A 49,596-nucleotide genomic window follows, 5' to 3' on the forward strand; every position below is an offset into this window, starting at 1 on the left:
TGCTTGGGCAATGACGGGCCGGTGATGCAGCGCCGTTTGCAGCAGTTTCTCAGCGGCAGCCTCGATACCTGATTTCAGGCATGCACGTGCGGGTGAGCCAAGCGGTGCTGGTGCAGGATGAAGTGGCGCAGGCGTTCGGTTTCGTCCACGTTGCTCTGGCTAATGCGATAGGCGAACAGGCCCCGCGCGGTTTCCCGTTGCAGCGTGCCGCGCAGGGCGATGCGCTCGTAGCCGGAAGGGCTGAACCACAACGCGAAGGTTTTCGGCGGCTTGAAGCGCCCGCGGATTTCCACCAGCACGCCTTTGAATGACACCTCATGCACCCACAGGGCGCCAGGGATGCCCCGGACATTCTCCAATGCCACCGGCGTTTCCAGCGCCAGCCGCCACGGGCGAATCATGGGCCCGTCTTCGAAAATACTCGGCACGCCTAGCCGCAGATGCACCGCATTGAACTCGTCCTCTACCAACTGCAAAGGGAAGGTCAGTTGCTGGTTGTCGAACTGCGCCTGGATGGTCACATGGTCATGAGCCGCGAGGCGGGTGAGTAGATCGCGAATCTGCGCGCCGCCGTTGACGGTCAGGCTCGACGAAGAATCCCGCAGGTTGAGTTGCGGGTTGTGCTGCATGTTCTGAATGAAGTCCAGTTCATCCTGGGTCAGAAGTGCGTTGCGTGGCATCGCCGTTGCTCGGTAGGAGGTGCTAAAGCGCCATTATCCCCTTTAGTGACCCTGTTTTCTAAATTTTGTTTGTTCCGCTGGTCGCGCGAAGGGCAGCAAGCTCGGCCTTGACCTGGGCCAGTTCGGCTTCCAACTGGGCCACGCGCTGTTGGGCCTTGACCTGCTGGGTAACATCCTTTTGCACACCGACAAAATACGTCTGCTTGTCGGCCTCGTTATAAACCGTCGACAGCGACAGCTCATTCCAGAAATGACTGCCGTCCTTGCGGTAATTACGCAGGATTTCTCGGCAGGCGCCGCCGCTTTCCAGTATGTCGCGAATGGCCATCAGCGCGGGTTGGTCGCGATCGCCCGATTGCAGGAAGCGGCAGTCCTGATAGAGGATTTCATCCAAGGTGTAACCGGTCAGCCGTTCGAATGCCGGGTTGACGTAAATCAGCGGTTTGTCTTTGCCTTCGCGTTCGGCGACGACGATACCGTCGTTCGACGCATTGATGACCAGTTGCATCAGCTTGGCATTAATCATTGAGCGGTCCATGGCATGTCGGTGGAATGTGCAGTTTATGGCAAGTGCTGAATCTTGCACTGGGCACCGCGAAATTTTTGCGCCAGCTGTTAATATCCCAGGCTTTCGCTCAACTACAGGATCAGATTGATGAAAGTCGCCATCCTTTCCGGCTCGGTGTACGGCACCGCAGAAGAAGTGGCCCGCCACGCTGTCGGCATCCTCAAAGCCGCGGGCTTCGAGGCCTGGCACGATCCTCGCGCCACCCTGGCGGACGTGCAGGCGTATGCCCCCCAGGCGCTCGTGGCCGTGACGTCCACCACCGGCATGGGTGAATTGCCCGACAACCTCCAGCCTCTGTACTCGACACTTCGCGATCAACTACCCGCTGCCTTGCGCGGTTTGCCTGGCGCGGTAATCGCTTTGGGCGACGCCAGCTACGGCGATACCTTCTGTGCCGGTGGCGAGCAGATGCGCGAGCTGTTCGGCGAGCTGGGCGTGCGCGAAGTGCTGCCGATGCTGCGCCTGGATGCCAGCGAAAGCGTGACCCCGGAAACCGACGCCGAACCGTGGCTGGGCGAGTTGATCACGGCACTGCGCGGTTGAGTGGGTACTCACGCAACAGCGCCAGCCAGGCTTGGGCGGCTTTCGACAAATAAGCGCCTTCGCGCCAGATAAAAGCAATGTCCCAGCGCAGATAATCCGGCGCTTGCAGGGGCACGCGCACCACCCCCGGACGCACCAGCCCACGGGCGACCACGCTGGGTAGCAGCACCACGCCCTGGCCGGCCGCCACCAGGGCCGCAAGGAAATCCGCCTGGCCGCTGCGCCCGGCTTCCTTGGGGGTAAAGCCCAAGCTTTGGCAGGCTTGCAGCAGCCGATCATTCAACACGAAGCTGCGCTGATACATCAGGAACGGTGTGTCGGCCAGCGCCTCCAGGCGTACTTGTGGTTGTTGCGCCAAGGGGTGATCCACGGGCAGCAACGCGTCCAGCGGTTCATCGCAGAACGCCTGCCAGGCAAACGCCGGATCGCTGGGCATCAGGCTGCCGCCCACTTCCAATTCGCCGTTGAGAATCGCCTGTTCGATGCTGCGCGTGCCGCCTTCCAGCAATTGGATGGTCACGTTGGGGTAGCGTCGGCGGTATTCGGCAAATAGCTCGGCGAACAAGGTATCGCCGCCTAGCTGCGGCAGGCCCAGGCGTAACTCGCCACGGGTGAGCTGTTGCATGTCGTCCAGTTCGCTCTGCAGTTCGCTTTGCAAGCGCAGCATGGCTTCGGCGCGTTGCAACACGACGCGGCCGGCGGCGGTCAACCGAATGTGCGAACCGGTGCGCTCCAGCAGCGGCGTGCCGAGGCTGTATTCCAATTGTGCGACCTGCTTACTGACCGCCGATTGGCTGATGTGCAGGGTTTTACCGGCCTGCGTAAACCCACCGCGATGAACCACTTCGACAAAACTGCGCAGCTGTTTGAATTCCATGGGTCCGATTCCAGTCTGGAATGGATGGCAGTCTAACAATTCGCTTCGGGGATAGGCATGGCCTCTTTAAAATAGGAGCCCTGCGAGGACCCCAACCATGAATCGTCTTACCTTTAAACCCCTTGGCCGCCTGTTGACCGAACTGGTGGTGCTGCTGGCTATCTACCTGCTGGGATGCCAATTGGCCGCCTGGCTGGCCTGGCCGATTCCCGGCGGCGTGGTGGGCCTGGGCTTGTTGCTGGTGGCCTTCGCCAGTGGCTTGGTGCAACCGGCCACGCTGCAATTGGGCGCCGGTGTGTTAATGGCGGAAATGCTGCTGTTCTTTATTCCTGCATTGATGAGCCTGTTGGACTACGGCGGCCTGGTACGCAACGAAGGCTGGCGCATCCTGCTGGTGATCGGTTGCAGCACCTTGGCGGTGATGCTGGTCACGGCGTTTACCGTGGAGCTGGTGTGCCGCTGGAGGTTGCGCCATGAAGCTTGAACTGATGCCGGTGTTCTGGCTTGCGCTGACCCTCGGCGCCTATGTCTTCAGCCGTTGGTTGTATCGACGCACCGGGCGTTATCTGTTGTCGCCGTTGGTCCTGGTGCCGGTGTTGCTGCTGGCGGTGGCGGCGCCGATGCATACCGCCTATGCCGAATACGCCACCGACACCCACTGGTTGATTGGGGTGCTAGGCCCAGTCACCGTGGCGTTCGCGGTGCCTATATGGCAGCAGCGCCGTTTGTTGGCGCGCCACTGGTCGGCGTTGTTGCTGGGGATGGTGGCGGGCAGCGCAGCCTCCATCGCCACCTCGTTTGGCCTGGCCAAAGCGCTTGCGTTAGACAGCTCGGTGGCGTTGTCGCTGGTGCCGCGCTCGATCACTACGCCGTTCGCGATGCCGGTGTCATCCGACCTGGGCGGGGTGCCGGAACTCACGGCTGTATTCGTGATGTTCACCGGGGTGATCGGCGCCATGCTCGGCGGCGTGTTGCTCAAATGGCTGCCGTTGCGCACGCCGTTGGCGCGTGGCGCGCTGTTCGGGGTAGGCGCCCATGGTGCGGGTGTGAGCCGCGCCCATGAGGTGGGTGGCGAAGAAGGCTCGGTGGCTGGCCTGGTGATGGTGCTGACCGGCCTGCTCAACCTGTTTGCCGCGCCTTTATTGGCGGCGCTTCTCTGACGGCGCCTGTACGAATTTCAACTATTCTCAAAGCTGACTCGCACAGTCATCAAGCTGGCTGCCAAGGCGACTCCGCCAGCCAAGCCGCCTGACTAGACTGGCCCATCCCTTAAAAAAAACAATAAGAACGTGCGCCAAGGAGGTCATCACCGTGAGCCTAGCCCCGGTTGTATCGCCACACAATGTCCAGGCCCAAGTCAGCGCTGCCGAGTGGCAAACGCGTGTCGACCTTGCCGCGTGCTATCGCCTGGTGGCGATGCATGGTTGGGACGATCTGATCTTCACCCATATCTCGGCCAAAGTGCCGGGCACCGACGATTTCCTGATCAACCCCTACGGCCTGATGTTCCACGAGATCACCGCGTCGAGCCTGGTCAAGGTCGACCAGGCCGGCAACAAGCGCATGGACAGCCCCTATGACATCAACCCGGCCGGCTATACCATCCACAGCGCCATCCATGAAGTGCGCCACGATGTGACCTGCGTGCTGCACACCCACACCGCCGCCGGTGTCGCCGTGGCTGCGCAGAAACAGGGCGTATTGCCCATCAGTCAGCAATCGATCTTCGTGCTCTCCAGCCTGGCCTATCACGCTTACGAAGGGGTGGCGCTGAACCACGAGGAAAAGGCCCGCCTGCAAGCCGATCTGGGCGACAGTCAATTTCTGATGTTGCACAACCATGGCCTGCTGACCTGTGGCGCCAGCATCGCCGACACGTTCCTAATGATGTTTATCTTCCAGCGCGCCTGTGAAATCCAAGTACTGGCGCAAACCGGCGGCGCCGAGCTGATTGGCATCGAGCCGCAGATTCTCGCGGGAGCGAAGGCCATGAGCGCGGCCGTCACCAAGAGCGCTCAAGGCATGGGCGGCGCGCTGGCCTGGCCGGCGTTGTTGCGTAAGCTGGACCATCAAAACCCTGGGTATAAAACCTGATGCCAATCGCCGAGATCCCGCTTCGAGCCTGGCGCAAGCGTGGCCAGGATTTCGACTTTCATGGCCGTACCATCCGCTACTGGGTAGCGGGGCAGGGCGAGCCGCTGTTGCTGATCCACGGTTTTCCCACGGCCAGTTGGGACTGGCATTACCTGTGGCAAGCCCTGGCCCAGCGCTACCTGGTGATCGCCTGCGACATGCTCGGTTTCGGCGATTCGGACAAGCCCATGGACCATGGCTACTGCCTGCTGGAACAGGCGGATTTGCAGCAGGCCCTGCTCGACCACCTGCGTGTGGGTCAACCGGTGCATGTGTTGGCCCACGACTATGGCGACAGCGTCGCCCAGGAACTGCTGGCGCGGCACTATGAAGGCCGCTTCCGGATGGCCAGCGGGGTGTTTCTCAACGGTGGGCTGTTTCCGGAAACCCATCGCCCGGCGCTGGTGCAGAAACTCCTTCTCAGCCCATTGGGCTGGATGATCGGGCGGGCCTTCGGGCGCAATGCCCTGTCGAAAAGCTTCAGCCAGATTTTCGGCCCCTCCACCCGCCCCAGCGAAAGTGCCCTGGATGATTACTGGAGCCTGATCAGTTGCAACGATGGCCCGCGCATCTTGCACAAATTGATCGCTTACATCCCCCAACGTCGGCGCCTGCGCGATCGTTGGGTGCAAGCCATGCAAAGGGGAGGCGTGCCGTTGCGGGTGATCGACGGCGAGATCGACCCGATTTCCGGTGCCCACATGGTGGAGCGTTACCAGCAGTTGATACCGAATGCCGATACGGTGCTGCTGGCCAATATCGGCCATTACCCACAGGTCGAGGCGCCGGTGCAGGTGCTCAAGCACTACCTGGCATTTCGTGATCGGGTCGGGCGGCCCGCGTCGCAGGTGGCCTATTCCTGAGGCACGCAATATCCCTCAGCCTTATCGCGCACCATTCAGCCGCGACCGTATTTATTGTGACCAAAGGCCCTGTGCCTGACACTCCAGCCATTCCCATTGTCGCCATTGGAGTTCGGTATGAGTGAGTCAGTGCAGTTTCAGGATAAGGTCGTGATCGTCACCGGTGCCGGCGGCGGCTTGGGCCGGGCCCATGCGCTGTTGTTCGCCCGGCATGGCGCCAAGGTGCTGGTCAACGATCTCGGCGGTTCGACCCAGGGCGAGGGCGCCAGTGCGTCGGCGGCTGACCGTGTGGTGGCGGAGATTCGTGCGGCGGGCGGTATCGCCGAGGCCAACCATGACTCTGTCACCGACGGTGACAAGATCGTGCAGAACGCTCTCGATGCGTTTGGCCGTATCGACGTGGTGGTCAACAACGCCGGCATTCTGCGGGACAAGACCTTTCATAAAATGGACGACAGCGACTGGGACCTGGTTTACCGGGTGCATGTCGAAGGCGCCTACAAAGTCACCCGCGCCGCCTGGCCCCATCTGCGCGAGCAAGGTTATGGCCGGGTGATCTTCACCGCGTCCACCTCGGGCATCTACGGCAACTTCGGCCAGTCCAACTACGGCATGGCCAAGCTCGGCCTGTACGGCCTGACCCGCACCCTGGCGCTGGAAGGCCGCAAGAACAACATCCTGGTCAACGCCATCGCCCCGACCGGCGCCACGCGCATGACCGAAGGCCTGATTCCGCCGCAGGTGTTCGAACGCCTCAAGCCGGAGCTGGTCAGCCCGCTGGTGGTGTACTTGGGCAGTGAGGCCTGCCAGGAAACCTCGGGGCTGTTCGAAGTGGGCGGCGGCTGGATCGGCAAGACCCGCTGGGAGCGCAGCCTGGGCGTGGGCTTCGACCCCGAAGCCGGGTTCTCCCCGGACGACGTGGCCGCCCATTGGGCGCAGATCTGCGACTTCGAAGGCGCCGCGCACCCCAAGGACAATATCGAAGCGTTGAAGGAGATGATGGCCAACTTGCAGAAATACAGCCTGTGATCATTGCCTGAACATGCTTGAATCCCACGGGGCGCTGATGGCGCCCCGTTTGTTTCGCGCATAAAAAAGGCCGCTGCACAGGCAGCGGCCGAAGTAAGACGTTTGATCAAGGAGCAACAAATCAACGTCAGTGAACACCGGTAACAGATTGAAAGAAGGCATCAATCTATTGAACTTGAGCTTGTCTTCCAAACCTGGAAGCGGGCGGTTTGCCCTGAGAGCCCGGTCAGAATAGCGGTTTGTAACAAGATGAGTAATAGCGGTTCAGGACAAGGACTGTTACGTATCCGGCAACAGTCTTAAGTTCGCCATCCATGCTTCTGATAGTGCGCCATCCACCCGGCGCATACCCGCGCCCGCACCCAGCCAGAGCGGCCTGTAATCCTTTCGAGCGACAACACGAATCCCTCCTTGGTGCGCTTATCGCTCCTGATGCGCGGCAGTAGGGTGGGGCCTTCTGTCACTCACCGGGGAAGACGCATGACAAAAACAACAATGCGCGCCATCTTCACGCCACAGGCGCTGGCTGCTGCGGTTGCGTTGGGTTGCTGTGCTCAGGCGCAGGCTGTTTCGTTCAACATTGGCGAGATCGAAGGGCAATTCGATTCGTCGCTGTCGGTCGGTTCGAGTTGGGGCATGCGCGATGCCGACAAGAAGCTCGTGGGCACCGTCAACGGCGGCACGGGCCAGGCTTCCACGGGGGATGACGGACGCCTCAACTTCAAGAAGGGCGAGACCTTCTCCAAAATCTTTAAAGGCTTGCACGACCTGGAGCTGAAGTACGGCGATACCGGCGTGTTCGTGCGCGGCAAATACTGGTACGACTTCGAACTCAAGGACGAAGACCGCGAGTTCAAGCCCATCAGCGACCACAACCGCAAGGAAGGCGCCAAATCCAGCGGCGCAGAGATCCTCGATGCGTTCGTCTACCACAACTATTCCCTGGGCGACCTGCCGGGCACCGTACGCGCCGGTAAGCAGGTGGTCAGTTGGGGCGAAAGCACCTTCATCGGTAACTCCATCAACAGCATCAACCCGATCGACGTGTCAGCGTTTCGTCGGCCGGGCGCCGAGATCAAGGAAGGCCTGATCCCGGTCAACATGCTGTTCGCGTCCCAGAGCCTGACCAACCAGCTGACCGTGGAAGGTTTCTATCAGCTGGAATGGGACCAGACCGTGTTGGACAACTGCGGCACGTTCTTCGGTGGCGATGTGGCGGCGGACGGTTGCACCAATAACTACACAGTCGGCAACCCGGCCATCCGCCCGTTGCAACCGGTAGCGGCGGCGTTCGGCCAGGGTTTTAGTGTGGCCAATGAAGGGGTGATCGTGCGGCGTGCCGGCGACCGCGATGCGCGGGATTCCGGCCAGTTCGGCGCCGCGTTGCGCTGGTTGGGCGACGACACCGAGTACGGCCTGTACTTCATGAACTACCACAGCCGTACCCCGACCGTGGGCACCATCACCAACAACACCAGCCTGGCCACCCTCGGCGCCATCGCCGGCGCGGCCAATGGCCTGGCACCTGGGTCCGGTGCGGGCCTGGTGCAAAGCCTGATGCTCGGGCGTGGCCAGTACTACCTCGATTATCCGGAAGATATCCGACTGTTCGGCGCCAGTTTCTCCACCACGTTGCCCACCGGCACGGCCTGGACCGGGGAGATCAGCTACCGGCCAAATGCGCCGGTGCAACTGAACACCACCGACCTGACCCTGGCCTTGATCAACCCGGTCGCCGGCCAGGCGGCCTCGCCGATTCGCAGCAACTTCGGGGATGACAACACCGGCTACCGCCGCAAGGAAATCACCCAGATCCAGAGCTCCATGACCCAGTTCTTCGACCAGGTGTTGGGCGCTGAGCGTCTGACGGTGGTGGGCGAAGCGGCCGTGGTGCATGTGGCGGGCCTGGAAGACAAATCCAAACTGCGTTACGGCCGCGACTCGGTGTATGGCGCTTACGGATTCCAGGGCGACACCGACGGTTTCGTCACCTCGACGTCCTGGGGTTACCGCGCGCGGGCGATCCTGGACTACAACAACGCGATTGCCGGGGTGAACCTCAAACCCAACCTGTCCTGGTCCCATGACGTTGCCGGCTACGGCCCCAACGGCCTCTTCAACAAAGGCGCCAAGGCCATCAGCGTGGGCGTCGATGCCGACTACCGCAGCACCTACACCGCCAGCCTCAGCTACACCGACTTCTTCGGCGGCGACTACAACACCCTGACCGACCGTGACTTCCTCGCCCTCAGCTTCGGCGTGAACTTCTGATTTGGCTTAGAGAAGGACAAGAACGTATGCGTAAGACAATTGCAGTGTTGGCCCTCAGCTTGTTGGCCGCCAACGTATGGGCCGCGGTTTCCCCGGAGGAAGCCGCCAAGCTTGGCACCACCCTCACTCCGGTGGGCGCGGAGAAGGCTGGTAATGCCGACGGTTCGATCCCGGCCTGGACCGGTGGCATCCCCAAAAATGCCGGCGCGGTGGACAGCAAAGGCTTTCTGGCTGACCCGTTCGCCAATGAAAAACCGCTGTTTGTGATCACCGCCGCTACGGTGGACAAGTACAAGGACAAACTGTCCGACGGCCAAGTGGCGATGTTCAAGCGCTACCCCGAGACCTACAAGATTCCGGTCTACCCCAGCCACCGCACGGTGAACCTGCCGCCTGATATCTATGAATCAATCAAACGCAGCGCGCTGAACGTAAAGGCGATCAACGACGGTAACGGCCTGGAGAACTTCACCGGCAATCGTTACTACGCGTTCCCGATTCCCAAGAATGGCGTGGAAGTGCTGTGGAACCACATCACCCGTTATCACGGCGGCAACCTGCGTCGCATCATCACCCAGGCCACTCCACAGACCAATGGCAGCTACACGCCGATCCGCTTCGAGGAAGAAGTGGCGGTGCCACAGGCCATCCCGGATATCGACCCGGCCAAGGCGGCCAACGTGTTGAGTTACTTCAAGCAATCGGTGACCGCGCCGGCGCGCCTGGCGGGTAACGTGCTGCTGGTGCACGAAACCCTCGACCAGGTGAAAGAGCCGCGCCTGGCGTGGATCTACAACGCCGGTCAACGCCGCGTGCGGCGGGCGCCGCAAGTGTCCTATGACGGGCCGGGCACCGCGTCCGACGGCCTGCGCACCACCGACAACTTCGACATGTTCTCCGGCGCGCCCGACCGCTATGACTGGAAGCTGGTGGGCAAAAAAGAGATGTACATCCCCTACAACAGCTACAAGCTCGACTCGCCGTCGCTCAAGTACGACGACATCATCAAGGCCGGCCACATCAACCAGGACCTGACCCGCTACGAGCTGCACCGCGTGTGGGAAGTGGTCGGCACGGTCAAGCCGAGCGAGCGCCACATCTATGCCAAGCGTCACATGTACATCGATGAAGACAGCTGGCAAGTCGCGCTGGTGGATCACTATGACGGCCGTGGCCAACTGTGGCGGGTTGCCGAAGGTCATTCGCAGTTCTACTACGACCATCAGGTGCCGGCGTATACCGTCGAGACCCTGTATGACTTGATCGCCGGGCGTTATATCGCGCTGGGGATGAAGAACGAGGAGAAGAGCAGCTTCGTGTTCGGGTTCGCGGCCAAGGCGGCGGACTACACCCCGGCGGCGTTGCGAGCTGAAGGCGTGCGCTGATCCCGGAGCCAAGGTGGGACGAGGCTGGCCCCCTCCCACCTTGGGTTTTATGCATGGCCTTCAATCACCCCGCTGAATACTTCTTCAACAATCGCCCGCCACGGGTCTAGGGTACGCGTCAGGTTGCATAACAATAAAAACGCAGGATGCAGCAATGACCGCCATGACTCGCTGCCTGGACCGTCCTGGATTCATGCCTCGGCTGTCCGCCCATCATCTGCTGCGCCCGCGACTGGCTGAGCCGTTGCTGGCGTCTGCCGCGCGGGTAAAGTTGGTGTGCGCCCCCGGCGGCAGTGGCAAGAGCGCGCTGCTTGCCGAGTGCGCATTGCAGGCGCCCGAAGGCTGTCAGGTGTACTGGCTGCCGCTCAACGGCGTGGCGCTCGACCCCCTCGATCTCTGCCAGCGCTTGGCGCATAACCTGGGGTTGCCCTTTACCGATGAAGCCACGTTGCTACAGGACCTGGGTCGCTGGCAGGCGCCGGCGTGGTTGTTCCTCGATGACTTTTGCCGCTTGCCCGCTCCCGCAACCGATGCCTTGCTCGACCGCCTGTTTACCGCCAGCAGCCCGGCGCTGACCTGGTGGCTAGGCGCGCGGCGGCGGCCGGCGTGCAATTGGCCGCGGCTGCTGCTGGACGACGAACTGCTGGAATGCGGCGCGGAGCTGGCCTTCAGCGCCGCAGAGATCCAGGCGCTGCTCAGCCATGCGCCGGGGCAGTCCGTCGAGGGCGTACTGCAATTCAGCGCCGGCTGGTGCGCCGGTGTGCGCATCGCGTTGCTGGGCGACGGGCATCCCGACAAGACCCTACTCGATTACCTGCAACACGAACTGTTCAGCACGTTGCCCCCCGAACTGGCCGACGCGTGGCGCGTGCTGGCCCACCTGCCGCGTTTCAACACCGGACTGTGCGAGCACCTGTTCGGCGCGGGCGACGGTGATCAGTACCTGCGTGACCTACAGGCCCTCGGCGCGTTTATCCAAGCGTGGGAAAGCAGCGATTGGTTGCAGGTGTTCCCACCCCTGGCACGCTTGATACGCGACGAGCCCTGGCCGACCAAGCGCTCCTGGCACCGTCGCGCCTGCCAATGGTTCACCGCCGAGCAGGACTGGCAGGCCGCCTTCGAACAGGCGCTGCTGGCCGAAGAATACGAAGTGGCGGTAAGCCTGTTGCAGCATTTCAGTTTCGAAGACCTGTTCCGTCAGCAGAACGCGGTGTTGCTGTTGCGCCTGCACGAGGAGCATGGCGACGAACTGATGCTCGGTTCAGCGCAGTTGGTGGGGCTGGTCACGGCGGCGCTGCTGTTTGCCGGGCGCTTCGAGCAGGCGGCGGTGTGCATCGACCAACTTGCGCGTTTCGCCCCGCAACCGACGGCGGCGCAACAGCGCCACTTGCTGGCGCGCTGGCAGGCACAGTGGGGGTGGTTGCTGCATTTGGACGGCGACGCCGAGGGTTCGCGCGCGCACTTTATCGAGGCCTTGCAAGCCTTGCCCGACAGCGCCTGGACCTCGCGGTTGATGTGCCTGTCGGGGCTCACTCAGCAAGCCTTGCTGCGCGGTGAATTGGACGTGGCACAAACCCTCAACCGCGAAGCCCTGTGCCTGGCGCGCGCCCATGGCTCATTGCTGTTGGAAGCGTTGTTGGAGCTGGATCACGCGCAGTTACTGGAACAGCGCGGCGCGCCGCATCGGGCACAGAGCCTGCTGGAGCATATGCAGACGATGTTGCTCAAGCAGCGGCTCAAGGCCGGACCGTTGCTCGGGCGTATCGCCTTGCGCCGCGGGCACCTGGCGTTGCGCCAGGGGCAGGATGCCTTGGCCGAGGAGTGTTTTGAGAGTGGCTTGCCCCTGTGCCTGCACAGCCAGGACAAACGCGTGCTCTACGGGTTTCTTGGCCTGGCGCTGCTGGCGGCCAACCGAGGCGATTACGCCCAGGCATTCATTCAACTGCGCGAGGCCGAACGGCTGATGCAGCAACGCCAGGTGCCGGACACCGTGTACCGCGCAGTGTTGCTGCTGGTCAGCGGGCATTTCTGGTTGCAGCAGGGCCGCGCCGAGTTGACCGTGGAAGCGCTGCGCCGCGTGCTGCGCCACTTCCGTGGGCCGCTGGCCAAACAAGCGCCGCCGGCCACCCTGGAGTTGATCCCGCGCCTCGAATACTTATTGGTGCTGGCCGAGGTAAAACTGGGTTGCGCCGAACAGCCGCTGGCACGCCTGCAAGCGCTGCTGGACGCCACCCACCAGCGCGGCATGCTCTGTCTGGAAACCGAATTGCATCTGGTGCTGGGCGAAGTGGCTTGGCAACTGGGCGATGCCGGCCTGGCGCGTCGTTCATTGCACGCCGGGCTTGAATTGGCGGCGCGCTGCCAGGTGCAGCAAGCGATTCGCGAATTGCGTCTGCGCTCGCCGGGGCTGTTGAGCGAACTGGGGATGGAGCCCCAGGCCTCAAGCCCGGGCACGGTGGAAAACCCACTCAGTCAGCGCGAGTTGGAAGTGCTGCAATTGATTGCCCTGGGCAACTCCAACCTGGAAATCGCCGACCGATTGTTTATCTCCCTGCATACCGTCAAGACCCATGCACGGCGCATCCACAGCAAGCTCGGCGTGGAGCGGCGCACCCAAGCGGTGGCCAAGGCCAAGACGTTGGGCTTGATGACCTAGGCGCAGAACGCCTGGCGATATTCCCCAGGCGTGGCGCCCATGGCCTGGCGGAAGCGGTGAGTGAAATGGCTGGCGCTGGAGAAGCCGCATATCAGCGCAATCTCGCCAAGGGGCAGGGTGCCGCCCCGCAACAGACTCTGCGCACGAGCCAGGCGGCGCGCCAGCAGGTATTGATGGGGCGGCAGGCCGAAGCTTTGACGGAACATCCGCGCAAAGTGGTATTCCGACAACGCGCACAACCCGGCCAATTGGCCGAGGCTGAGCGGAGCCTCCAAGTGGTAATCGATGTAGTCCACCAACAACCGCCGTTGGTGCGGCGCCAGCCCGCCCTTCAAACGCAGCCCGTCGCGCAGGCCGACCTGGCTGAGCAAAGTGTGGTTGAGCAGTTCGTGGGCCAGGCTGCTGGTCAGCAAACGCTCGGCGGGTTCCTGCCAGTTCAGGGCGATCAACTGGTGAAAGCGTTGGGCTTGCCTGGGGTCTTCCAGAAACGTGCTCTCGTGCAACTGCACAGTGCGTGGTTCGCGGTCGAGCAGGGTCACGCAACCGAGGGCGAATTGTTCCTGGCTGAAGTACACATGGGCCAGGCGGATCTCGCCGTTGATCACCCACCCGGACTGATGCTCGGCGGGCAGGATGCACAGCTTGTCGGGGCCGCCCTTGGTGTCGGGCCGGTCGCGCCGAAACGTACCGGTGCCGCCGCCCACATAGCACGACAGGGTGTGATGCCCCGGCGCTTGGTAGTCCTGGGAGTCATGATGATTGCTCCACAGCGCCGCGGCGAGGCCGTCACCCAGCTCGGCGCAGGCTTCCAGGCGGGCGTGGGGCGAGCGGTTGAGGGCTTGGAAGACTTGCAGGGATTCCAGATCTGACATGGCGTGTACTCTCCGACGCCTTGCATCCTACTCCGCACTGCCGGCGCTGTGCGCTGCGCACCCGACAAAAGCGCAAGAATGTGCAAGAGCCGGGCGCGGCTTGGGGGCGACACTGAGGCTCAATCGATGGAGCCTGTCATGAACCTTTTCCTGTACTTACTCACCGTGCTGATCTGGGGCACCACCTGGATCGCCCTCAAGTGGCAACTGGGCGTGGTAGCGATTCCCGTGTCCATCGTCTATCGCTTCGCCCTGGCGGCGTTGGTGTTGTTTGCGTTGCTATTGCTCAGCCGCAAGTTGCAGGTGATGAACCGGCGCGGGCACCTGATCTGCCTGGCCCAGGGGTTGTGCCTGTTTTGCGTCAACTTCATGTGCTTTCTCACGGCCAGCCAATGGATCCCCAGCGGGTTGGTGGCGGTGGTGTTTTCCACCGCGACGCTGTGGAACGCGTTGAACGCGCGGGTCTTTTTCGGCCAGCGCGTGGCCCGCAACGTGTTGATGGGCGGTGGCCTTGGGTTGGCAGGGTTGGGGTTGTTGTTCTGGCCAGAGCTGGTGGGGCACACCGCCAGCCCGCAGACCTTGCTGGGCCTGGGGTTGGCGCTGTTGGGGACGATGTGTTTCTCAGCCGGCAATATGTTGTCGAGCTTGCAGCAGAAGGCCGGGCTCAGGCCACTGACCACCAATGCCTGGGGCATGGCGTATGGCGCGGCCATGCTGGCGACCTGGTGTGTGCTGCGTGGCATTCCGTTCGAGATGGACTGGAGCGCGCGGTATATCGGCGCGTTGTGGTACCTGGTGATTCCGGGGTCGGTGATTGGGTTTACCGCGTATTTGACGCTGGTCGGGCGTATGGGGCCGGAGCGTGCGGCGTATTGCACGGTGTTGTTTCCAGTGGTGGCGTTGAATGTGTCGGCGTTCGCCGAGGGCTATCAGTGGACCGCCCCGGCGCTGGTGGGGTTGGGGTTGGTGATGGCGGGGAATGTGTTGGTATTTCGCAAGCCCAAGATTGTGAGTCCGGTCTTGAAGGCGAGAACAGTCTGAACAGGGGCAAGTCACTGATGCCCATCAGTAAAGGACTCCGTGAATGAATTTCTGCCCTGGACGGGACCAAATGTGGGAGGGGGCTTGCCCCCGATTACGGTGTGACAGTCAGCCCAGCTATCACTGACGTACCGCTATCGGGGGCAAGCCCCCTCCCCCTTTTGATAGTCATTGCCTGAGGTGGATCGGACTGGCATCAGGACTTGCCCCCTCATTTTTGACCGAGTTCAGCGAGCTATTTTATCCCCAGGCGCTTGGCCAGGCGGGCGAGGTTGGCGCGGTTGAGGCCGAGTTCGCGGGCGGTGCTGGCCCAGTTGTGCTGGTGGCGTTCCAGGCAGGTGTTGATGATTTGCCGTTGGTAATCTTCGGTGGCCTGGCGCAAATCGCCGGTGATGGGCGTCGATGGTAGCGGGGCTTCGATTAGCGGCGCGCTGACGTCGGGCAGGTCGAGGTCGGCGGCGCTCAGGCTGAGAATCCTCGGACGTTCGCGACAGTTTCCCAGGGCCTTGAGCGCGCTGCGCCCGATCAAATGTTCCAGCTCCCGCACGTTGCCTGGCCAGTTGTAGGCCAGCAGGGCTGCCTGGGCATCGCCGGTCAGGCGCAGACTGCCCAGGCCCATGCGTGAACGGTTCTGTTCGAGGAAGAAACCCGCCAGCAACAGCACGTCGCGACCGCGTTCGCGCAGGGCCGGTACTTGCAGCGGGTAAACACTCAGGCGGTGGTAGAAGTCGGCGCGATAGCGGCCATTGCGCACCTCATCGGCCAGGTCGCGGTTGGTGGCGGCGATCAGGCGCACATCCACGTGGTGTTCCTTGTCCGAGCCCAGGCGCTGCAGCTGACCGCTTTGCAGCACCCGCAGCAGTTTGGCCTGCACCGTCAGGGACAGCTCGCCCACTTCGTCGAGAAACAAGGTGCCGCCGTTGGCCAGCTCGAACTTGCCCCGACGCTCGTTCAGCGCGCCGGTGAAGGCGCCACGCACATGACCGAACAGCTCGCTCTCCACCAGGGTTTCCGGCAGGGCCGCGCAGTTGAGGCTGATCAGCGGTTTGTCGGCACGCGCCGAAGCGGCGTGAATCGCCTGGGCCACCAACTCCTTGCCCACCCCGGTTTCCCCGGTGATCAGCACGGTGAGGTCGCTGCCGCCCACCAGTTTGATTTCTTCCACCAGGCGCTTGTGGCTTTTGCTCTGGCCGATCATTTCCTTGTGTTGTTGGCCGCTGGCCTGACGGTAGATTTCGGCGCGTTGGTGTTCGTCTTCGGCGCGCAGGGCCAGGCGTTCGATGCGTTCGGCCACATTGACGGTGGCGGCGGCCAGGCTGGCGAAGGCTTGCAGGGCGTCCAGCTCGACCCGTTCGAAGCGCTCGGTGTCGAGCGCATCGAGGGTCAGCAGGCCCCAGGGCCGGTCGTCGACAAACAACGGGCAGCCCATGCAGTCGTGCACTGGCAGGTGCCCGTGCAGGCCGTCCACCAGGCCGTCATACGGGTCGGGCAACTCGCTGTCGCTGTCGAAGCGCGTGGGGCCGGGGCTGGCGAGCAACACCGCAAACCGTGGGTGTTCGCTGACCTTGAAGCGTCGGCCCAGGGTATCGGCGCTCAGGCCGTCCACCGCCAGCGGCACCAGCGCTTCACCGTCCAGGCGCAACAGCGCGGCGGCATCGCAGGGCAGCAGAGTGCGCATGGCTTGCAGCAAGCGGCGGTAACGCTCGCCCTCCGGCAGGTCGCGGGACAAGTCGGCCACTAAAGGCAGGAGGGTGGTGAGCAGTGAGTGCGCAGTCATAATGACTCCTTGTAGTCCTTATGACTCTAGCGTGTAGGAAGTCATACTGACTACATCTATTTCAACTGACTGATAACTAACGAATTTTTAGTTGGCACGAATGCTGAGTACTCAAGAGTAATCTTTAAAGAAGCCCTGGAGGCTCTCATGCTTAGTGCCCAAGACCGTGCCATCGTCAAATCCACCGTGCCTCTGCTGGAAAGTGGCGGTGAAGCGCTGATCACCCATTTCTACCGCATGATGCTGTCCGAGTACCCCGAAGTTCGCCCGCTGTTCAACCAGGCCCACCAGGCCAGCGGCGATCAGCCCCGCGCCCTGGCCAATGGGGTACTGATGTACGCGCGACATATTGACCAGTTGGATCAACTGGGCGATCTGGTGGCCAAGATCATCAATAAACATGTGGCCTTGCAGATCCTGCCGGAGCATTACCCGATTGTGGGCGCCTGCCTGCTGCGGGCGATTTCTGAAGTGCTGGGCAGCGAGATCGCCACGCCGGAGGTGATGAATGCCTGGGGCGCGGCCTACGGGCAATTGGCGGATATCCTGATCGGCGCCGAAGCGGCCATTTACGACGAGAAAGCCCAAGCCCCTGGCGGCTGGCGCGGTGCGCGGTCGTTCACGCTGGTCAAGCGGGTAGAGGAGAGCGCCGAGATCACCTCCTTCTATTTCGCCCCGGTGGATAACGGCCCGATCCTGGCGGCAGCGCCAGGCCAGTACATCGGTATGACGCTGGTGTTGGACGGCGAAGAGGTGCGTCGCAACTATTCCCTCTCGGCGTTGAGCGATGCCGGCCAGTACCGTATCAGCGTCAAGCGCGAAGCCGGCGGGCGAGTGTCCAATTACCTGCATGATGAGTTGCAGGTGGGCGCGACCCTCGACCTGTTCCCGCCGGCGGGAGAGTTCACCCTGGCCGCCAGCGATAAGCCGTTGGTGCTGATCAGCGGCGGCGTAGGCATCACCCCGACCCTGCCGATGCTCGAAGCGGCGCTGGCCACCGAGCGCCCGGTGCATTTTATCCACTGCGCGCGTAACGGCGGCGTGCATGCGTTTCGCGACTGGGTCGACGCCCTGGCGGTCAAGCACCCGCAGCTCAAGCGTTTCTATTGCTATGCCGAAGACGACGGCGTGAGCCCTGCAGCGGACAAGGTCGGCCTGCTCAGCCAGGAACAACTGGCCGCATGGTTGCCTGAACAGCGCGACCTGGATGCTTACTTCCTGGGACCTAAAGGCTTCATGGCCGCGATCAAACGCCACCTCAAGGCCTTGGGCGTACCCGAGAAACAAAGCCGCTACGAATTCTTCGGCCCGGCGGCGGCCTTGGAATAGGACCTATAAGTCAACAATGTGGGAGGGGGCCTGCCATGGTGAGCGGGCTTGCTCCGCGCTGGGCTGCGAAGCGGCCCCAAACCCAGGGACCTCGATGTGTCAGGTGAAATTACATCGCCTGGAGTGGGGGCCGCTTCGCGTCCCAGCGCGGGGCAAGCCCGCTCACTACAAGAACGTCACTTTCTGTTTACAGCGAAGATGTGAAGATATCTCTGCCCGATACCTCTGCGCCCGATAGGGGTGCATCAGCCAGTCCCCCTTCCACATTTGGTTTTCCATTTCTCGCGATTAATCCGCCGTTAACCCGTCTCTGTTTAAACCACTGCCTGTGTGTAAACTCGCGCCTACAGGCACAACCAAACAAAGGGAAACGGAGATGAGTGACGAATTGCGTTTAGGCAGGGAGCGGCGCTTTCTGGTGTTGCTGGGCATCATCTGCCTGGCGTTGATCGGCGGGGCCTTGTACATTCAGGTGGTGTTGGGCGAAGCGCCTTGCCCACTGTGCATCTTGCAGCGTTATGCCTTGTTGTTGATTGCCATCTTCGCCTTTATCGGCGCCGCCATGCCCCGCAAAGGCGCCCTCACGTTTTTCGAAGGTTTGGTGATCCTCAGCGCCCTCGGCGGGGTCGCAGCGGCGGGCCATCATGTGTATACCCAGTTCTTTCCCCAGGTCAGTTGTGGCGTCGATGTGCTGCAGCCCATCGTCGATGACCTGCCGCTGGCCAAGGTCTTCCCGCTGGGCTTTCAGGTCGATGGTTTCTGCAGCACGCCTTACCCACCGATCCTTGGGCTGTCCCTGGCGCAATGGGCGCTGGTGGCTTTTGTGCTGACCGTGATCCTGGTGCCGCTGGGCATTTACCGCAATCGCCGTCACACGGCCTGAGCCCCTACACGAAAACGCCCCGGTTCCTCCGCTGGAGGACCGGGGCGTTTTCGCAGGTAGGCTTTTATGAACAGAGCATGACGTCGGACAATTTCCGCTGCGCGCGGTGTGCGACATGTTGTCACACGGAAGCTGTCGCAGGACGTTTCTGACCCCCCGCAACCCCGCTTAAATTTGCACCGAACGGTCAAATTGTGCTGTCACTTCATCGTCTGGCCAATGTCAGGAACCGCGCGCCGTCCGCGCCATTCGATGATGTACGAATGCCTTGTTTTATGGGGACTTGGATGGCTTTGGCAAGCCCTTACAGAGGGTAAGGGATGTGGCGGATTGCCCTATAACACGGCAATTTTTGTGGTTTTTGTTGAGAATCGAACACGATAAGATCCCCGACCTTTGCAATTTTGGTGAAGGATTATTGCTGCTTTCGATAAAAATTATTTCTTTATAAGACATGGTTTATACATCGCTAGCTAACTACAATCGCCCGCACTGAATGTCCGGTGCTGTTCAATATTTGAGCATTGGAGCGGTCGAGGGGCAGATGGATGGCTCTGTGCGACCCCAGGTTCCGGCAGCCTTTCAACTATCCGCACCAAATGGAATTGGTCTGTAACAAGGCCTTTAACCACGAAATCGAATAAGAACTCACCGCAGGCTCGTAAATCGTCCATTCATGGCGTTCGAGCAGGCTCTTATTCAATCGAAGAGAAATGCCAACCCTTGGCAGGGTGAAGTGTTGGCGATCAAAACCCAACTGCATTGCGCAAGCTGCTTTAGAGGTCGTGAGATGAGTAAAAACAGGTACCCCCGATTACTAGGCTTTTTGCCGCTGCTTGGCATGATGTTAATGCTGGGAGGCTGCAAGTGGACCTTGCTCGACCCAAAAGGACAGGTCGGTCTGGATGAACGAAACCTGATCATCACCGCCACCCTGCTGATGCTGCTGGTCGTGGTCCCTGTGATCATCATGACCTTCGCCTTCGCCTGGAAATACCGCGCGTCGAACACCAGCGCCACCTACGCGCCGAAGTGGTCGCACTCCACCAAGATCGAAATCGCGGTGTGGCTGGTTCCGATCCTCATCATCATTGCCCTGGGTTATGTGACCTACAAGTCCACCCACGCGCTGGACCCGTACCGTCCGCTGGAATCGGACGCCAAGCCGATCAATATCGAAGTGGTCGCGCTGGACTGGAAGTGGCTGTTCATCTACCCGGACCTGGGTATCGCCACGGTTAACCAGATCCGCTTCCCGGAGCACACTCCGCTGAACTTCAAGATCACCTCCGACGCCGTGATGAACTCGTTCTTCATCCCAGCCCTGGGCGGCCAGATCTACGCGATGGCAGGCATGCAGACCAAGCTGCACCTGATCGCCAACCAGAAAGCTGAAATGGAAGGCATCTCCGCCAACTACAGCGGCGCTGGCTTCACCGGCATGAAATTCAAAGCGATCTCGACGAGCCAGGAAGACTTCAACGCCTGGGTAGCCGAAGTCAAGGCCGCACCTAAACAGCTTGATCAAGCTGAATACGACGCCCTGGCCAAACCAAGCCAGAACAACCCTGTCGCGCTGTACTCCTCGTACGAGCCGAACCTGTTTCAGAAAATCGTCGACAAGTACGAAGGTATGAAGCCAGGCAAGCCGGTCAAGCACGAGAAGAAAGAAGTGGCCGCGGTTGAAGGTTCTGAGACGGGCGCGCATTCAACTGCTGGGGCAGAGGAGTAAACGATGTTTGGTAAATTAAGTTGGGATGCGGTCCCGTTCCACGAGCCGATCGTGATGGTGACCATCGCCATGATCGCGCTGGGTGGTCTGGCACTGTTCGCGGGTATCACTTACTTCAAGAAGTGGACCTACCTGTGGACCGAGTGGCTGACTTCGGTCGACCACAAGAAAATCGGCGTGATGTACATCATCGTCGCCATGGTCATGCTGCTGCGCGGTTTTGCCGACGCCATCATGATGCGTACCCAGTTGGCCATGGCCACCGAGGGTTCGCCTGGCTACCTGCCACCTGAACACTATGACCAGATCTTCACCGCTCACGGTGTGATCATGATCATCTTCATGGCGATGCCATTCTTCACCGGCCTGATGAACCTGGCAGTGCCGCTGCAGATCGGCGCGCGTGACGTGGCCTATCCGTTCCTGAACTCCCTGAGCTTCTGGCTGCTGGTTTCCGGCGTGGTGCTGATCAACGTATCCCTGGGCGTCGGCGAATTCGCCAAGACCGGTTGGGTTGCGTATCCGCCGCTGTCGGGCATTCAGTACAGCCCTGGCGTGGGGGTGGACTACTACATCTGGGCGCTACAGCTATCAGGGCTAGGGACGACGCTGACGGGGGTCAACTTCCTGGCCACCGTCCTGAAAATGCGCGCCCCTGGCATGAAACTGATGGACATGCCGATCTTCACCTGGACCTGCACCTGGGCAAACGTCCTGATCGTGGCTTCGTTCCCGATCCTGGCCGCAACCATGGCGCTGCTGTCGCTTGACCGTTACCTGGATTTCCACATTTTCACCAACGAACTTGGTGGCAATCCAATGATGTACGTGAACCTGTTCTGGGCATGGGGTCACCCTGAGGTGTACATCCTGATCCTGCCAGCGTTCGGTATCTTCTCCGAAGTGATCTCGACCTTTACCGGCAAGCGCCTGTTCGGTCACCACTCGATGGTTTACGCATCGGGCGCAATTTCCGTACTGGGCTTCATGGTGTGGCTGCACCACTTCTTCACCATGGGTTCGGGGGCCAGCGTCAACGCCTTCTTCGGTTTGGCGACCATGCTGATTTCCATCCCGACGGGGGTGAAGCTATTCAACTGGCTGTTCACCATCTACCACGGCCGTCTGCGCATCACCAGCCAGGTGCTGTGGACCCTGGGCTTTATGGTGACCTTCGCCATCGGCGGCATGACCGGCGTACTGCTGGCCATCCCGGGTGCTGACTTCGTGCTGCACAACAGCCTGTTCGTGATCGCGCACTTCCACAACGTGATCATCGGTGGTGCGGTATTCGGTTACATCGCCGGTTTCAGCTTCTACTTCCCGAAAGCGTTCGGCTTCAAGCTGCACGAAGGTTGGGGCAAGGCTGCGTTCTGGTTCTGGATCTCGGGCTTCTTCGTCGCGTTCATGCCGCTCTATGCACTGGGCTTCATGGGCATGACCCGTCGTCTGAACGCCACCACCAACCCTGAGTGGGTGCCGTACCTGTACGTCGCCATGTTCGGTGCGGTGATGATTGCGGTGGGTATCGCCTGCCAGCTGATCCAGCTGTATGTCAGCGTGCGTGATCGCGAGCAGAACATGTGCGAATCCGGCGACCCATGGAACGGCCACACCCTGGAATGGTCGACTTCGTCGCCACCACCGTTCTACAACTTCGCCGTGATCCCGACTGCGAACACGATCGATGCGTTCACCGAAGCCAAGGAAGACGGTACTGCGTACCAGAAGCCTAAACACTACGAACCGATCCACATGCCAAGCAACACCGCCACTGGCGTGGTGATGGGTGCGCTGTTGACCGTGTTCGGTTTCGCGATGATCTGGCACATCTGGTGGCTGGCGATCGTGAGCCTGGTGGGTACCATCGGTTACTTCATCGTCCACGCCGCACGTGATGATCAAGGCTACATGGTGCCGGTCGAAACGATCGAACGCATCGAAGCCGAGCAGCACGCTCGCCTGGTCGCCGAGAAGAAAATCCCGGCCAACCGTGTAGAAACCTCGTTGGAACAGGCTTAAACCATGTCGAACTTAGTGACCAATGCTGGACACGCCCATGTCGATGACCATGGGCACGATGACCATCACCACGACTCGGGGCCAATGACCGTCTTCGGTTTCTGGCTCTACCTGATGACCGACTGCATCTTGTTTGCGTCGATCTTCGCGGTGTACGCGGTACTGGTAAACAACGTAGCGGGTGGCCCGTCGGGCCACGACATCTTCGAACTGCCTTACGTGCTCGGCGAAACCGCCTTGCTGTTGTTCAGTTCGATCACCTACGGCTTCGCCATGTTGGCCTTCTACAAGGGCAACAAGAAAGGCGTGCTGAGCTGGTTGGCTCTGACCTTCCTGTTCGGCCTGGGCTTTATCGGCATGGAGATCAACGAGTTCCACCTGCTGATCTCCGAAGGCTACGGCCCGCACCGTTCCGGTTTCCTGTCGGCGTTCTTCACGCTGGTCGGCACCCACGGTCTGCACGTCTCGGCCGGTCTGCTGTGGATGGCGGTGATGATGTATCAGGTCAATAAGCACGGCCTGACCAACACCAACAAGACCCGCCTGAGCTGCCTGAGCCTGTTCTGGCACTTCCTGGACGTGGTCTGGATCTGCGTATTCACCGTTGTCTACCTGATGGGGACTCTGTAATGGCTAATGCACACTCCCATGACAGCCACGATGCAAGCCACGGCAGCGTCAAGTCTTACGCTATCGGCTTCATCCTGTCGGTCATCCTGACCCTGATCCCGTTCGGCCTGGTGATGTACCCGACCCTGCCGAAGTCGATCACCTTGATGATCGTCCTGGCGTTCGCAGTGATTCAGGTACTGGTTCACCTGGTGTACTTCCTGCACCTGGACCGCTCCGAGGCCCAGCGCGAGAACGTGATTGCGTTCGTGTTCGCCGGCCTGGTGATCGTTCTGCTGGTTGGTCTGTCGCTGTGGATCATGTTCAGCATCCACACCTACATGATGGCGAAGTGAGGTAAGACCCGATGTCGCTTAAGCACTTTATCCAAATCACCAAACCGGGGATCATTTTCGGTAACGTGCTTTCTGTGGCGGGCGGTTTCTTCCTGGCCTCCAAGGGACATGTCGATCTGGCCATCTTCCTGGCTGCAATGATCGGCACATCCCTGGTGGTAGCTTCCGGTTGTGTCTTCAACAACTGCATCGACCGTGACATCGATATCAAGATGGAACGCACCAAGAACCGCGTGCTGGTGCAGGGCCTTATCTCCCTGAAACTGGCACTGGTCTACGCGACCGTCCTGGGTGTTGCCGGTGTGGCCCTGTTGTACAAGGTGGCCAACCCGTTGGCGGCGTTGTTTGCCGTGATCGGCTTTGTCATCTACGTCGGCCTCTACAGTCTGTACCTCAAGCGCAAGTCGGTTCACGGCACGCTGGTGGGCAGTCTGTCGGGGGCGATGCCGCCGGTGATTGGTTATGTGGCTGTAACCAATAGCTTCGACATGGCCGCGCTGACGCTGCTGGTGATGTTCAGCCTGTGGCAGATGCCGCATTCCTACGCCATCGCGATTTTCCGCTTCAATGACTACCTGGCTGCGTCGATCCCGGTTTTGCCGGTAAAACGTGGCATCCAGGTGGCCAAGAAACACATCCTGCTCTACATCCTGGCCTTCCTTGTGGCGACCTTGATGTTGACCTTCAGCGGCTACGCCGGCATGAGCTACCTCGCCGTCGCCGCCGCCATGGGCATGTACTGGTTGTACATGGCCTGGACCGGCTACAAGGCGGTGGACGACACCGTCTGGGCGCGCAAGCTGTTCGTGTTCTCGATCTTCACCATCACCGCGCTGAGCGTGATGATGTCCCTGGATTTCCAAGTACCGAAAGAGCTGTTGCTGACCTACGCCCACTGAGTGGTCCGAGCAGTAAAAGGCCCCGCCTTCGCAAGAAGCGCGGGGTTTTTTATGGCATGGCCTCTAAACTATCCCCCATTCCACGCATCCAGGAAGCACAGCGATGAGTAAAAAAGCCGTAATGGTGTTCAGTGGCGGGCAGGACTCGACGACCTGCCTGATCCAGGCACTGGCGTTGTATGACGAAGTGCACTGCATCACGTTCGATTATGGCCAGCGCCATGTGGCGGAAATCGAAGTGGCCCGCCAGCTAGCCAAGCAACTGGGCGCCACGGTGCACAAAGTGATGGATGTGTCCCTGCTCAACGAGTTGGCCATCAGTAGTCTTACCCGCGACAACATCCCCGTGCCCACCGTGAACAGTTCCGGCGAAAGCCTGCCGAGCACCTTTGTACCGGGGCGCAATATCCTGTTCCTGACCCTGGCGGCGATCTACGCATACCAGGTCAAGGCCGAGACGGTCATTACCGGCGTGTGCGAAACCGACTTCTCGGGCTACCCCGACTGCCGCGATGAGTTCGTCAAAGCCCTGAACCAGGCGCTCAAGCTGGGCATGGAGTACGACGTACGGCTGGATACGCCGCTGATGTGGCTGAACAAGGCCGAGACCTGGGCCCTGGCCGATTACCACCATCAGTTGGATCTGGTGCGCGAACACACCTTGACCTGCTACAACGGCGTGATCGGCACCGGCTGCGGCGAATGCGACGCCTGCAACCTGCGCGCTCGCGGCCTGAACGAATACCTGCAGAACAAGGCGCAGGTCATGCACAGCCTCAAGCATAAGTTGCAGCTCAACTAGGGCTATTCGGCCTTAGCGTGGGGGAGGGTGCGCAATGCTCCTCCCCACTGCGACCCTGTTACTGCTCTGCGGTGATGTGGGTTTTTCTCGGGCGTCAGGTTAAATCTGCCCACGCTTATCTCGTCATACCCCTCTGTACGCACTGTGCGAATCCATCACCCGCCTACAAGGAGTAGTCACCATGGTCAGCGTGAGTCGTCGGTCCCTTCTCGCCTTCAGCGCCGCCTTGCCCTTGCTGGGGCGCTTGGACTGGGCGGTCGCGGCGACGCCGCCGGCCAAGGCCGACAAGGTCCGTCTCAACTACAACGAAAGCCCTTACGGTCCAGCCCTGGCGGCCCGTGAAGCGATGCAGCGCGGCATCGCCACTGCCGGGCGCTACCCGTACAACCACATGTATGCATTGGCCGCATTGTTCGCTCAGCAACAGGGCATTGCCGAAGAACAGGTGGCGGTGTTTTCAGGCTCCATGGCGGCGTTGCGTTATGCGGTGCTGGCGTTCACCAGCGATACCCGTGGCCTGGTAATGGCCACGCCATCCTACGAAGTACCGCGCCAGGCCGCCGAAGCGCACAAGGCGCCGGTGCATGAAGTGAACCTCGACGCCCACCACGCCCACGATATCCCCGCCATGCTCGCCGCCGACCGCCAGGCCGGCATGCTCTACCTGTGCAACCCCAACAACCCCACCGGCACCCTGACTCCCACCCAGGCCATTCGCGACGCACTGGCGAACAAGCCCAAGGGCAGCGTGCTGGTGGTGGACGAGGCTTACATCGACTTCGCCGACGCCCCGAGCGTGGTCAGTTGGGTCAAGGACCACGACGACCTGCTGGTGCTGCGCACCTTCTCGAAAATCTACGGCATGGCGGGCGCACGCCTGGGCCTGGCCATCGGCCACCCAACGTTGCTGGAGCGGCTGGCGGTGTTTGGCGGCGACAATGTGCCGGCGGGCTCGTCGTTGCTTGGCGGCCTTGCCAGCCTGGAGGACGTCAAACTGCTGCCCCAGCGTAAAGCCCTCAATGCCCAGTTACGCGATGAAACCCTGGCCTGGCTCAAGGGCCGTGGTTTCACTTGCACCGCTTCCCACAGCAATTGCTTCATGATCGACGTCAAGCAGCCCGCGCAGCAGGTCATCGAAAAGCTCGCCGCCGAAGGCGTATTGATCGGCCGGGTGTGGCAGAACTGGCCGCAGTGGGTAAGGGTGACAGTGGGGAACAAGCAGGAGATGGCGCGCTTTCGTGAGGTGTTTGCCGCGCGGGTTTAGCGCAGGACTCCATGAGGGAAGGGCGACGCTCCTCCCTCAATGAAGTCCCAGGTGTTATTGCTGCGCGATGCTGTACCCATCAAATGCGGTCTTCTGTTGCAAGGCATTCACCACGTTCTTGCGGTTGACCGGCAACTCGGCGCCGTTGTTGTCGGTGAACGACTCACGTTCCAGCTCGGCGTCATCCCCTTCGCCCACAAAGCTGAACCCTAGAAACTCGAACGCTTCACGGTCCACGTTCAGCTTGGAGCGTGGCGTGCGCAGCGGCAGGGTGACGCTGATGCCGTCCTTGCTGATCACGAACACTTCGGCGTCTTTCTTGGCGCGTGCCGCCTTGCCCTTGCCGGCGCTCGGGTTGCTGATGGCTTGATGGGTCTGGTTCAGCACCTTGAGGGCCAGGCCGTAGACCAGTTCCTGAAACTCGGGGTCGTCCTTGAAGCTGGACAGGATGCGGCTGATGGAGAACTTGCTGCTCAAGTCTTCCAGGGCCAGGTTGTCGGCGGCTTCGGCGTCCTTGAGTTGCTTGAGCTGGCCCATCAGGTCGTAGGCCTTGTCGTCGTCGAACGCATCGTGGGCCTGGCGGATGGCGACGCGCAGTTCGCGGATCTGGTCGCTCTCCTTGGAAGTGTGAAACGCGTCCAGCACCATCTCGCTGATGGTCTTGGCCGCTGGCACATGCTGTGAAAGATTGATGGCGTTTTCGTATTCAGCTTTGGAGGCCAAGGCGACGACGGATTCTGCGGTGTAGGAATCGGACATTAATAGTTCACTACTTCAATAAACGGAGACAAAAAAGCGTCGCGCATTTTCAAGGGGCAGGGGAGTCAGGTCAAGGCGGCACACTGCCTTCGGCGTTCCGCTGATCCATATCAAAAGGCCATGCCGGAGAGTGGTTTACAACAACCTCGGGGCTGACTGCGCCCCCGACTATTTGCCTGTGAACGCATAAAAACAATTGCAGACCTGGGCCGAGGAGACCGCTCCACGCCAGGTTCTTAAAGGACTATTGCGATGATGTTTGCCCTCTTACGCGTCAGCTTCGTGGGGATGCTGATGTGCCTGTCCCTCTCGCTGCACGCCAGCACGCCCGACACCCCTCTGCTCGAACGCGGCCACTACGTCGCCCAACTCGGCGACTGCATTGCCTGTCACACCGCCAAGCCAGGCGCGCTGATGGCCGGCGGCCTGGCGTTGAGTACGCCGATGGGGACGATCTACTCCAGCAATATCACGCCCGATGCCGAGACAGGCATCGGGCGCTACACCTTCGAGCAGTTCGACCGCGTCATGCGCGAAGGCGTTACCCCCAGTGGTATGAACTTGTACCCGGCGATGCCGTATCCGTCCTACGCGAAGATCAGCGAAGAGGACATGCGCGCGTTGTACGCCTACCTGATGCAGGGCGTGCCGGCGGTCCGCCAGGACAACCTGCCGGCGGACATGGGCTTTCCGTTCAATCAGCGCTGGGGCTTGGCATTGTGGAATTTCGCCTTTCTCGACAAGCAACCCTTCCAACCCGATCCGGGCCGTGACGCGGGGCTTAACCGTGGTGCCTACTTGGTTCAGGGCCTGGGGCATTGCGGCTCGTGCCATACGCCGAGGGGCATCGCGTTCCAGGAAAAAGCCATGAGCGATACCGAGCGCGGCGGCCAGCACTACCTGGCGGGGGAAACCGTCGAGCATTGGCGCGCCTTGAGCCTGCGCAACTTGTGGACCGTTGACGACACCGTGCAACTGCTCAAGACCGGGCAAAACCGTTTTGCCACAGTGTCGGGCAACATGGCCGATGTGATCCATCACAGCACCCAGCATTTCAGTGATGACGACCTGATTGCCATCGCCCGTTACTTAAAATCCCTGCCGGCGGGCCAGGAGGATCTGCCGATGCCTGCCGTGGCCAAAGCCCCGGCTGCCGTGCCTGACGACCTGTTCAGCAGTCGTGGCGGCCTGGGCTACATGCAGTTCTGCAGCGACTGCCACCGCAGTGACGGTGCCGGCGTGAAGGGCCTGTTCCCGCCGTTGGCCGGCAACCCGAGCGTGGTCGCCGCTAACCCAACATCTCTTTTGCATATCACCCTCACCGGCTGGGCAACCGCGCAAACCGCCACCCATCCGCGGGTCTACACCATGCCTGGGTTCGCGCGGCTGGCCGACCAGGAGATCGCCGAGATCCTCAGTTTTGTGCGCACCCACTGGGGCAACCAGGGCACGCCGGTCAGCCCCGCGCAGGTGAAAACCCTGCGCGAGCAGCTCAACCCGGCCAGCAGCGACATGTCCGCGTTCCAGACTCCGCGTCTGGCCGAGTTGCTGGCCGCGCCGAATGCCGACCAGGTGCTGCGTGGCATGCGGTTGCATCTGCAGACCAAGGCGCTGCTGCCGGACAATGTCGGCAACGCGCTGAACTGCACCAGTTGCCATCTCAATGCAGGCACTGTGGCCGATGGATCGCCGTTCGTAGGGGTGTCGGCGTTTTTCCCCGGTTATGCCCCGCGTGCCGGCAAGGTGATCACGTTGGAGGAGCGCATCAACGGCTGTTTCCGCCGGTCCATGAACGGCAAGCCGCTGGCGCCGCAATCGGCGGATATGCAGGCGATGGTGGCGTATTTCGACTGGATGAAAAACAACACCCGCCCGCAGGACAAAGTCGCCGGACGCGGCGTGGGCAAGGTCGACCCGACGCTCAAACCCGACCTGGCCAATGGCAAAGCGGTGTACGCCAAGCAATGCGCGGTGTGCCATGGCGACAATGGCCAGGGCCTGACCCGCGCCGACGGTGAATGGATCTACCCGCCGCTGTGGGGTGAGCAGTCGTTCAATATCGGTGCGGGGATGGCGCGCACCTACACAGCCGCCGCGTTCGTCCAACGCAATATGCCGATTGGCTTCCACGAGCGCTTCCCGCTGGGGCAGGGTGGCTTGACGGAACAGGAAGCGGTGGACGTCGCGGCGTACTTTTCCGGGCAGCCGCGTCCGGACTTCCCGGACAAGGTCAAAGACTGGCCGAACGGCGGCAAACCGATGGATGCGCGCTACTGATCCAGGCGCTTGAAGCAGGCTTCAAGGATATCCAGCCCTTCCTCCAGCACCGCCGGCTCTGTGGTCAGCGGTGCCAGCAGCCGGATGATGTGCCGCGCCTTGCCGCTGGGCATCAGCAGCAACCCGGCGTCCCGCGCCAGGCCGAGCAGTTGCGTCAATTGCCGGGGCGCCGGCGTGCCGTCGGCGTTGGCCAGTTCGATGCCGCGCATGGCGCCGACGCCGGTCAGGCGCCCGAGGTAGGGCGACAGCGCTTGGTCGCGCCAGGTCGCGTACCTGCGGACAATTGCGGCTTCCTGCTGTGCGCCCCACGCGTGCAAGTTTGCGTCCGTCATCACCTCCAGGGTGGCCAGCGCCGCCGCGCAGGCGATAGGGTTGCCGGAGTACGTACCGCCCAGGCCGCCTTTGGGCAAGTTGTCCATCAGGTTTTTGCGCCCGACCACCGCCCCCAGCGGTACACCGCCGGCAATGCTTTTGCCCAGCAAGATCAAGTCCGGCTCAATGCCCAGGCGCGAAAACGCGAAGCGTTGACCGGTACGGCCGAAGCCCGATTGGATTTCGTCGGCAATCAGCAGGATCTGTTTCTCGTCGCAGAAACGCCGCAGCGCCTGGGCAAATTCGACGTCCAGGGCCAGGAAGCCACCTTCGCCCTGCACCGGTTCGATGATGAAACAGGCGACGTCTTCCACGTCGATTTCCACGCTGAACAAACGCTCCATGGCCTTCAGTGCGTCGGCGCAGGTCACGCCGTTGTCGGCGCTGGGGTACGGCAGGTGATACACCGGGCCGGGCAGTACGCCGACCTTTTGCTTGTAGGGCGCGACCTTGCCGTTAAGGTTCAAGGTGGCCAGGGTGCGGCCATGGAAGGCACCGTCAAAGGCGATCACCGCAGTGCGGCCGGTGGCGCCGCGCACGATCTTCAAAGCGTTTTCCGCCGCTTCCGCGCCGCTATTGGTGAGCATGCCGCTGACCGGGTAGCTCACAGGGGTAAAATCACTCAGGCGTGCCATCAGCTCGATGTAGGGCGCGTGCGGCGCGGCGTTGAAGGCATAGTGCGTGAGCCGAGTAGCCTGCTCGCGAATCGCCTCGACTACCTGCGGGTGGCAATGGCCGAGGTTGAGCACACCGATGCCGCCGACGAAGTCGATATAGCGCTTGCCTGTGCTATCCCACACTTCGGCGTTCTTGCCGTGGCTGAGGCTGATGGGGTGGACGATGGAAATCGACTGGCTGACGGTGGCGTGGCTCATGAATCCGGGACTCGGCAGTGGCGGGGCGTTTTTTATCTAAGCCGCCCGCCGGGGCCTGTCGCAAACGAAATAAAGTCTTTGGGTCATTCCAAATCGGAAGGAGCTACTGCCGAAGGGGGGCGGACAAACCGGTCGACACTGCTCAAGTGCGCGCCGCTGCGCTGACGCCTCCGGTTATTCCGACACCCCGGCCTTGCCCGCGGCCTTGGCGCGATACAACGCTTGATCGGCGCGCTCCATTAGGGCGGCGGGGGATTCATCCGCGTGGCGCTCGGCCACGCCCAGGCTCAGGGTGACGGCGAAGTCGCCGGGTGCCTGGATGGTGCGTATCTTGCGGCAGATCTGCTCGGCCAACGCCTTGGCCGTTTCCAGGGTGCTTTCGGGCAGGATCACCATGAATTCATCGCCACCCCAGCGTGCCAGCAGATCACACGGGCGAATGCAGCTCTCCAGGCACTCCACCACCCGCACCAGGGTCTGGTCGCCAGCGCCGTGACCATAGCGGTCGTTGATGGGCTTGAAGTCATCGATGTCCATGGCGATCAGGGCCAGCGGCAGGCGGAAGCGCTGGGCACGTTCGCACGCTTGCAGCAGGGTTTTTTCCAGGCGATAGCGGTTGGCAACCAGGGTCAAGGCGTCCCGCTCGGCCAAGGCGCGGTTTTCGTCCAACTGCAATTTGAGTTGCTGGTTGACCCGTGCCAGTTCACGGGTGCGTTCGGCCACCAGCGCTTCCAGCGACTGGTTGCGTTGTTCGAGTTGGGCGACTGAATATTTGCGCGCCTGAATGTCGCGATGGGCGCTGACCATGCGCGCCACCGAACCGTCGGGGTTACGCGCGATCACGTAGCCGCGGTCCTCGATCCACAGGTAGCTGCCATCTTTTTTTCGGCAACGGTATTCGGTTTGGTAGTGCGGCGCGCGGCGGTTGATGTAGTCATCGAACAGCGCCATCACCTGGGGGTAGTCCTCCGGATGAATGATGTTTTCCCAGGTGAACAGCGTGTTCTCCAGCGCATGCCGCGGGTAGCCCAGCATTTCGTACCAGCCCGGATTGCGGTAGACGAACCCGGTGTTGGCGTTCCAGTCCCAAATGCCGTCGCTGACCAGCTCCAGGATGGTGTGCAGCATGTCGGCGTTGAGGTGCGAGAAATCCTGCTTCGCGGGGTTGCTGCCTGAGGTATCGCCCATTGCTTTTGCTCCTTGCATGCGCGCTGTGTGCGCCGCCGCGCGCTATGGCGTGGGCGCAACCATCCGTGTGCGAGCCTTCCCATTCGCATTGTGTTGGTAGATTGCGTCCGGTTGACCTTGTTCGTTGAAAAACACCTGACCGATGCCCGCCGAGTTCCATAACCGTTCGCCGGCCTCGGCATGTTCCGGAACATGCGGTACGACCTGCATGGTGCGACGGCGTGTGAACCAGTTGAGCGGCGAACGGGGTGAGTATAGCCAGCGGTTGAGACGGTCGAACCATTCCAGCAGGCGCCGGGGAAATTCGTTCTTGATGCCGCTGCTGGTGATCTGCCAGATCCGGGGGCCGGCATTGCGGTGGCGGATCAGCACGGCATAGACGAACGAGTAATGCACGTCACCGGAGAGAATCACGTAGTTACCCGGCGTACGCGAGTGGCGGAAAATATTGAGGATCACCTGGGCGGCGCCCCGGTGGGCCATCCAGTTTTCCGCGTCCACCAGCAGCGGGTGGCCGCACCAGCTGAAGACCTTCTGCACTGTCTCGATCAGCTTGACGCCGAAGATCGGCGCAGGCGAGACGATGATCGCCGACGGGTGGTCCAGCAGTTCCTGTTGCAGTTCGCTCAAAGCTTCCCAGTCCAGCAGGCCGGAGGGTTGCTTGAGGGTGAACTCACTGCGCCAGCGCCGGGTGCGGGTGTCGAGCACCACCAAGGCGGGCGTGCTGGGCAGCACGTAATGCCATTGTTGAAATTTGAGCAACGTGGCCAGCAAGCCATCCTGGGCGGCGGCGTCGAGATGGTTGTCGGGGACGTGAGCGGTCAGCGCCTGGATGGGCGGCACCAGTTCGACAAAGGCATCCGGGTGGTTGCCCCAACCCTGGCACAGCAGATAGGCGAGCAGGGCATTGCCGATGATGCGTTTGGAAAACGGGTGGCCGTAGGCGGTTTCTTCCCATTGGGCGCTGAGGTTCCAATCGTCGGTGATGTCGTGATCGTCAAAGATCATCAGGGTGGACAGGTGCGCGAAGACTCGCGCTACGCCGGGCAGGCCGTCGCGAAAGCGCTCGATCGGCACGTGCTCGCGCGCATAGCGCGCCGATTCGTCCGGGCTAAGTGGCGGCGCTTGGGTTTCGATCAAGGTCCAGGGCGTGGGGGACCACACCAGCAGGTACATCGCCATGACTTCGGCAAAGGTGACCAGATGGTTGTCGGCGGTGCTGCTGGTGAAAATCGGCTTTTTCACGCCGCCGAAGAAGCGCTCGCGCAGGGTCTGATTGCTGTCCAGCGCCGGCAGCAGGTCCGCGCGATGGTAATAGCTGGCGCGGTGCCCGTAGAGGCTGGCGCTGTCGTCCACCACGGCGCCTTCCAGATGTTCGTCGAACAGGCCCAGGCGCGCGATCAGTGCGTGGATCGCCCTAAGCATCGGCCCGGCCACATCGTCGGCGTAAACCTGGTCGCCGCTCATCATCAGCAAGGCTGGACGCTCATCGAGCGTGTGCGCATCGTCGAGCAGGCGATCGACGCAGAGCAGGCCGTCTTCGGCGGCGTGGTGAGGTTTGCGGCAGGAACCGTGCACGAGCTGGTGGATGCGACTGTGCAGGACAAAATGTGGTGATGGCGCGTCGGCATACAGCAGATGCGCCGCCCAATGGGCGATACCGAGGCCGTCGATCAGCAGGTCGTAGTGGATGACCTCGTCCTGAGGCAGCGCTTCGTCCAGCGGCACATCGATCAGGTGCACAAAGGCCTGGCGGCCTATGGGAATGACTTGGCACTGGCCTTGATCCAGCGGGATGTGCAGCGTGTGTCCGGCCCATTGCAGCTTCAAGGTCAGGTCCAGGGGACGACTGCCAGTCAGCCACAGCACCAGGCGCCTGGGTTCGAGACGTCGTAGCAAAGGGCCGGCAAGTACGGCGGGCAGGTTGTCGGGGTGCAGCATGCAGGGATGGGCTCCGGCCAGGCTAGAACCGGCAAGGTTAGCGCAATGAATGTCAGTGTTTTGTTAAGGCATGGGGTGTACGAAGGGCAGCGGGCTGCCCTCCGTAGGCCGCTCTAGAGCAGGTTGCCCTTGCCGAGGCTGTCCAGGCTGCCGCTGCCTCGGCGCCGGTTGTGACGTGGGGCGTTATCGGTTTGCTGGGTCTCAAGCGGGAGTGAGTGGCTGTCCAGGCTGCGCTTGTTGCGTTGCAGGGCTACATCATCGTGTTGTGGGGTGGGGAGTTGCAGATGGCCTAGGAACGGACTGATAGCTCCAAGCATAAAAATATCCTTCTGTAAGTTAGATGGGCTCCGCGTCTGCGAAGCCGGGCCAAACTTATAGAGGCGCGAGGTGCTGGAGCTATAAACACCTCATGGCAACGTGTAACGGCAATGGCGGTTTAGGCCCATCGAGCCCTACAGCCGGACCGATCAGGTATGGGCATCCTGCATCACCTTCGGCACTGTGAATCGGAACTCACTGCCACGGCCCACTTCACTTTCAGCCACGATCTTGCCGCCGTGGGCCTGCACGATGCCTTGGGTGATATACAGCCCCAGCCCGCTGCCGGTGGGATTGTTTTCGGTCTGTGTCCAGTAGCGGTCGAACACATACGGCAACAGCTCTGGGGCAATACCTTCGCCGGAGTCGCGCACCGAAAACACAATTTCCTCGCCGTTGCTCATGGCACTGATGCCGATATTGCCCTGGCGCGGGGTGAACTTGATGGCGTTGCCGATCAGGTTCGACAGCACTTGGAACAAGCGCTCAGGGTCGCCTTTAATCTGCAGGCCAGGTTCGGCGTTGAACGACAGGTCGATGCCTTTTTCCATCGCCAACGGTGCCAGCAAGGAGTACGCCTCCTCGAACATCTGGTTCACATCCAGCGCCACGGGCTTGACCACATAGCGGCCGGCCTCGATTTTCGACGTGTCGAGCAGGTCTTCCAGCAGCACATTCATGCGCCCGGCGGCTTGTTGCATGGTGTCGATGGCCGAGGAAATACGGCGCGAGGTGTGTGGGCCTTCGGAGCTGAAGGCTTTTTGCATCATGCCGCAGAGCATCGAGATGACAGTCATCGGGTTGCGCAGGTCGTGGGACACCACCGCCACCAGGTCATCACGGGCGCGCACGGCCTGTTGCTCGCGTTCGACCTGGCGGGCCAGGTCGTTTTCCAGCGCGGAGCGGCGCAGGTCGTTGGCGGCGAACAGGTCGCCGTGGCTCCACTTGGTGGAGATGCCGGCCATTTCCACTTTCCAGATTTCAAACGACGTGCGTGGGCGCAGGCGCATACCAGCGTCGGAATTTTCCAGGTCCAGCGGTTTTTTCGGGTCGCCGCTCCAATTGATATTCTCTTTGACCTCGGGGCGGAACCACAGCACACCGTTGTCCACCGGCTTGGGCAGGCTCATGGCCAATACGCCGCTGGCCACTTGCTGAAACTCTGCCGCCGGTGGGTAAACCGAGGCCAGGTTATGGCTGGCGAACACCGGTTCGCCACTGGCTTGCAGCCACTTGTGCAACGCCCGGATCTGCGCCGGTTCCGGGCAGTTGCCGTAGCGGTGCAGTTGTTTGTCTTCGATGATCGCCACGCCGCCGGCCAGGGTCAGGTCCATGAGCAAGCGCGGTTGCTTGGCCAGGCCGTCGAACACGTTGTGGTCCGAGGCTTTCATGGCTTTGTCCAGTTGGGCCAAGGCTTCGACTTTTTCTTCGCGCTGGTGACTCAGGTCCAGAGCCTCCATGGCGCTGATCTGCAGCGAGAGTACCTGGCCGATGGTCTGGCAGGCGGTACGCAGTTCGTTCGGTACCAGCAGCGGGGTGCGGTTGCCGCAACTGATCAGGCCCCAGAGTTTGTCGCCTTTCATCAGCGAAATGCTCATGGACGACAACACGCCCATGTTCTGCATGTACTGGCAATGAATCGGCGACACACTGCGCAGCGTCGCAAAACTCAGGTCCAGCGGTTCGCCGGTATCTGGGCGCAATTTGGGCACCAGCGGCACCGGCGTGTAATCGGCGTTCGGGATAATCCGCAGCCAGTTGGTGCGGTACAGCTCGCGAGCCTGTTCGGGGATGTCAGACGCAGGGAAGAACAGCCCGTTGAACAATTCCATGGACGGAGCGGATGCTTCGGCAATCACCTGACCATGGCCTTCTTCTTCGAAGCGGTAGATGAGCACCCGGTCGTAACCGGTCATGGCCTGGATTTCCGTGACGCTGATGTCGTACAGCGCCGCCAGGGTTTTTGCCGACTGCAAGCGGCGCAGCATCTTGCCCAGATCACTGGTGCGACCGTTCAGGGCCCGTGGTTGAAAATCCTTGAGGTGGGGTTCGAATTCCAGCACCAGCACATTTTGGTGGCGGTGCAACAAACCTTCGAACTCAGCGCCGTTGAGCGTCACGTGCAGCGGCGGCGCATCGGTAAAGGTGTTGAGTTCGGCCATGGCCTGCACGGCCTGGGCGTGTTCGGTGCCGATCAGGCTGTGCAGCGGCTGGCCCAACAGCGCCTCGGGCGTGCGGTTGAACAGCGTAGCGACGTTGGCGCTCACTTGGATGATCTTCAGGTCTGGCTCGGACAGCGTCAGCAGCACACCGTGAGGCTGAATCGCCCCAGGAAAGCGAATGGGTTCGTCGGCGCAGTTGGCAAGCAGCTGTTCAAAATCTTGGGGTTTCATAGCAGTACCTCCTGGCTGTCGAGCCATCGCTCAAAGCCGCTGAATGTCGAACGGGCGGCATGTACCGCGCGCTGTTGGGCTTCGGCGTCCAGCGCCTGAATACCCAGATAATCGAGAAAGTCTTTCCAGCGCCGGCCCGTCTCAGGGCCATACACATCAAGAAACGCGCCACCGTTGGTGGCATCGATGCCAAAGCGCTGGGCCATTTCCCGGCGCAGCACCTGGCCGCCCAACGTTGCGCCTTCGAGCACATACAACACACCGAGGCACGCCGCAGGGGTGTCGAGGCGCGGCAGGGCGGTGCAGTGGGGCAGGGCGTTGATAGCGGCGTCATCCAGGCCAAGACCGTGCAGGTCGCTGACCAATGTTGGCGTTTTCACACGCAGGGCAGTATCGAATCCCGCCGGGATCAGCCCACTGGCATACAGCGCCGCTTCAATGGGGGCGTAAAACCCGTGGTAGGCCTGCAGCAGGCGCCGGTAGCCGTCGGCATCCAGGCGCTCGGAAAAAAATGGCAGACGCTTTTCCAGCGCAACGTGCAACAGGCTGGTGCCTGTGCGTAACGCGTCAAGCAATGAGGGCGCACCAACGTCATGGGCCTTTGAAAGCATGCAAATAGCTCGAGCTGTGGGCCTGCCGGCCATGAATGACGCGTGGAAATGGGCGACGATTCTACACAACTCATGGCCATTGACTGTACGCACAAGGCGAAAAGCCTGACCAGCGGATCAGAAAAGTCGCTCCTTGCCTTATGACTGACCTTACAAAGTACCGTGAAGTTCGGTTGAGGTGATATTGCGGCGCTATCAGTGCAGAGACGAACCTTGCTGGGTCAACGCTGTTTGCACGCATTCGATCAGATGCTCAGTGCTCCATGGCTTGGGCAGGAAACGCACGGAACCGCCGAGTTCTTCAGCCATTTTTGTATTGCCCGAGGTCAGCAGCACCCGCACTGATGGCCAGCGATGGGCAACCACGCGGCTCAAGTCATAACCATTGAGCAGGCCAGGCATTTGTATGTCGCTGACAATCAGGTCCACGGGGTCGTCCTCGCGTTCCAGGTAAATCATCCCTTCATCCGCTGAGGGAAACGACGTCACAATCGCGCCGAAATCCTCCAGTACATCCACCATCAACGCTCGAATAATTTCGTCGTCTTCCAATACCAAAATCGATGGCTGAGCCATGATCCTTACTCCACCATCAGGGTTCAGTTAGGTGGAGTGGAACGCAGTGGCATAGGTTCGATTGGATGTGTCCCAGGCGATGGGTGGTCGTTCAGGGTGTCTAGGTTGCGTGTTTGCACCGATGGTATTGCAGGCGGCGGTGATCCGGATGGAGATGCCAGGCATAATTCCCGCAACCGCCGATGTGGAGTCGCCGATGAAGTACGCCTTACTGACCCTCGCTCTGATTCTCAACACCGCCCCAGCCTTCGCCGCCGGCGATGCCGAAGCCGGCGGTAAGCTCTTCACCAAGACCTGCGGCGGCTGCCACAGCATCGGCGAAGGCGCGCGCGGCGGTTTCGGCCCGCAACTCAACGGCATCATCGACCGCCCCGCCGGCACCACCGAGGACTACCAGTATTCCGACGCGATGAAAAACTCCGGCGTGGTCTGGACCCGCGAAAAACTCGCCGCGTACATCGAAGACCCCAAGAAGGTAGTGAGCGGCACGCGAATGATCTTCTGGGGTATCAGCGATCAGGAGAAGATTGAAAATATCCTGGCGTATCTTGAGACGTTCCCGTCCAAGTAAGCACTCCTTCGCCAGGCGATACTTTTGGCCGATTGATCAAGTCAGCAAATGCTTGGAAATCAGCCGCGAGATTTCCACAATCGAGGTCTTCCCAGTGAACTCGAATTTCACTTTGCCCAGGGATGAAAAGTAAATCTCCAACTCCGAATCCAGGTCGAAGGTCCCGGACGTTTCCACCGAATACGCCACGATGTTTTTGTACGGCAGTGATGTGAAGTCCTTCTTACTGCCGGTGATGCCTTGCACGTTCACCGCGATGATGCGTTTGGTGGTGAATACCACGCCGTCGCGCATGGCCTTGTAGGCATCCACCACTTCTTCGCCATCGAGCAGCAGGGCCGAGACGCGTTCGGCGTATTCATTGTTTTGTTTGAGTTTGAAGAAGCCTTTGTTGTTGAAGTCGATCATGTAACGGTCCTTGTGGTCGGTCTGTGACGCCGCATAAGTTGACACTCATCGCGGTCAGGCGCGTTCCTTCAATGGAAGGTGTCACTGGATAGCTTTGAGGTAATGCTTGAGTGCGTCGAGCGGGGCATCGAGTTCCTCCAGCGTAGAGGCTTTTCGAGTGTCGGCGGCCAGTCTCTCCAACTCACGCCCCAACACCGTCTCCGTTCCGCCCAACGCCTGCAGCGCCTGCATCACGCATTCATCTAGCTTACGTTGAATCAGGCGCAAGTCCCCTTGGCGCACCAGCAATCCAAACACTTCACGCTCATACGCGGCCATCGCCGGGTCGTCGCGCAATACCGGGCTGCCGCCGTCGGTTTCATGCACCAGTTTGAGTGCGAAGAGCGCAACAGCTTCCAGCGTCAATTCCATGGTGGGGCTTCCTCGGTGTGCGGGCGGAGCGCGATGATCACTGTTCTGCGGCTGAAAAAAAAGACCTCAAACGCTTGCACCTCAAGCGCTCCGCGGAACGATATTAATTAGCCATGTTCCAACCCGCCGTGCCCAGCTCGCGCAGCCAGCCAGTGGACCGGTGCGATGTTGAATCGGCACGTTTGACTCACTTACAGGGACGCAAGTACTTATGCAGCCATCCTCCACACCTGATTCATCCGCCACCGGCGAGCTGATCGCGAGCTTTCGCCATGGCAAAGGTTTTCTCATTTTCAGCCTGATACTCGGCGTAGCGTTATTGGCGCTCGCGGGATTTGTGCTGTACCTGGGTACGATCCTGCCGCCGGGTAATGAAGGACCTATCGGTGTCACAACGTCCCGGGGCATGACGATCAACTTCAGCAGCGGGCAGTCGCTGATCAATCTCACCAGTGGCTTTCTGGCCATTCTTGGGCTGTGTGTATTCGGCCTTTACGCCTGGCATAAGAAATTGCGCAGTACCGCTTACGATGTGTACGAGCATGGCATCGCACGCATCAACCAAGGCCAGCGCGACTACACCCCGTTTATCGAGATCCAGGACTTGTATCTGTTCAGCTCCGGGCAAACGGTGATGACAGGCTTGATCACCAACCTGGCCTACCGTCGCACGGCCGCCGAGCCGTTTCATCGCGTGATTGAAAGCCTTAAGGGTTTTCAAAAATTCCAGCAATTGGTGCGCGAACTGCACGTCCGCGCGCGCATGCCGGGAGTGCTCAGTGTGCTGGAGTCGGGCGGGGCGGTGACGTTCAATTGCATCAGCTCCGGCCAAGTGTGGGGCAAGCGCATGAGCGGTAATTTCCTCAAGATCACCACGGCGCCCATCCTGGTGAGCGCTCAGTGCCTGGAATACCAGGGCCGTAAGGTGCCGATGTCGTCATTGCGCAGCGTCGACCTCAACGCCTGGAGCGAAAAAGTGGTGATCAAAGACGACAGCGGCCAACCGGTCCTGTCGACCATCGCCACCGGCATCCTGAGCCACGACCTGTTCCTGCATACGCTGGACACAGTGCTCACGGCTCAAACCCAAACGCGCGAGCTGGCGTGAACCGCTCGCGTAATCGTTGATTGTGCATAAAGGGATTAAACGATGATCTATCGCGGCGCAGGCTGGCTGACGCTGTTCACACCGGTGGCCATGATTTTGTTGCTGATGGTGTTGTGGCCCGACCCCAGCGTCAAGCCGGGCAACACCTCGTTGACGCAACTGCTGATGGGCGTGGGGATCGGCTCGGCCATCAACACGGTGCTGGGTTTTGTGCTGAATAGGGAAGTGCATGAAGATGGCGTGCGCCACCATTTCTTTTTCTTGCCCATGCAATGGCCGGCACTGGCGATCACACTGGTGTGCGTGGTGATTGCGCTGTTCAAGTAAAACTACCCGCCGGGCTTAACGGGTACGCTGTTGAGTGCTTGCTCGTAAGCCTCGCGTAGGCGCTGGAAGGCGACGGGGTCGTCATCCGGGCGCGTTAGCTTGGGTAACTTGGCGTATTGGCGTTTGAGGGTGCGCTCGTCAGCCGTGGCTGAAAGGTCGAGGGTTTTCCAGCAGTCGGCGGAGGCATTCATGCTCAGTGCCCGCCGGGCTTCGTCCATGCGTTCGTAAATGGATGGCACGTCAGGCGGGGGATGTTGGTCGGATTGGTCATGGTTGGGTGATTTTCTGCAGCGTTTCCATCTGCCTGATCCAGGCATCGAATCGAGCGCATTGTTGCCGAATGATCGGCAGGCCGATCTCAATCGCGGCGAGTGAACCGTGCAGCGGTTTGTCGTAGCCAGCGTAAAGCTTTTGCAGTCTTTTGCTCGGCGCGGTCATCGGACTATTGTTAATAGCTTCCGGCGTTTCAAACTGATTTCGTATGTGCAAAAAACGGTCTTCAAGGGCGGTCTGGTTGATCCCGACAGCTAACCCTTTGGGGCAACTGAACAGCAGGCCCTCGAATTCGTACATTTGCACATAGGGAATGAATCGGCGCATGGCTTCATCGCCCAGTTTGTTTGCCAACCTTTCCGTCATAGCTTTCAGCAGGCAATCAGCTTTTTCATCCATGGTGTTCTTGCTACCGGCATTCGCTTTGCCAGGGAATTCTTCGGGCAGGCCATAGAAATCAAAAAACGTAGTGCAATATGCCTGCCGGTCACCTAACAGGCGCTTTTCAACATCACTGAGCAGACGCTCGAAACGAAAGTTGCCGCCCTTGTGGCCGGGTTTTCCGATCAGAGCAGGCATCAGGTAAATATCCAAATGCTGGAAGGCGTGCGCCAGCACCTCGTTGATGAACATCTCTTCTGTTTGGCCCTCGCAGATCACGTGGACTCGAATCATCTACGCGGCCTCCCGCCCAGAATGTTTTTCTCCCACAGCTCGCCTACCGAATAATCGTCCAGCCATGTTTCGAAGGCTTTTTCGTCGAGGCGCTTGAAGACAGTTGCGCCTTTCTCCCGCTCGACGATGATCAGGTCGTCGATTGAGAACTCGTTCACCAGGGGTACCGACTGCGTTGAGACAATCACCTGCATTCGCGTGGAGGCTGAGCGCAGCAGCGAGCCTAGTAAGGTGATGGCGTAGGGATGCAGGCCGAGTTCCGGCTCATCAATTATGATGGTCGATGGCGGATCGGGTTGGAGCAGGGCGGTGACCAAGCAGATGAAGCGGATCGACCCGTCCGAGAGCTGGCTCGGCCAGAAGGTGTAGTCGCTGTTCTTCTGACGCCATTGCAGGTTGATCAGCTCTTCCTGGCTGTCCAGTCGCACAGGCTTCAGCACAAAATCATCGAAGAACGGAATCGCCAGTTGGATCGTTTTGCGGATCTGTTCATACACCTCAGGCGATTCGGTGCATAACCGATTCAGATAGGCCGCCAGGTTCGACGCGTCTGGACGCAGGTAGTCATCGATATGGGCCGGTCCGTAGCGTTTGACGCTCGCGGTTTCGCTGGTGTCGTGGAAGTGGAAAACCTTCCAACTGGAAATCGATTCGTAGCAGTACGCCACAACGTTGTTTTTGTAGGGGGCTTGGAACTGTTTGGTGTCGTAGGCTTTTTTGAGCTTGGTCTCCTGGTGCCCGGAGCCCAGCGTAATCCACTCTGATCCATACATGGGGCCGTCAAAAAAGAGCCGTTCGTTGGAAAAAACAAAGTCCCCCTCCACGGTCGGTTCCAGCTCGAACTCATAGCCGTTCAAGCCAAAATGGACATAAGAACTGATCTGCTGAGTTTCCTTGACGCCGAAGCTGACAACTCGGTCTGCCGATCCTTGTTGGGTCGTCCACTTTTTAAGGCGCAACTCCATCATTTCGCTGAGCATGCGAAAGTAAGAAACGAAGCTGCTCTTACCCGCACCGTTGGCACCCAGCAGCACGTTCAGGCTGCCCAGGTGCAAGTCCTCAAGGTTCTTGATGGACTTGAAGCCTTTGATGGTGAGCCGGCTGATCGGGTTCTTTGTGCTCATTGCTGCTTGATTCCTTTAGCGGCGCCGCTTGTTGAGTCCAAAGCCGCTGTCGTTGATAGCTGTGGCGGATTCTGCCATTGATTTCGCACGCTGGCTTCTCACTTGATGGGATCATCCTAACGTTAATCTTTACTGTCTAATATCAGGGCGTTGATCGGGTCAGTCAGCCCAATTGTGACGCATCGCTATCGGGGGCAAGTCCGCTCCCACAGCGCATCGTGTTTCAGGTTGAAAGTGGGCGGTGAACATTAAATCGGGCGGCCCGCACTTTTTTACAGGCGAAAAAAAAGACCTTGAATTTCAAGGTCTTTTTTTAAGATGGTGCCCCGAGGGAGACTCGAACTCCCACTCCTTTCGAAAACGGATTTTGAATCCGCCGCGTCTACCAATTCCGCCATCAGGGCTCAATGGCGGCGAAGTATAGAGAGGTGATTACCGTTGGTCAATCACGTTTCATGGTCAATTTTGACTATTTCCGCTAGACTTCCCGGCCCTGCTAGACGAACCCCATCATGCGCGTTGCTGACTTTACTTTTGAGCTCCCTGATTCGCTGATCGCTCGCCACCCTTTGGCCGAGCGGCACGCCAGTCGACTGCTGACCCTGGACGGGCCAAGCGGTGCCCTCGCACACCGTCAATTCACTGATTTGCTTGAGCATTTACGCCCAGGTGATCTGATGGTGTTCAACAATACCCGGGTGATTCCGGCGCGGCTGTTTGGCCAGAAAGCCTCCGGCGGCAAGCTGGAAATTCTGGTGGAGCGGGTGCTGGACAGCCATCGCGTGCTGGCCCATGTGCGCTCCAGCAAGTCGCCGAAACCGGGATCGAGCCTTCTTATCGATGGCGGTGGCGAAGCCGAGATGGTGGCGCGTCATGATGCGCTGTTCGAGCTGAAGTTCGCCGAAGAAGTCCTGCCATTGCTGGAGCGCGTCGGCCATATGCCGTTGCCTCCTTATATCGACCGCCCGGATGAAGACGCTGACCGCGAACGCTATCAGACCGTGTATTCCCAGCGCCTGGGTGCGGTGGCCGCGCCTACGGCCGGGCTGCATTTCGACCAGCCGCTGCTGGAGGCGATTGCCGCCAAAGGCGTCGAGACTGCCTATGTGACCCTGCACGTGGGGGCCGGCACGTTTCAGCCGGTGCGTGTGGAGAACATCGAAGACCACCATATGCACAGCGAATGGCTGGAGGTCACTCAGGATGTGGTGGACGCGGTCAACGCGTGCAAGTCGCGCGGCGGGCGGGTGATTGCGGTGGGCACCACTAGCGTGCGCTCCCTGGAAAGCGCGGCGCGCGACGGCGTGCTCAAGCCGTTTAGCGGCGACACCGATATCTTCATTTACCCAGGCCGACCGTTCCATGTGGTCGATTGCCTGGTCACCAACTTCCATTTGCCGGAATCCACGCTGTTGATGCTGGTGTCGGCATTTGCCGGTTATCCCGAGACCATGGCCGCTTATCAAGCCGCCATCGAAAATGGATACCGTTTTTTCAGCTACGGTGATGCGATGTTCATCACCCGTAACCCGGCGCCGCGCGGCCCAGAGGAACAACTATGAGTCGTATGTCGTTTGAATTGCTGGCCACCGACGGTAAGGCCCGTCGCGGTCGCCTGACGTTCCCGCGTGGCACCGTGGAGACCCCGGCGTTTATGCCTGTCGGCACCTACGGCACCGTCAAGGGCATGCTGCCGCGCGATATCGTCGCCACCGGCGCCGAGATTATCCTCGGCAACACTTTCCACCTGTGGCTGCGCCCGGGCACGGAAGTGATCAAGAAGCATGGCGATTTGCATGACTTCATGAAGTGGCAGGGCCCGATCCTCACCGACTCCGGTGGTTTCCAGGTGTTCAGCCTGGGCGCCATGCGCAAGATCAAGGAGGAGGGCGTAACCTTCGCCTCGCCGGTGGACGGTTCCAAAGTGTTCATGGGGCCGGAAGAGTCAATGCAGGTGCAGCGTGACCTGGGTTCGGACATCGTGATGATTTTCGACGAGTGCACGCCGTACCCGGCCGACGAAGACGTCGCGCGGGTGTCCATGGAGTTGTCGCTGCGTTGGGCCCAACGTTCGAAAAACGCCCATGGCGATAACACCGCGGCGTTGTTCGGTATCGTCCAGGGCGGCATGCATGAAAGCCTGCGCAAGCGCTCGCTGGAAGGCCTCGACAAAATCGGCTTCGACGGCCTGGCCATCGGCGGTCTGTCGGTGGGCGAGCCCAAGCACGAGATGATCAAGGTGCTGGATTATCTGCCGGGCCTGATGCCGGCTGACAAACCTCGTTACCTTATGGGCGTTGGCAAACCGGAAGATCTCGTAGAGGGTGTGCGCCGCGGAGTGGACATGTTCGATTGCGTGATGCCAACCCGTAATGCCCGCAATGGGCATCTGTTCATCGATACAGGCGTGCTGAAGATCCGTAACGCGTTCCATCGCCATGATGATTCGCCGCTGGATCCCACCTGTGATTGCTACACCTGCCAGAACTTCTCCCGTGCTTATCTGCACCATCTGGACAAGTGCGGAGAAATGCTGGGTAGCATGTTGAATACCATCCACAATTTGCGTCATTACCAAGTCCTGATGGCTGGTTTGCGCGAGGCTATTCAACAGGGTACATTGGCCGCCTTCGTCGATGCCTTCTATGCCAAGCGCGGGCTCCCTGTGCCGCCCTTGGACTGAGTTTCCCGACCCTAAGATTCACTATTTGCAACTGGAGTGCTAAATGAGCTTTTTTATCTCTAACGCCATGGCCGACGCCGCTGCGCCTGCCGCTGCGGGCCCTATGGGCGGTGGTTTCGAGTGGATTTTCCTGGTCGGCTTCCTGGTTATCTTCTACCTGATGATCTGGCGTCCACAGGCCAAGCGCGCCAAAGAGCAGAAGAACCTGCTCAGCAGCCTGCAGAAAGGCGACGAAGTGGTCACCACTGGCGGTATCGCCGGCAAGATCACCAAGGTTTCCGATGCTTTCGTGGTACTGGAAGTCTCCGACACCGTTGAAATGAAGTTCCAGAAGGGCGCCATCGCCGCCACGCTGCCTAAAGGCACGCTCAAAGCGATCTAAGTAACAACCTTTACCAATCGACGGGGCGCGCAAGGCGCCCCGCGTTATAAGCGGGCGGCGTGATGCTGAACAAATACCCTCTGTGGAAATACGTACTGATCCTGGCGGTGCTGGCGATCGGTTTTATTTATTCCGCTCCCAATCTCTATCCTGATGACCCGGCGATCCAGATCACTGGCGCCAGCACTTCGCTGCAGGTCAATCAGGCTGATCTGGACCGCGCGAGCAAGGCGCTCACCGATGCGGGTATCCAGGTCAAGGCGGCAACATTGGCGGCTGGTGCGAAAGGCGGCTTGTTGCGCCTGACCAAGCAGGAAGATCAATTGCCGGCCAAGGATGTTGTGCGCAAGGCCATGGGCGACGACTATGTGGTCGCGCTCAACCTGGCGCAAACCACACCGCAATGGCTGCGCAGCATTGGCGCGCACCCGATGAAGCTGGGTCTGGACTTGTCCGGTGGCGTGCACTTCCTGCTGGAAGTCGACATGGACAAAGCCCTCGACGCCCGCCTCAAGGTCTACGAAGGCGACGTGAAGAGCCTGCTGCGTAAAGAAAAGCTGCGTTATCGCAGCCTGCCGCAGCTCAACGGTGCCATCCAGCTGGGCTTCTCTGACGAAGCGTCCCGCGAACAGGCCCGTGCGCTGATCCGTAAGAACTTCAACGATTTCGACATCGTACCGGCCGACCTGAATGGTCAACCTGTACTGCGTCTGGCGATGAGCCCGGCCAAGATCGCGGAAATCCGCGAATACTCCATCAAGCAGAACTTGACCACGGTGCGTAACCGCGTCAACGAACTGGGTGTGGCCGAGCCGATCGTACAGCGCCAGGGCGCCAACCGTATCGTGGTTGAGCTGCCGGGTGTGCAGGACACTGCTGAAGCCAAGCGTATCCTGGGCAAGACCGCCAACCTGGAATTCCGTTTGGCGGCTGAGCCGGGCGCTACCCGTGCTACTGCCGAAGAGTTCGAGTTCCGCGAAGGCAACCGTCCTCCGGCGCTGATCGAGCGTGGCTTGATCATCACCGGTGATCAGGTGACCGACGCCAAGGCCGGTTTCGGCGAGCACGGCACTCCTGAAGTGAACATCCGCCTGGATGGCCATGGCGGCGAACTGATGAGTCGCGCTACGCGCAGCAACGTCGGTCGCAGTATGGCGGTGATCTTCATCGAGCAACGCCCAATCACTACCTACACCAAGCAAATGGTCAACGGCGTCGAGAAAGACGTGCCGGTGCAGTCGTTCAAGGAAGAGAAGAAGATCATCAGCCTGGCGACCATTCAGTCGCCGCTGGGTGCTCAATTCCGCATCACCGGCCTGAACGGCCAGGGTGAATCTTCCGAACTGGCGCTGCTGCTGCGCGCCGGTGGCCTGGCCGCGCCGATGTACTTCGCTGAAGAACGTACCATTGGCCCGAGCCTGGGTGCGGACAACATCACCAAGGGTATCGACGCAGCCTTGTGGGGCATGCTTTTCGTATCGCTGTTCATCATCGCCATCTACCGCTTCTTCGGTGTCATCGCCACTGTGGCCCTGGCGGGCAACATGGTAATGCTGCTGGCTTTGATGTCGCTGCTGGGGGCAACGCTGACCCTTCCGGGTATTGCCGGTATCGTACTCACCATGGGTATGGCGGTGGATGCCAACGTGCTGATCTTCTCGCGAATTCGTGAAGAGATCGCTGCGGGCATGACGGTGCAGCGCGCAATCAACGAAGGCTTCGGCCGGGCATTTACCGCGATTCTCGACTCCAACCTGACCACATTGCTGGTCGGTGGGATTCTCTTTGCCATGGGCACCGGCCCGGTCAAAGGTTTTGCGGTGACCATGTCCCTCGGTATCTTTACCTCGATGTTCACGGCCATCATGGTGACCCGCGCAATGGTCAACCTGATCTTTGGCGGACGTGACTTCAAGAAGTTGTGGATTTAAGGGGCTGCCATGTTACGTACAATCAACTTCATGGGCGTTCGCAACATTGCGTTCGGCGCCACAGTGCTCCTTACCGTTCTGGCATTGTTCAGCTGGTTCCATAAGGGCCTGAACTACGGGCTGGACTTCACCGGCGGTACGCTCATCGAGCTGACCTACGAGAAGCCGGCGGACGTCACCCTGGTGCGCAACGAACTGGTCAAGGCGGGTTATCACGAAGCCGTGGTGCAGAACTTCGGCGCTACCACCGATCTGCTGGTGCGTATGCCTGGCGAAGACCCGCAACTGGGCCACCAGGTGGCCGAGGCTTTGCAGAAGGTCGGCGGTGATAACCCGGCGTCGGTCAAGCGCGTCGAGTTCGTGGGCCCGCAAGTGGGTGAAGAGCTGCGCGACCAGGGCGGCCTCGGCATGCTGATGGCGCTGGTCGGCATCATGATCTACCTGGCGTTCCGCTTTCAGTGGAAATTCGGCGTCGGCGCCATTGTGTCGCTGATCCATGACGTGATCGTAACCGTAGGCATCCTGGCTTACTTCCAGGTCACTTTCGACCTGACGGTGCTGGCGGCGGTGCTGGCGATCATTGGTTATTCGCTCAACGACACCATCGTGGTATTCGACCGGGTTCGCGAGAACTTCCGTGTACTGCGCAAGGCGACGTTGATCGAGAACATCAACATCTCCACCACCCAGACCCTGCTGCGGACCATGGCCACGTCGATTTCCACCTTGCTGGCGATCGCGGCGTTGATGATCTTCGGTGGCGACAACCTGTGGGGCTTCTCCCTGGCGCTGTTCATCGGCGTTCTGGCGGGTACCTACTCGTCGATCTACATCGCCAACGTGGTGTTGATCTGGCTGAACCTCAACAGCGAAGACCTGATTCCTCCGGCCATCACCGACAAGGAAGTCGACGATCGTCCTTGATGGGCGCTTGTTGATCGTTGTTACAAAGAAGGCACGAGTATTGAACTCGTGCCTTTTTTTTTGCTCCAAGGCTGGGTATAGCGCGGACCTTTCGGTTCGTTTGTGATGGTCAGGAGGTTCAACGTGAACAAGTCGTTACTGGTTGGTGCGGTATTGGGTGCTGTCGGTGTAACTGCCGGGGGTGCTGTCGCCACCTACAGCCTGGTAAAAAGCGGCCCTGAGTATGCGCAAGTACTGGCGGTGCAGCCGGTCAAGACCCAGATCAAAACCCCGCGTGAGGTCTGCAAGGACGTCACCGTGACCCGGCAGCGTCCGGTGCAGGATCAGCATCAAATCGCCGGTACCGTCGTCGGCGCCCTCGCAGGTGGCCTGCTGGGTAACCAGATCGGCGGCGGCAATGGTAAGAAACTGGCCACCGTGGCCGGTGCAGTAGGTGGTGGTTACGCCGGCAACAAGGTGCAGGAAGGTATGCAGAACCGCGATACCTACACCACCACGCAAACCCGTTGTAACACCGTCAACGATATCAGCGACAAGGTTGTCGGCTATGACGTGCGGTACACCTTGGATGGCAAGGAAGGTTCGGTGCGCATGGATCGTGATCCAGGCGGCCAGATTCCGGTCGACAAGGAAGGTCGTCTCGTCCTCGGTCAAAACCAGCAGTAATACTCGTCCAGACGCAGATTCAATGGCGTGTGCAGTTCAGAATGCGGGAGGGGCTAGCCCCCTCCCGCATTTTATTTGTGGTGCTCTTGGCATTTAGGCTCGCACCAAATCCCAGGCACAAAAAAAGCACCCCGAAGGGTAATGCCAGTCAGTTAAGCTGACTGGCATTTTTATTTCTGATCGGATACTTCGGTGATTTCAGCCGAATCGTC

The 49,596-nt window shown here is 60.4% G+C and carries 47 protein-coding genes, 1 tRNA gene and 2 pseudogenes (1 of these 50 only partly in view); 30 read left to right on the forward strand and 20 right to left on the reverse strand.

The window, feature by feature from the left end; translation table 11 throughout:
* On the forward strand, nucleotides 1-72 hold the final stretch of the coding sequence (locus tag ACFZPT_RS22155; RefSeq protein WP_034115061.1) for a MerR family transcriptional regulator. Its footprint begins 888 nt before the window's first position; 72 of the gene's 960 nt are visible here — the last part of the coding sequence; its start codon lies beyond the left edge, outside the window; it ends in the stop codon at nucleotides 70-72.
* A 2-nt stretch (nucleotides 73-74) separates the two neighbouring features.
* Here ACFZPT_RS22155 and ACFZPT_RS22160 read toward each other — a convergent pair whose 3' ends face one another.
* Both ACFZPT_RS22160 and ACFZPT_RS22165 read right to left on the reverse strand, forming a co-directional pair.
* Entirely contained in the window at nucleotides 75-680 is a 606-nt protein-coding gene (locus ACFZPT_RS22160) for a hypothetical protein (protein ID WP_034115060.1), read from the reverse strand.
* 58 nt (nucleotides 681-738) lie between these two features.
* Entirely contained in the window at nucleotides 739-1,206 is a 468-nt protein-coding gene (locus ACFZPT_RS22165) for a PAS domain S-box protein (protein WP_034100542.1), read from the reverse strand.
* A gap of 129 nt (nucleotides 1,207-1,335) precedes the next feature.
* Here ACFZPT_RS22165 and ACFZPT_RS22170 point away from each other — a divergent pair, with 129 nt between their 5' ends.
* Nucleotides 1,336-1,791: a flavodoxin gene (locus ACFZPT_RS22170; protein ID WP_034100540.1), complete on the forward strand. Its 456-nt coding sequence runs from the start codon at nucleotides 1,336-1,338 to the stop codon at nucleotides 1,789-1,791.
* On the opposite strand, the gene ACFZPT_RS22175 is transcribed toward ACFZPT_RS22170, so the two are convergent.
* The gene (locus ACFZPT_RS22175) at nucleotides 1,772-2,668 is read right to left on the reverse strand and encodes a LysR family transcriptional regulator (RefSeq protein WP_034115059.1); all 897 of its coding nucleotides are present in this window, start codon (nucleotides 2,666-2,668) and stop codon (nucleotides 1,772-1,774) included. The two genes, ACFZPT_RS22170 and ACFZPT_RS22175, sit on opposite strands and share 20 nt — an antisense overlap.
* Before the next feature lie 97 nt (nucleotides 2,669-2,765).
* On the opposite strand from ACFZPT_RS22175, the gene ACFZPT_RS22180 reads away from it, so the two are divergent.
* The 8 genes from ACFZPT_RS22180 (at nucleotide 2,766) to ACFZPT_RS22215 (ending at nucleotide 13,005) form a co-directional block, all read left to right on the forward strand.
* A complete protein-coding gene (locus tag ACFZPT_RS22180; RefSeq protein ID WP_034100536.1) occupies nucleotides 2,766-3,152 on the forward strand; it encodes a CidA/LrgA family protein in 387 nt (128 codons plus the stop codon).
* Nucleotides 3,142-3,828, forward strand: coding sequence for an LrgB family protein (locus ACFZPT_RS22185; protein WP_034115058.1), 687 nt, complete (start codon nucleotides 3,142-3,144; stop codon nucleotides 3,826-3,828). The genes ACFZPT_RS22180 and ACFZPT_RS22185 overlap by 11 nt, the downstream gene beginning before the upstream one ends.
* Before the next feature lie 151 nt (nucleotides 3,829-3,979).
* A complete protein-coding gene (locus tag ACFZPT_RS22190; RefSeq protein ID WP_034115057.1) occupies nucleotides 3,980-4,762 on the forward strand; it encodes a class II aldolase/adducin family protein in 783 nt (260 codons plus the stop codon).
* Complete coding sequence (locus ACFZPT_RS22195) at nucleotides 4,762-5,664, forward strand: alpha/beta fold hydrolase (protein ID WP_034115056.1); 903 nt, start codon at nucleotides 4,762-4,764, stop codon at nucleotides 5,662-5,664. Before ACFZPT_RS22190 ends, ACFZPT_RS22195 begins: the two co-directional genes overlap by 1 nt.
* 117 nt (nucleotides 5,665-5,781) lie before the next feature.
* Nucleotides 5,782-6,693: an SDR family oxidoreductase gene (locus ACFZPT_RS22200; protein ID WP_034100526.1), complete on the forward strand. Its 912-nt coding sequence runs from the start codon at nucleotides 5,782-5,784 to the stop codon at nucleotides 6,691-6,693.
* A 480-nt stretch (nucleotides 6,694-7,173) separates the two neighbouring features.
* On the forward strand, nucleotides 7,174-8,964 hold the full coding sequence (locus ACFZPT_RS22205; RefSeq protein ID WP_371264009.1) for a DUF1302 domain-containing protein: 1,791 nt from the start codon (nucleotides 7,174-7,176) through the stop codon (nucleotides 8,962-8,964).
* 26 nt (nucleotides 8,965-8,990) lie between these two features.
* Nucleotides 8,991-10,349 carry a DUF1329 domain-containing protein gene (locus ACFZPT_RS22210; RefSeq protein ID WP_034100521.1) on the forward strand — a complete coding sequence of 453 codons (1,359 nt, stop codon included), beginning with the start codon at nucleotides 8,991-8,993 and terminating at the stop codon, nucleotides 10,347-10,349.
* Between the two features lie 154 nt (nucleotides 10,350-10,503).
* Entirely contained in the window at nucleotides 10,504-13,005 is a 2,502-nt protein-coding gene (locus ACFZPT_RS22215) for a LuxR C-terminal-related transcriptional regulator (protein WP_034115054.1), read from the forward strand.
* Here ACFZPT_RS22215 and ACFZPT_RS22220 read toward each other — a convergent pair.
* Nucleotides 13,002-13,877 carry an AraC family transcriptional regulator gene (locus ACFZPT_RS22220; RefSeq protein ID WP_034100516.1) on the reverse strand — a complete coding sequence of 292 codons (876 nt, stop codon included), beginning with the start codon at nucleotides 13,875-13,877 and terminating at the stop codon, nucleotides 13,002-13,004. The genes ACFZPT_RS22215 and ACFZPT_RS22220 overlap by 4 nt on opposite strands.
* 138 nt (nucleotides 13,878-14,015) lie before the next feature.
* Between ACFZPT_RS22220 and ACFZPT_RS22225 the strand changes: the two genes are divergently transcribed.
* Nucleotides 14,016-14,918, forward strand: a complete 903-nt coding sequence (locus ACFZPT_RS22225) for a DMT family transporter (protein ID WP_034100514.1) — start codon at nucleotides 14,016-14,018, stop codon at nucleotides 14,916-14,918.
* A 235-nt stretch (nucleotides 14,919-15,153) separates the two neighbouring features.
* Here the strand turns inward: ACFZPT_RS22225 and norR are convergent, their stop codons facing one another.
* Nucleotides 15,154-16,695, reverse strand: coding sequence for a nitric oxide reductase transcriptional regulator NorR (norR, locus tag ACFZPT_RS22230; RefSeq protein WP_034115053.1), 1,542 nt, complete (start codon nucleotides 16,693-16,695; stop codon nucleotides 15,154-15,156).
* A 147-nt stretch (nucleotides 16,696-16,842) separates the two neighbouring features.
* Here norR and hmpA point away from each other — a divergent pair, with 147 nt between their 5' ends.
* The gene (gene hmpA / locus ACFZPT_RS22235; protein ID WP_034115052.1) at nucleotides 16,843-18,024 is read left to right on the forward strand and encodes an NO-inducible flavohemoprotein; all 1,182 of its coding nucleotides are present in this window, start codon (nucleotides 16,843-16,845) and stop codon (nucleotides 18,022-18,024) included.
* Nucleotides 18,025-18,400: 376 nt separating this feature from the next.
* Complete coding sequence (locus ACFZPT_RS22240) at nucleotides 18,401-18,907, forward strand: disulfide bond formation protein B (RefSeq protein ID WP_034115051.1); 507 nt, start codon at nucleotides 18,401-18,403, stop codon at nucleotides 18,905-18,907.
* Nucleotides 18,908-19,380: 473 nt separating this feature from the next.
* Here ACFZPT_RS22240 and ACFZPT_RS22245 read toward each other — a convergent pair.
* Nucleotides 19,381-19,670, reverse strand: a pseudogene (locus ACFZPT_RS22245) (hypothetical protein).
* Between the two features lie 27 nt (nucleotides 19,671-19,697).
* On the opposite strand from ACFZPT_RS22245, the gene cyoA reads away from it, so the two are divergent.
* The 7 genes from cyoA to ACFZPT_RS22280 all read left to right on the forward strand — a co-directional run bounded on the left by cyoA (nucleotide 19,698) and on the right by ACFZPT_RS22280 (nucleotide 26,591).
* A complete protein-coding gene (gene cyoA, locus ACFZPT_RS22250; protein ID WP_034100506.1) occupies nucleotides 19,698-20,639 on the forward strand; it encodes a ubiquinol oxidase subunit II in 942 nt (313 codons plus the stop codon).
* Nucleotides 20,640-20,642: 3 nt separating this feature from the next.
* On the forward strand, nucleotides 20,643-22,661 hold the full coding sequence (cyoB, locus tag ACFZPT_RS22255; protein ID WP_379555661.1) for a cytochrome o ubiquinol oxidase subunit I: 2,019 nt from the start codon (nucleotides 20,643-20,645) through the stop codon (nucleotides 22,659-22,661).
* A 3-nt stretch (nucleotides 22,662-22,664) separates the two neighbouring features.
* The gene (locus ACFZPT_RS22260; RefSeq protein ID WP_024077337.1) at nucleotides 22,665-23,291 is read left to right on the forward strand and encodes a cytochrome o ubiquinol oxidase subunit III; all 627 of its coding nucleotides are present in this window, start codon (nucleotides 22,665-22,667) and stop codon (nucleotides 23,289-23,291) included.
* Nucleotides 23,291-23,626 (forward strand): cytochrome o ubiquinol oxidase subunit IV, encoded by a 336-nt coding sequence (cyoD, locus tag ACFZPT_RS22265; RefSeq protein WP_003176003.1) that lies wholly within the window; start codon nucleotides 23,291-23,293, stop codon nucleotides 23,624-23,626. Before ACFZPT_RS22260 ends, cyoD begins: the two co-directional genes overlap by 1 nt.
* Nucleotides 23,627-23,637: 11 nt before the next feature.
* On the forward strand, nucleotides 23,638-24,525 hold the full coding sequence (cyoE, locus tag ACFZPT_RS22270; RefSeq protein ID WP_034100500.1) for a heme o synthase: 888 nt from the start codon (nucleotides 23,638-23,640) through the stop codon (nucleotides 24,523-24,525).
* A gap of 103 nt (nucleotides 24,526-24,628) precedes the next feature.
* Nucleotides 24,629-25,327 carry a 7-cyano-7-deazaguanine synthase QueC gene (gene queC, locus ACFZPT_RS22275; RefSeq protein ID WP_034100498.1) on the forward strand — a complete coding sequence of 233 codons (699 nt, stop codon included), beginning with the start codon at nucleotides 24,629-24,631 and terminating at the stop codon, nucleotides 25,325-25,327.
* Nucleotides 25,328-25,508: 181 nt separating this feature from the next.
* Complete coding sequence (locus ACFZPT_RS22280; protein ID WP_034115050.1) at nucleotides 25,509-26,591, forward strand: pyridoxal phosphate-dependent aminotransferase; 1,083 nt, start codon at nucleotides 25,509-25,511, stop codon at nucleotides 26,589-26,591.
* A 54-nt stretch (nucleotides 26,592-26,645) separates the two neighbouring features.
* Here the strand turns inward: ACFZPT_RS22280 and ACFZPT_RS22285 are convergent, their stop codons facing one another.
* Nucleotides 26,646-27,350 carry a hypothetical protein gene (locus ACFZPT_RS22285; protein WP_034100494.1) on the reverse strand — a complete coding sequence of 235 codons (705 nt, stop codon included), beginning with the start codon at nucleotides 27,348-27,350 and terminating at the stop codon, nucleotides 26,646-26,648.
* A 252-nt stretch (nucleotides 27,351-27,602) separates the two neighbouring features.
* Here ACFZPT_RS22285 and ACFZPT_RS22290 point away from each other — a divergent pair, with 252 nt between their 5' ends.
* Entirely contained in the window at nucleotides 27,603-29,627 is a 2,025-nt protein-coding gene (locus ACFZPT_RS22290; RefSeq protein ID WP_034115049.1) for a c-type cytochrome, read from the forward strand.
* Here ACFZPT_RS22290 and ACFZPT_RS22295 read toward each other — a convergent pair.
* From ACFZPT_RS22295 to ACFZPT_RS22325, 7 genes are all read right to left on the reverse strand, one after another.
* Nucleotides 29,621-30,874, reverse strand: coding sequence for an aspartate aminotransferase family protein (locus ACFZPT_RS22295; RefSeq protein WP_034115048.1), 1,254 nt, complete (start codon nucleotides 30,872-30,874; stop codon nucleotides 29,621-29,623). The genes ACFZPT_RS22290 and ACFZPT_RS22295 overlap by 7 nt on opposite strands.
* 174 nt (nucleotides 30,875-31,048) lie before the next feature.
* Nucleotides 31,049-32,062 carry a sensor domain-containing diguanylate cyclase gene (locus ACFZPT_RS22300; RefSeq protein ID WP_034115047.1) on the reverse strand — a complete coding sequence of 338 codons (1,014 nt, stop codon included), beginning with the start codon at nucleotides 32,060-32,062 and terminating at the stop codon, nucleotides 31,049-31,051.
* Between the two features lie 42 nt (nucleotides 32,063-32,104).
* Nucleotides 32,105-34,003, reverse strand: a complete 1,899-nt coding sequence (locus tag ACFZPT_RS22305) for an isoleucyl-tRNA synthetase (protein ID WP_034100486.1) — start codon at nucleotides 34,001-34,003, stop codon at nucleotides 32,105-32,107.
* A gap of 113 nt (nucleotides 34,004-34,116) precedes the next feature.
* Nucleotides 34,117-34,320 (reverse strand): hypothetical protein, encoded by a 204-nt coding sequence (locus tag ACFZPT_RS22310; RefSeq protein WP_034115046.1) that lies wholly within the window; start codon nucleotides 34,318-34,320, stop codon nucleotides 34,117-34,119.
* 150 nt (nucleotides 34,321-34,470) lie between these two features.
* Nucleotides 34,471-36,714 carry an ATP-binding protein gene (locus ACFZPT_RS22315; RefSeq protein WP_047882446.1) on the reverse strand — a complete coding sequence of 748 codons (2,244 nt, stop codon included), beginning with the start codon at nucleotides 36,712-36,714 and terminating at the stop codon, nucleotides 34,471-34,473.
* Nucleotides 36,711-37,325 carry a biliverdin-producing heme oxygenase gene (locus tag ACFZPT_RS22320; RefSeq protein ID WP_034115044.1) on the reverse strand — a complete coding sequence of 205 codons (615 nt, stop codon included), beginning with the start codon at nucleotides 37,323-37,325 and terminating at the stop codon, nucleotides 36,711-36,713. Before ACFZPT_RS22320 ends, ACFZPT_RS22315 begins: the two co-directional genes overlap by 4 nt.
* 195 nt (nucleotides 37,326-37,520) lie before the next feature.
* Entirely contained in the window at nucleotides 37,521-37,901 is a 381-nt protein-coding gene (locus ACFZPT_RS22325; protein WP_034100478.1) for a response regulator, read from the reverse strand.
* Nucleotides 37,902-38,097: 196 nt separating this feature from the next.
* Here ACFZPT_RS22325 and ACFZPT_RS22330 point away from each other — a divergent pair, with 196 nt between their 5' ends.
* Entirely contained in the window at nucleotides 38,098-38,472 is a 375-nt protein-coding gene (locus ACFZPT_RS22330; protein WP_034100476.1) for a cytochrome c family protein, read from the forward strand.
* 36 nt (nucleotides 38,473-38,508) lie between these two features.
* On the opposite strand, the gene ACFZPT_RS22335 is transcribed toward ACFZPT_RS22330, so the two are convergent.
* Both ACFZPT_RS22335 and ACFZPT_RS22340 read right to left on the reverse strand, forming a co-directional pair.
* Nucleotides 38,509-38,880 carry a PH domain-containing protein gene (locus ACFZPT_RS22335; protein ID WP_015885780.1) on the reverse strand — a complete coding sequence of 124 codons (372 nt, stop codon included), beginning with the start codon at nucleotides 38,878-38,880 and terminating at the stop codon, nucleotides 38,509-38,511.
* An 81-nt stretch (nucleotides 38,881-38,961) separates the two neighbouring features.
* Nucleotides 38,962-39,291: a hypothetical protein gene (locus ACFZPT_RS22340; protein ID WP_034100472.1), complete on the reverse strand. Its 330-nt coding sequence runs from the start codon at nucleotides 39,289-39,291 to the stop codon at nucleotides 38,962-38,964.
* Nucleotides 39,292-39,502: 211 nt separating this feature from the next.
* On the opposite strand from ACFZPT_RS22340, the gene ACFZPT_RS22345 reads away from it, so the two are divergent.
* Nucleotides 39,503-40,399 carry a hypothetical protein gene (locus ACFZPT_RS22345; RefSeq protein ID WP_034115042.1) on the forward strand — a complete coding sequence of 299 codons (897 nt, stop codon included), beginning with the start codon at nucleotides 39,503-39,505 and terminating at the stop codon, nucleotides 40,397-40,399.
* 42 nt (nucleotides 40,400-40,441) lie between these two features.
* Nucleotides 40,442-40,726, forward strand: coding sequence for a hypothetical protein (locus ACFZPT_RS22350; RefSeq protein WP_034115041.1), 285 nt, complete (start codon nucleotides 40,442-40,444; stop codon nucleotides 40,724-40,726).
* Nucleotides 40,727-40,755: 29 nt separating this feature from the next.
* Here ACFZPT_RS22350 and ACFZPT_RS22355 read toward each other — a convergent pair.
* The 4 genes and pseudogenes from ACFZPT_RS22355 to ACFZPT_RS22370 form a co-directional block, all read right to left on the reverse strand.
* Nucleotides 40,756-40,917 (reverse strand): annotated as a pseudogene (locus ACFZPT_RS22355) (J domain-containing protein); the annotation flags it as partial.
* Nucleotides 40,918-40,993: 76 nt separating this feature from the next.
* Entirely contained in the window at nucleotides 40,994-41,674 is a 681-nt protein-coding gene (locus tag ACFZPT_RS22360; protein ID WP_034115039.1) for a DUF4276 family protein, read from the reverse strand.
* On the reverse strand, nucleotides 41,671-42,798 hold the full coding sequence (locus tag ACFZPT_RS22365) for an AAA family ATPase (protein WP_034115038.1): 1,128 nt from the start codon (nucleotides 42,796-42,798) through the stop codon (nucleotides 41,671-41,673). The genes ACFZPT_RS22360 and ACFZPT_RS22365 overlap by 4 nt, the downstream gene beginning before the upstream one ends.
* Before the next feature lie 319 nt (nucleotides 42,799-43,117).
* Nucleotides 43,118-43,202 (reverse strand) — tRNA-Leu (locus ACFZPT_RS22370).
* A 108-nt stretch (nucleotides 43,203-43,310) separates the two neighbouring features.
* On the opposite strand from ACFZPT_RS22370, the gene queA reads away from it, so the two are divergent.
* The 6 genes from queA (at nucleotide 43,311) to ACFZPT_RS22400 (ending at nucleotide 49,384) form a co-directional block, all read left to right on the forward strand.
* The gene (queA, locus tag ACFZPT_RS22375; protein WP_034100452.1) at nucleotides 43,311-44,360 is read left to right on the forward strand and encodes a tRNA preQ1(34) S-adenosylmethionine ribosyltransferase-isomerase QueA; all 1,050 of its coding nucleotides are present in this window, start codon (nucleotides 43,311-43,313) and stop codon (nucleotides 44,358-44,360) included.
* Between the two features lie 5 nt (nucleotides 44,361-44,365).
* Nucleotides 44,366-45,481 (forward strand): tRNA guanosine(34) transglycosylase Tgt, encoded by a 1,116-nt coding sequence (gene tgt / locus ACFZPT_RS22380; RefSeq protein ID WP_010565220.1) that lies wholly within the window; start codon nucleotides 44,366-44,368, stop codon nucleotides 45,479-45,481.
* A gap of 43 nt (nucleotides 45,482-45,524) precedes the next feature.
* Entirely contained in the window at nucleotides 45,525-45,863 is a 339-nt protein-coding gene (gene yajC, locus ACFZPT_RS22385) for a preprotein translocase subunit YajC (protein WP_010565221.1), read from the forward strand.
* Between the two features lie 62 nt (nucleotides 45,864-45,925).
* The gene (gene secD / locus ACFZPT_RS22390; protein WP_034115037.1) at nucleotides 45,926-47,794 is read left to right on the forward strand and encodes a protein translocase subunit SecD; all 1,869 of its coding nucleotides are present in this window, start codon (nucleotides 45,926-45,928) and stop codon (nucleotides 47,792-47,794) included.
* A 9-nt stretch (nucleotides 47,795-47,803) separates the two neighbouring features.
* Nucleotides 47,804-48,718 (forward strand): protein translocase subunit SecF, encoded by a 915-nt coding sequence (gene secF / locus ACFZPT_RS22395; protein WP_034115036.1) that lies wholly within the window; start codon nucleotides 47,804-47,806, stop codon nucleotides 48,716-48,718.
* Nucleotides 48,719-48,841: 123 nt separating this feature from the next.
* The gene (locus ACFZPT_RS22400; protein WP_034100446.1) at nucleotides 48,842-49,384 is read left to right on the forward strand and encodes a glycine zipper 2TM domain-containing protein; all 543 of its coding nucleotides are present in this window, start codon (nucleotides 48,842-48,844) and stop codon (nucleotides 49,382-49,384) included.
* The last annotated feature ends 212 nt before the right edge of the window (nucleotides 49,385-49,596 follow it).

It is taken from the genome of Pseudomonas sp. MD330_10 (genome assembly GCF_042610415.1).
Lineage (GTDB): Bacteria > Pseudomonadota > Gammaproteobacteria > Pseudomonadales > Pseudomonadaceae > Aquipseudomonas > Aquipseudomonas rhodesiae.

Bases quoted from the DNA above. Each gene is read 5' to 3' on its own strand.
- ACFZPT_RS22160 (WP_034115060.1), bottom strand. From the start codon at position 680: ATGCCACGCAACGCACTTCTGACCCAGGATGAACTGGACTTCATTCAG.
- ACFZPT_RS22165 (WP_034100542.1), bottom strand. From the start codon at position 1,206: ATGATTAATGCCAAGCTGATGCAACTGGTCATCAATGCGTCGAACGAC.
- ACFZPT_RS22170 (WP_034100540.1), top strand. From the start codon at position 1,336: ATGAAAGTCGCCATCCTTTCCGGCTCGGTGTACGGCACCGCAGAAGAA.
- ACFZPT_RS22175 (WP_034115059.1), bottom strand. From the start codon at position 2,668: ATGGAATTCAAACAGCTGCGCAGTTTTGTCGAAGTGGTTCATCGCGGT.
- ACFZPT_RS22180 (WP_034100536.1), top strand. From the start codon at position 2,766: ATGAATCGTCTTACCTTTAAACCCCTTGGCCGCCTGTTGACCGAACTG.
- ACFZPT_RS22185 (WP_034115058.1), top strand. From the start codon at position 3,142: ATGAAGCTTGAACTGATGCCGGTGTTCTGGCTTGCGCTGACCCTCGGC.
- ACFZPT_RS22195 (WP_034115056.1), top strand. From the start codon at position 4,762: ATGCCAATCGCCGAGATCCCGCTTCGAGCCTGGCGCAAGCGTGGCCAG.
- ACFZPT_RS22200 (WP_034100526.1), top strand. From the start codon at position 5,782: ATGAGTGAGTCAGTGCAGTTTCAGGATAAGGTCGTGATCGTCACCGGT.
- ACFZPT_RS22205 (WP_371264009.1), top strand. From the start codon at position 7,174: ATGACAAAAACAACAATGCGCGCCATCTTCACGCCACAGGCGCTGGCT.
- ACFZPT_RS22210 (WP_034100521.1), top strand. From the start codon at position 8,991: ATGCGTAAGACAATTGCAGTGTTGGCCCTCAGCTTGTTGGCCGCCAAC.
- ACFZPT_RS22215 (WP_034115054.1), top strand. From the start codon at position 10,504: ATGACCGCCATGACTCGCTGCCTGGACCGTCCTGGATTCATGCCTCGG.
- ACFZPT_RS22220 (WP_034100516.1), bottom strand. From the start codon at position 13,877: ATGTCAGATCTGGAATCCCTGCAAGTCTTCCAAGCCCTCAACCGCTCG.
- ACFZPT_RS22225 (WP_034100514.1), top strand. From the start codon at position 14,016: ATGAACCTTTTCCTGTACTTACTCACCGTGCTGATCTGGGGCACCACC.
- norR (WP_034115053.1), bottom strand. From the start codon at position 16,695: ATGACTGCGCACTCACTGCTCACCACCCTCCTGCCTTTAGTGGCCGAC.
- hmpA (WP_034115052.1), top strand. From the start codon at position 16,843: ATGCTTAGTGCCCAAGACCGTGCCATCGTCAAATCCACCGTGCCTCTG.
- ACFZPT_RS22240 (WP_034115051.1), top strand. From the start codon at position 18,401: ATGAGTGACGAATTGCGTTTAGGCAGGGAGCGGCGCTTTCTGGTGTTG.
- cyoA (WP_034100506.1), top strand. From the start codon at position 19,698: ATGAGTAAAAACAGGTACCCCCGATTACTAGGCTTTTTGCCGCTGCTT.
- cyoB (WP_379555661.1), top strand. From the start codon at position 20,643: ATGTTTGGTAAATTAAGTTGGGATGCGGTCCCGTTCCACGAGCCGATC.
- ACFZPT_RS22260 (WP_024077337.1), top strand. From the start codon at position 22,665: ATGTCGAACTTAGTGACCAATGCTGGACACGCCCATGTCGATGACCAT.
- cyoD (WP_003176003.1), top strand. From the start codon at position 23,291: ATGGCTAATGCACACTCCCATGACAGCCACGATGCAAGCCACGGCAGC.
- cyoE (WP_034100500.1), top strand. From the start codon at position 23,638: ATGTCGCTTAAGCACTTTATCCAAATCACCAAACCGGGGATCATTTTC.
- queC (WP_034100498.1), top strand. From the start codon at position 24,629: ATGAGTAAAAAAGCCGTAATGGTGTTCAGTGGCGGGCAGGACTCGACG.
- ACFZPT_RS22280 (WP_034115050.1), top strand. From the start codon at position 25,509: ATGGTCAGCGTGAGTCGTCGGTCCCTTCTCGCCTTCAGCGCCGCCTTG.
- ACFZPT_RS22285 (WP_034100494.1), bottom strand. From the start codon at position 27,350: ATGTCCGATTCCTACACCGCAGAATCCGTCGTCGCCTTGGCCTCCAAA.
- ACFZPT_RS22290 (WP_034115049.1), top strand. From the start codon at position 27,603: ATGATGTTTGCCCTCTTACGCGTCAGCTTCGTGGGGATGCTGATGTGC.
- ACFZPT_RS22295 (WP_034115048.1), bottom strand. From the start codon at position 30,874: ATGAGCCACGCCACCGTCAGCCAGTCGATTTCCATCGTCCACCCCATC.
- ACFZPT_RS22300 (WP_034115047.1), bottom strand. From the start codon at position 32,062: ATGGGCGATACCTCAGGCAGCAACCCCGCGAAGCAGGATTTCTCGCAC.
- ACFZPT_RS22305 (WP_034100486.1), bottom strand. From the start codon at position 34,003: ATGCTGCACCCCGACAACCTGCCCGCCGTACTTGCCGGCCCTTTGCTA.
- ACFZPT_RS22310 (WP_034115046.1), bottom strand. From the start codon at position 34,320: ATGCTTGGAGCTATCAGTCCGTTCCTAGGCCATCTGCAACTCCCCACC.
- ACFZPT_RS22315 (WP_047882446.1), bottom strand. From the start codon at position 36,714: ATGAAACCCCAAGATTTTGAACAGCTGCTTGCCAACTGCGCCGACGAA.
- ACFZPT_RS22320 (WP_034115044.1), bottom strand. From the start codon at position 37,325: ATGCTTTCAAAGGCCCATGACGTTGGTGCGCCCTCATTGCTTGACGCG.
- ACFZPT_RS22325 (WP_034100478.1), bottom strand. From the start codon at position 37,901: ATGGCTCAGCCATCGATTTTGGTATTGGAAGACGACGAAATTATTCGA.
- ACFZPT_RS22330 (WP_034100476.1), top strand. From the start codon at position 38,098: ATGAAGTACGCCTTACTGACCCTCGCTCTGATTCTCAACACCGCCCCA.
- ACFZPT_RS22335 (WP_015885780.1), bottom strand. From the start codon at position 38,880: ATGATCGACTTCAACAACAAAGGCTTCTTCAAACTCAAACAAAACAAT.
- ACFZPT_RS22340 (WP_034100472.1), bottom strand. From the start codon at position 39,291: ATGGAATTGACGCTGGAAGCTGTTGCGCTCTTCGCACTCAAACTGGTG.
- ACFZPT_RS22345 (WP_034115042.1), top strand. From the start codon at position 39,503: ATGCAGCCATCCTCCACACCTGATTCATCCGCCACCGGCGAGCTGATC.
- ACFZPT_RS22350 (WP_034115041.1), top strand. From the start codon at position 40,442: ATGATCTATCGCGGCGCAGGCTGGCTGACGCTGTTCACACCGGTGGCC.
- ACFZPT_RS22360 (WP_034115039.1), bottom strand. From the start codon at position 41,674: ATGATTCGAGTCCACGTGATCTGCGAGGGCCAAACAGAAGAGATGTTC.
- ACFZPT_RS22365 (WP_034115038.1), bottom strand. From the start codon at position 42,798: ATGAGCACAAAGAACCCGATCAGCCGGCTCACCATCAAAGGCTTCAAG.
- queA (WP_034100452.1), top strand. From the start codon at position 43,311: ATGCGCGTTGCTGACTTTACTTTTGAGCTCCCTGATTCGCTGATCGCT.
- tgt (WP_010565220.1), top strand. From the start codon at position 44,366: ATGTCGTTTGAATTGCTGGCCACCGACGGTAAGGCCCGTCGCGGTCGC.
- yajC (WP_010565221.1), top strand. From the start codon at position 45,525: ATGAGCTTTTTTATCTCTAACGCCATGGCCGACGCCGCTGCGCCTGCC.
- secD (WP_034115037.1), top strand. From the start codon at position 45,926: ATGCTGAACAAATACCCTCTGTGGAAATACGTACTGATCCTGGCGGTG.
- secF (WP_034115036.1), top strand. From the start codon at position 47,804: ATGTTACGTACAATCAACTTCATGGGCGTTCGCAACATTGCGTTCGGC.